This is a genomic window from Micromonospora sp. NPDC023633, from assembly GCF_040640035.1.
In the GTDB taxonomy this organism is placed as follows: domain Bacteria; phylum Actinomycetota; class Actinomycetes; order Mycobacteriales; family Micromonosporaceae; genus Micromonospora.
In genome coordinates this window covers 1-57,640 of the sequence record NZ_JBFABB010000037.1, presented here as the reverse complement: position 1 = coordinate 57,640, position 57,640 = coordinate 1, and the positions used below count along the sequence as shown (strand labels likewise).

Annotated in this window: 50 protein-coding genes and 2 CRISPR repeat arrays; of the genes, 17 read left to right on the top strand and 33 right to left on the bottom strand. The window is 69.8% G+C overall.

Annotation, left to right across the window (positions count from 1 at the left end):
• Positions 1-79: 79 nt before the first annotated feature.
• The 6 genes from prcA to arc all read right to left on the bottom strand — a co-directional run bounded on the left by prcA (position 80) and on the right by arc (position 6,184).
• Complete coding sequence (gene prcA / locus AB0G13_RS14210) at positions 80-904, bottom strand: proteasome subunit alpha (RefSeq protein ID WP_357873639.1); 825 nt, start codon at positions 902-904, stop codon at positions 80-82.
• Positions 905-965: 61 nt separating this feature from the next.
• Positions 966-1,805 carry a proteasome subunit beta gene (prcB, locus tag AB0G13_RS14205; RefSeq protein ID WP_192581475.1) on the bottom strand — a complete coding sequence of 280 codons (840 nt, stop codon included), beginning with the start codon at positions 1,803-1,805 and terminating at the stop codon, positions 966-968.
• Complete coding sequence (locus AB0G13_RS14200) at positions 1,724-2,341, bottom strand: endonuclease domain-containing protein (RefSeq protein ID WP_357873636.1); 618 nt, start codon at positions 2,339-2,341, stop codon at positions 1,724-1,726. Before AB0G13_RS14200 ends, prcB begins: the two co-directional genes overlap by 82 nt.
• 57 nt (positions 2,342-2,398) lie before the next feature.
• Entirely contained in the window at positions 2,399-2,614 is a 216-nt protein-coding gene (locus tag AB0G13_RS14195) for a ubiquitin-like protein Pup (protein ID WP_088993750.1), read from the bottom strand.
• Positions 2,615-2,719: 105 nt separating this feature from the next.
• Complete coding sequence (dop, locus tag AB0G13_RS14190; protein ID WP_357873633.1) at positions 2,720-4,237, bottom strand: depupylase/deamidase Dop; 1,518 nt, start codon at positions 4,235-4,237, stop codon at positions 2,720-2,722.
• Positions 4,238-4,402: 165 nt separating this feature from the next.
• Positions 4,403-6,184 (bottom strand): proteasome ATPase, encoded by a 1,782-nt coding sequence (gene arc / locus AB0G13_RS14185; RefSeq protein WP_357873630.1) that lies wholly within the window; start codon positions 6,182-6,184, stop codon positions 4,403-4,405.
• Between the two features lie 177 nt (positions 6,185-6,361).
• On the opposite strand from arc, the gene AB0G13_RS14180 reads away from it, so the two are divergent.
• The gene (locus AB0G13_RS14180; protein ID WP_091106683.1) at positions 6,362-6,658 is read left to right on the top strand and encodes a ferredoxin; all 297 of its coding nucleotides are present in this window, start codon (positions 6,362-6,364) and stop codon (positions 6,656-6,658) included.
• 130 nt (positions 6,659-6,788) lie between these two features.
• Here the strand turns inward: AB0G13_RS14180 and AB0G13_RS14175 are convergent, their stop codons facing one another.
• From AB0G13_RS14175 to AB0G13_RS14165, 3 genes are all read right to left on the bottom strand, one after another.
• Positions 6,789-7,361 carry a hypothetical protein gene (locus AB0G13_RS14175; protein ID WP_357873627.1) on the bottom strand — a complete coding sequence of 191 codons (573 nt, stop codon included), beginning with the start codon at positions 7,359-7,361 and terminating at the stop codon, positions 6,789-6,791.
• Between the two features lie 81 nt (positions 7,362-7,442).
• A complete protein-coding gene (locus AB0G13_RS14170) occupies positions 7,443-8,408 on the bottom strand; it encodes a tRNA (adenine-N1)-methyltransferase (protein ID WP_357873642.1) in 966 nt (321 codons plus the stop codon).
• Between the two features lie 41 nt (positions 8,409-8,449).
• Positions 8,450-9,604, bottom strand: coding sequence for a site-2 protease family protein (locus tag AB0G13_RS14165; RefSeq protein ID WP_357873624.1), 1,155 nt, complete (start codon positions 9,602-9,604; stop codon positions 8,450-8,452).
• Between the two features lie 81 nt (positions 9,605-9,685).
• Here AB0G13_RS14165 and AB0G13_RS14160 point away from each other — a divergent pair, with 81 nt between their 5' ends.
• The 7 genes from AB0G13_RS14160 (at position 9,686) to AB0G13_RS14130 (ending at position 18,433) form a co-directional block, all read left to right on the top strand.
• The gene (locus AB0G13_RS14160; protein ID WP_357873622.1) at positions 9,686-10,597 is read left to right on the top strand and encodes a RecB family exonuclease; all 912 of its coding nucleotides are present in this window, start codon (positions 9,686-9,688) and stop codon (positions 10,595-10,597) included.
• 251 nt (positions 10,598-10,848) lie between these two features.
• Complete coding sequence (locus tag AB0G13_RS14155) at positions 10,849-12,045, top strand: sensor histidine kinase (RefSeq protein WP_357873619.1); 1,197 nt, start codon at positions 10,849-10,851, stop codon at positions 12,043-12,045.
• 79 nt (positions 12,046-12,124) lie between these two features.
• A complete protein-coding gene (locus AB0G13_RS14150) occupies positions 12,125-12,703 on the top strand; it encodes an IS607 family transposase (protein WP_357873616.1) in 579 nt (192 codons plus the stop codon).
• Positions 12,700-14,079 carry an IS607 family element RNA-guided endonuclease TnpB gene (gene tnpB, locus AB0G13_RS14145; RefSeq protein WP_357873613.1) on the top strand — a complete coding sequence of 460 codons (1,380 nt, stop codon included), beginning with the start codon at positions 12,700-12,702 and terminating at the stop codon, positions 14,077-14,079. The genes AB0G13_RS14150 and tnpB overlap by 4 nt, the downstream gene beginning before the upstream one ends.
• 16 nt (positions 14,080-14,095) lie before the next feature.
• Positions 14,096-14,785: a response regulator transcription factor gene (locus AB0G13_RS14140; RefSeq protein ID WP_357873611.1), complete on the top strand. Its 690-nt coding sequence runs from the start codon at positions 14,096-14,098 to the stop codon at positions 14,783-14,785.
• A gap of 331 nt (positions 14,786-15,116) precedes the next feature.
• Positions 15,117-15,884, top strand: coding sequence for an ABC transporter ATP-binding protein (locus AB0G13_RS14135; RefSeq protein WP_357580203.1), 768 nt, complete (start codon positions 15,117-15,119; stop codon positions 15,882-15,884).
• On the top strand, positions 15,884-18,433 hold the full coding sequence (locus AB0G13_RS14130) for an FtsX-like permease family protein (RefSeq protein WP_357873608.1): 2,550 nt from the start codon (positions 15,884-15,886) through the stop codon (positions 18,431-18,433). The genes AB0G13_RS14135 and AB0G13_RS14130 overlap by 1 nt, the downstream gene beginning before the upstream one ends.
• 49 nt (positions 18,434-18,482) lie before the next feature.
• Here AB0G13_RS14130 and AB0G13_RS14125 read toward each other — a convergent pair whose 3' ends face one another.
• The 11 genes from AB0G13_RS14125 to AB0G13_RS14075 form a co-directional block, all read right to left on the bottom strand.
• A complete protein-coding gene (locus tag AB0G13_RS14125; RefSeq protein ID WP_357873605.1) occupies positions 18,483-19,133 on the bottom strand; it encodes an HAD family phosphatase in 651 nt (216 codons plus the stop codon).
• A gap of 293 nt (positions 19,134-19,426) precedes the next feature.
• Complete coding sequence (locus AB0G13_RS14120; protein WP_357873602.1) at positions 19,427-19,696, bottom strand: hypothetical protein; 270 nt, start codon at positions 19,694-19,696, stop codon at positions 19,427-19,429.
• Positions 19,697-19,712: 16 nt separating this feature from the next.
• Positions 19,713-21,015: direct repeats of the CRISPR family, unit length 28 nt; unit sequence GGAAGACCCCCGCGCGTGCGGGGACGAG.
• Positions 21,016-21,033: 18 nt separating this feature from the next.
• Entirely contained in the window at positions 21,034-21,321 is a 288-nt protein-coding gene (gene cas2e, locus AB0G13_RS14115; RefSeq protein ID WP_357873600.1) for a type I-E CRISPR-associated endoribonuclease Cas2e, read from the bottom strand.
• Positions 21,309-22,301 (bottom strand): type I-E CRISPR-associated endonuclease Cas1e, encoded by a 993-nt coding sequence (cas1e, locus tag AB0G13_RS14110; protein WP_357873597.1) that lies wholly within the window; start codon positions 22,299-22,301, stop codon positions 21,309-21,311. Before cas1e ends, cas2e begins: the two co-directional genes overlap by 13 nt.
• Position 22,302: 1 nt before the next feature.
• Entirely contained in the window at positions 22,303-23,043 is a 741-nt protein-coding gene (cas6e, locus tag AB0G13_RS14105; protein ID WP_357873595.1) for a type I-E CRISPR-associated protein Cas6/Cse3/CasE, read from the bottom strand.
• 5 nt (positions 23,044-23,048) lie between these two features.
• Complete coding sequence (gene cas5e / locus AB0G13_RS14100; RefSeq protein WP_357873592.1) at positions 23,049-23,879, bottom strand: type I-E CRISPR-associated protein Cas5/CasD; 831 nt, start codon at positions 23,877-23,879, stop codon at positions 23,049-23,051.
• Between the two features lie 2 nt (positions 23,880-23,881).
• Entirely contained in the window at positions 23,882-25,036 is a 1,155-nt protein-coding gene (gene cas7e, locus AB0G13_RS14095) for a type I-E CRISPR-associated protein Cas7/Cse4/CasC (protein ID WP_357873589.1), read from the bottom strand.
• Between the two features lie 77 nt (positions 25,037-25,113).
• Positions 25,114-25,683, bottom strand: coding sequence for a type I-E CRISPR-associated protein Cse2/CasB (casB, locus tag AB0G13_RS14090; RefSeq protein WP_357873586.1), 570 nt, complete (start codon positions 25,681-25,683; stop codon positions 25,114-25,116).
• 32 nt (positions 25,684-25,715) lie between these two features.
• Entirely contained in the window at positions 25,716-27,332 is a 1,617-nt protein-coding gene (gene casA, locus AB0G13_RS14085; RefSeq protein WP_357873583.1) for a type I-E CRISPR-associated protein Cse1/CasA, read from the bottom strand.
• Between the two features lie 120 nt (positions 27,333-27,452).
• Positions 27,453-30,236: a CRISPR-associated helicase Cas3' gene (cas3, locus tag AB0G13_RS14080; protein WP_357873581.1), complete on the bottom strand. Its 2,784-nt coding sequence runs from the start codon at positions 30,234-30,236 to the stop codon at positions 27,453-27,455.
• 249 nt (positions 30,237-30,485) lie between these two features.
• Positions 30,486-31,856: a CRISPR direct-repeat array (repeat unit 28 nt; unit sequence CTCGTCCCCGCACGCGCGGGGGTGCTCC).
• A 166-nt stretch (positions 31,857-32,022) separates the two neighbouring features.
• Positions 32,023-32,406: a hypothetical protein gene (locus tag AB0G13_RS14075; protein ID WP_357873578.1), complete on the bottom strand. Its 384-nt coding sequence runs from the start codon at positions 32,404-32,406 to the stop codon at positions 32,023-32,025.
• A 342-nt stretch (positions 32,407-32,748) separates the two neighbouring features.
• On the opposite strand from AB0G13_RS14075, the gene AB0G13_RS14070 reads away from it, so the two are divergent.
• The 4 genes from AB0G13_RS14070 (at position 32,749) to AB0G13_RS14055 (ending at position 35,763) form a co-directional block, all read left to right on the top strand.
• Entirely contained in the window at positions 32,749-33,624 is an 876-nt protein-coding gene (locus tag AB0G13_RS14070) for a hypothetical protein (RefSeq protein WP_357873575.1), read from the top strand.
• Positions 33,625-33,759: 135 nt separating this feature from the next.
• Positions 33,760-34,170 (top strand): hypothetical protein, encoded by a 411-nt coding sequence (locus tag AB0G13_RS14065; RefSeq protein WP_357873572.1) that lies wholly within the window; start codon positions 33,760-33,762, stop codon positions 34,168-34,170.
• Between the two features lie 113 nt (positions 34,171-34,283).
• Entirely contained in the window at positions 34,284-34,709 is a 426-nt protein-coding gene (locus AB0G13_RS14060) for a hypothetical protein (protein ID WP_357873570.1), read from the top strand.
• A gap of 379 nt (positions 34,710-35,088) precedes the next feature.
• Entirely contained in the window at positions 35,089-35,763 is a 675-nt protein-coding gene (locus AB0G13_RS14055; RefSeq protein WP_357873567.1) for a recombinase family protein, read from the top strand.
• Between the two features lie 496 nt (positions 35,764-36,259).
• Here AB0G13_RS14055 and AB0G13_RS14050 read toward each other — a convergent pair whose 3' ends face one another.
• From AB0G13_RS14050 to AB0G13_RS14030, 5 genes are all read right to left on the bottom strand, one after another.
• The gene (locus tag AB0G13_RS14050) at positions 36,260-37,351 is read right to left on the bottom strand and encodes an NADH:flavin oxidoreductase/NADH oxidase (protein ID WP_357873564.1); all 1,092 of its coding nucleotides are present in this window, start codon (positions 37,349-37,351) and stop codon (positions 36,260-36,262) included.
• 116 nt (positions 37,352-37,467) lie between these two features.
• Positions 37,468-37,797: a putative quinol monooxygenase gene (locus tag AB0G13_RS14045; RefSeq protein WP_357873561.1), complete on the bottom strand. Its 330-nt coding sequence runs from the start codon at positions 37,795-37,797 to the stop codon at positions 37,468-37,470.
• A complete protein-coding gene (locus AB0G13_RS14040) occupies positions 37,794-38,537 on the bottom strand; it encodes an SDR family oxidoreductase (RefSeq protein ID WP_357873558.1) in 744 nt (247 codons plus the stop codon). The genes AB0G13_RS14045 and AB0G13_RS14040 overlap by 4 nt, the downstream gene beginning before the upstream one ends.
• Positions 38,538-38,699: 162 nt before the next feature.
• Entirely contained in the window at positions 38,700-39,101 is a 402-nt protein-coding gene (locus tag AB0G13_RS14035) for a RidA family protein (RefSeq protein WP_357873555.1), read from the bottom strand.
• Between the two features lie 78 nt (positions 39,102-39,179).
• Positions 39,180-39,845: an NAD(P)H-binding protein gene (locus AB0G13_RS14030; protein WP_357873552.1), complete on the bottom strand. Its 666-nt coding sequence runs from the start codon at positions 39,843-39,845 to the stop codon at positions 39,180-39,182.
• A gap of 156 nt (positions 39,846-40,001) precedes the next feature.
• On the opposite strand from AB0G13_RS14030, the gene AB0G13_RS14025 reads away from it, so the two are divergent.
• The 4 genes from AB0G13_RS14025 (at position 40,002) to AB0G13_RS14010 (ending at position 41,742) form a co-directional block, all read left to right on the top strand.
• Complete coding sequence (locus AB0G13_RS14025) at positions 40,002-40,916, top strand: helix-turn-helix transcriptional regulator (protein ID WP_357873549.1); 915 nt, start codon at positions 40,002-40,004, stop codon at positions 40,914-40,916.
• An 85-nt stretch (positions 40,917-41,001) separates the two neighbouring features.
• Positions 41,002-41,172 (top strand): hypothetical protein, encoded by a 171-nt coding sequence (locus tag AB0G13_RS14020; protein WP_357873546.1) that lies wholly within the window; start codon positions 41,002-41,004, stop codon positions 41,170-41,172.
• A 7-nt stretch (positions 41,173-41,179) separates the two neighbouring features.
• Entirely contained in the window at positions 41,180-41,323 is a 144-nt protein-coding gene (locus AB0G13_RS14015) for a hypothetical protein (protein ID WP_357873543.1), read from the top strand.
• Positions 41,320-41,742, top strand: coding sequence for a hypothetical protein (locus tag AB0G13_RS14010; protein WP_357873540.1), 423 nt, complete (start codon positions 41,320-41,322; stop codon positions 41,740-41,742). Before AB0G13_RS14015 ends, AB0G13_RS14010 begins: the two co-directional genes overlap by 4 nt.
• Before the next feature lie 2,526 nt (positions 41,743-44,268).
• Here AB0G13_RS14010 and AB0G13_RS14005 read toward each other — a convergent pair.
• The 3 genes from AB0G13_RS14005 to AB0G13_RS13995 all read right to left on the bottom strand — a co-directional run bounded on the left by AB0G13_RS14005 (position 44,269) and on the right by AB0G13_RS13995 (position 46,741).
• A complete protein-coding gene (locus AB0G13_RS14005) occupies positions 44,269-45,018 on the bottom strand; it encodes an ABC transporter ATP-binding protein (protein WP_357873537.1) in 750 nt (249 codons plus the stop codon).
• A gap of 1,037 nt (positions 45,019-46,055) precedes the next feature.
• Positions 46,056-46,547 (bottom strand): DUF4913 domain-containing protein, encoded by a 492-nt coding sequence (locus AB0G13_RS14000; protein ID WP_357873534.1) that lies wholly within the window; start codon positions 46,545-46,547, stop codon positions 46,056-46,058.
• Positions 46,544-46,741: a hypothetical protein gene (locus tag AB0G13_RS13995; protein ID WP_357873532.1), complete on the bottom strand. Its 198-nt coding sequence runs from the start codon at positions 46,739-46,741 to the stop codon at positions 46,544-46,546. Before AB0G13_RS13995 ends, AB0G13_RS14000 begins: the two co-directional genes overlap by 4 nt.
• 299 nt (positions 46,742-47,040) lie before the next feature.
• Between AB0G13_RS13995 and AB0G13_RS13990 the strand changes: the two genes are divergently transcribed.
• On the top strand, positions 47,041-47,277 hold the full coding sequence (locus tag AB0G13_RS13990) for a cold shock domain-containing protein (RefSeq protein WP_357873529.1): 237 nt from the start codon (positions 47,041-47,043) through the stop codon (positions 47,275-47,277).
• 463 nt (positions 47,278-47,740) lie between these two features.
• Here AB0G13_RS13990 and AB0G13_RS13985 read toward each other — a convergent pair whose 3' ends face one another.
• From AB0G13_RS13985 to AB0G13_RS13965, 5 genes are all read right to left on the bottom strand, one after another.
• Positions 47,741-49,003: a hypothetical protein gene (locus AB0G13_RS13985; RefSeq protein WP_357873526.1), complete on the bottom strand. Its 1,263-nt coding sequence runs from the start codon at positions 49,001-49,003 to the stop codon at positions 47,741-47,743.
• Positions 48,919-51,954 (bottom strand): helicase-related protein, encoded by a 3,036-nt coding sequence (locus AB0G13_RS13980; protein ID WP_357873523.1) that lies wholly within the window; start codon positions 51,952-51,954, stop codon positions 48,919-48,921. The genes AB0G13_RS13985 and AB0G13_RS13980 overlap by 85 nt, the downstream gene beginning before the upstream one ends.
• The gene (locus tag AB0G13_RS13975; RefSeq protein WP_357873520.1) at positions 51,881-56,182 is read right to left on the bottom strand and encodes a hypothetical protein; all 4,302 of its coding nucleotides are present in this window, start codon (positions 56,180-56,182) and stop codon (positions 51,881-51,883) included. Before AB0G13_RS13975 ends, AB0G13_RS13980 begins: the two co-directional genes overlap by 74 nt.
• A 551-nt stretch (positions 56,183-56,733) precedes the next feature.
• Positions 56,734-57,132 carry a hypothetical protein gene (locus AB0G13_RS13970; RefSeq protein WP_357873517.1) on the bottom strand — a complete coding sequence of 133 codons (399 nt, stop codon included), beginning with the start codon at positions 57,130-57,132 and terminating at the stop codon, positions 56,734-56,736.
• Entirely contained in the window at positions 57,132-57,308 is a 177-nt protein-coding gene (locus AB0G13_RS13965) for a hypothetical protein (protein ID WP_165942569.1), read from the bottom strand. The genes AB0G13_RS13970 and AB0G13_RS13965 overlap by 1 nt, the downstream gene beginning before the upstream one ends.
• Positions 57,309-57,640 lie beyond the last annotated feature (332 nt).

Genomic DNA, 57,640 nt, shown 5'->3' with positions numbered 1-57,640 from the left:
CCCGCGCCCCCCCCCCCCCCGGGGCGGGGGGGCCGCGGCGCCGCGCCGCCCCCCCCCCCCCCGCCCGGGACGTGCTGCGCTACGCCTCGGGGGTCTCCTGACCCTCCAGGTCCGCCGAGCCGGCCGACGTGGTGGGCTTCTTCGCCTCCTCGGTCGGCGAGGTCGGCGCCTCGGGGCGGGCCGACACCGGCTCCTCGGCGGCCTTGTCGCCGTCGAGCAGCGCGGTCAACGCGGCCCCGGTGATGCGGCGGAACGTGCGCCCCACCCGGCGCCGGTCCAGGACCGCCACCTCCAACTGGTTGGCGGCGATGGTCCGGGAGGCGCCGCCCTCTCCCCCGACGCTGCTCAGCGCCTGCATCGCGACCTTCACCGCCTCACCCAGCGACATGTCCGGGCGGTGGTGCGACTTCAGCACGCCGGTGATCGCCTCGGCCTGCCCACCCATCGCCATCCGGCCCGGCTCGTCGTTGACGGAGCCGTCGTAGGTGAGCCGGTAGAGCTCGTCGTCCTCGGCGGTGGTGCCGACCTCGGCCACGCAGATCTCCACCTCGAACGGCTTCGACTGCTCGGTGAAGATGGCACCCAGGGTCTGCGCGAACGCGTTCGCCAGGGCCCGGCCGGTGACGTCGCGCCGGTCGTAGCTCAGGCCGTTGAGGTCGGCCATCCGCACGCCGGCGCGGCGCAGGTTCTCGAACTCGTTGTAGCGGCCGACGGCGGCGAAGCCGATCCGGTCGTAGATCTCACTGACCTTGTGCAGGGCGCTGGAGAGGTTCTCGGCGACGAAGAGCACCCCACCCTCGTAGCTCAGGACCACCGCGCTGCGGCCCCGGGCGATGCCCTTGCGGGCCAGCTCGGAGCGGTCGCGCATGATCTGCTCGGGCGAGGCGTAGAACTGCATGGCCACGGCGGCGGTTCTCCTTAGGGCGCTGTGCTGACGGCTGCTGACTGGTGCGGGCGGGAGCGGATCAACCGCCCGGGTTCTCCATCCGGCCGGAGACCACGCTCTCGGCGATCGCCGACATCTCCTCGTCGGTGAGCCGGTGGGTGCCCTCCGCCGTCGCCGTCATGACCACCGGGTAGATCCGCCGGATCAGGTCCGGGCCGCCCGTCGCGGTGTCGTCGTCGGCCGCGTCGTAGAGCGCCTCGACCGCGAGCCGGACCGCCTCGTCGATGGAGAGCCCCGGCTGGAAGCGCTTCTTCAGCGCCGACCGGGCGAAGAGCGAGCCGGAGCCGATCGCGTCGTAGCCGGTCTCCTCGTAGGGGCCGCCGGTGACGTCGAAGCTGAAGATGCGCCCGGCCCGCGCCGGGTCCTTCGCGGCCAGGTCGTAGCCGGCGAAGAGCGGGATCACCGCGAGCCCCTGCATCGCGGCGCCCAGGTTGCCGCGGATCATCGAGGCGAGCCGGTTGGCCTTGCCGTCGAGCGAGAGCATCGCGCCCTCGATCTTCTCGTAGTGCTCCAGCTCCACCTGGAACAGTCGCATCAGCTCGATGCCGATCCCCGCCGTGCCGGCGATGCCGACCAGGGAGTACGCGTCGGCCGGGTGCACCTTCTCGATGTCGCGCTGGGCGATCAGGTTGCCCATGGTGGCCCGCCGGTCGCCGGCCATCACGACGCCGCCGGCGGCCGAGATGGCCACGATGGTCGTCGCGTGTGGCGCCATGTCGGCGGCCATACCCGGCGGCAGTGGCCGGCGGCCGGGCAGCATCTCGGGGGCCACCTTGCTCAGGAACGAGGTGAAGGAGGACGTCCCCGCGTTGGTGAACACATCTGGTAGACGCCCGGATGGATCAAAACCCGCTGCCACGTGGTTCCTCTCAGATATGTGATCGCCCCGGCCAGCCGCGACTGATCGTCACGGAACTGGCCGAGACCACCGTTGCAGTTGAAGCACAATATCCCGCGCACCCACCCGGTGCGATGGTCGTGGTCCAGATGTTGCGGGTCCGCGCCACCACAGATGGCGCAGACCCCGCCCTGCTCGGCCAGGAGTTCCTGGAACTCCTTCTCCCCGACGCCGTAGCGCCGCCGCAGGTGGTACTCGCGCGTGCCGCCGTACAGGCGCTGAGCGGTCTCCCTGCCACGTGCGTTGTGGCAGGGCTTGCAGTAGCTGTGCCGGCCGCTGCTCTTGGTGGTGCGCGGAAACTCGTCGACCGGCTTGACCTGGTCGCAGTCCGGGCACCACTTGAGCCCTTCGCCGACCGGGGTGGCCGACCGCTTCTGCGGCCCGATGCCACGCCTGCGGCGGCTCGCCGTCGAGCGAGCCGCCGCACACGACTTGCAGTAGTAGGCGAGCCCGTCCGCCCGTCGCCGGTTGCGGTGGAACTCGGCGGCGGGCAGCAATCGGTCACACTGGGGGCATACCTTGCCCGACGCTTGAGGCGAATCGGGCATACAGTATCACTCCCCCCCTTTCTGGACATAGCCGCGCACGAATTCCTCGGCGTTCTCCTCGAGGACGGAGTCGATCTCGTCGAGCAGGTCGTCGACGTCCTCGGTGATCTCGGCGTGCCGCTCCGCCACCTCCGGGTTCGCCTCGGTGGTGACGTCCTCGATCTCCTCGCCCTGACGCGACTTGCCCGACTGCGACTGCCCGCCGCTGTCACGAGTGGCCATTGCTGCCTCCTCCACGATCGCCCTGCGATCAACTTACCTCGCGGAGGCGACGAAAAGCCCGCCGCGCGCCGGCTTCGGCGCACGGCGGGAATCCGTCGACGACGGTCAGCCGCCGGTGAGGGTCTCCAACAGGTCCTTCGCGCTGGGGCAGCGGTCGAAGAGCGCGCCCACGTGCTTGCGGGTGCCGCGCTCCGGCTCCATCATCGGCACCCGCACCAGCGACTCCCGGCCGACGTCGAAGATGACCGAGTCCCAGCTGGCCGCCACCACCTCGGAGGCGTACTGGGCCAGGCAGCGGCCGCGGAAGTAGGCCCGGGTGTCCTCCGGCGGCTCGGTCATCGCGGTACGGGTCTGCTCGTCGTCGAGCAGCGTCTTCATCGCGCCCCGGGAGACCAGCCGGTGGTAGAGGCCCTTCTCCGGGCGCACGTCGGAGTACTGGAGGTCGACCAGCTGGAGCTTGTGCGAGCCCCAGCCGAGCTGCTCCCGCTCCCGGTAGCCCTCCAGCAGCCGCAGCTTGGCCACCCAGTCCAGCTCGTCGGCGCAGAGCATGACGTCACGGCCCAGCCGGTCCAGCACGCGCTCCCAGCGGGCGAGCACGTCAAGGGTCTGCTCGTCGGCGTCGGTGCCGTAGCGGTCGTCCACGAAGGACCGGACCCGCTCGTAGTAGGCCCACTGCACGTCCAGGGCGGTCAGCCGCCGCCCGTCGCGCAGCCGCATGCGGTGCGACAGGGACGGGTCGTGGCTGACGGCGCGCAGCTCGCTGACCGGGTCGGCGATGCCGAGGTCGGCGCCGAGCGCCTTCTCCTCGATCATCGTGAGGATCAGCGCCGTCGTGCCGACCTTGAGGTACGTGGAGATCTCCGACAGGTTCGCGTCGCCGATGATGACGTGCAGCCGGCGGTACTTGTCGGCGTCGGCGTGCGGCTCGTCGCGGGTGTTGATGATCGGACGCTTGAGGGTGGTCTCCAGGCCGACCTCGACCTCGAAGAAGTCCGCACGCTGGGAGATCTGGAAGCCGCTCTGCCCGCCGTCCTGGCCGATGCCGACCCGGCCGGCGCCGCAGACGATCTGCCGGGTCACGAAGAACGGCGTCAGGTACGCGACGATGTCGGCGAACGGCGTCTGGCGGCGCATCAGGTAGTTCTCGTGCGAGCCGTAGCTGGCGCCCTTGTTGTCGGTGTTGTTCTTGTAGAGGTGGATCGGCTGGGTGCCGGGGATGGTGGCGGCGCGGCGGGCCGCCTCGGCCATCACCCGCTCCCCCGCCTTGTCCCAGCGCACCACGTCCAGCGGGTTGGTCACCTCGGGGGTGGAGTATTCCGGGTGGGCGTGGTCGACGTAGAGCCTCGCCCCGTTGGTGAGTATCACGTTGGCCAGCCCGAGGTCCTCGTCGGCGAGTGCCTCGGCCGGGTCGTACGCGGCGCCGGAGTAGGTGAAGCCGCGCGCGTCCCGCAGCGGCGACTCCTCCTCGTAGTCCCAGCGGGCGCGGCCGCCCCGGTTGAGTTCCGGACGCGCCCCGTAGGCGTTGACCACCTGGGAGGAGGTGACCATGGGGTTGGCCCCGGCCTGGCCGGGAACGGAGATGCCGTACTCGACCTCGGTGCCCATGATCCGTCTTACGCTCATCGACCTACCCGCTTCGCTCGCCCGACCCGGTCCCCCGTCACGTCGAGCGTAGTCGGCCGCGCGACGGAAGGGGGCGCGGCAGACCGGGCGACGGGGGCGCAGGGCTGGGCACGGACGGGACGGGGCCCGCGACGCGACGCGTCGCGGGCCCCGTGCGGGTGTCCGTCAGAGGTACTGGCCGGTGTTGCTGGCGGTCTCGATGGACCGGCCGGCCTCCGCGCCCTTGCCGCCGGAGACGAGCGTGCGGATGTAGACGATCCGCTCACCCTTCTTGCCGGAGATGCGGGCCCAGTCGTCGGGGTTGGTGGTGTTGGGCAGGTCCTCGTTCTCCCGGAACTCGTCGACGCAGGCGTCGAGGAGGTGCTGCAGGCGCAGGCCCTTGCGTCCGGAGGTGAGGAACTCCTTGATGGCCATCTTCTTGCCCCGGTCGACGATGTTCTGGATCATCGCGCCGGAGTTGAAGTCCTTGAAGTAGAGGACTTCCTTGTCGCCGTTGGCGTAGGTGACCTCGAGGAAGCGGTTCTCCTCGGTCTCCGAGTACATCCGCAGCACGACCGCGTCGATCATCGCCGCGACGGTGGCCTGGGGGTCGCCGCCGTGCTCGGCCAGGTCGTCCGGGTGCAGGGGCAGCCCGGAGAGGATGTACTTGGAGAAGATGTCCTTCGCCGCCTCGGCGTCCGGCCGCTCGATCTTGATCTTCACGTCGAGTCGGCCGGGGCGCAGGATCGCCGGGTCGATCATGTCTTCCCGGTTGGAGGCGCCGATGACGATGACGTTCTCCAGCCCCTCGACACCATCGATCTCGCTGAGCAGCTGCGGGACGATGGTGTTCTCCACGTCGGAGGAGACGCCGGAGCCGCGGGTCCGGAAGATCGAGTCCATCTCGTCGAAGAACACGATGACCGGGGTGCCCTCGCCGGCTTTCTCGCGGGCCCGCTGGAAGATCAGCCGGATGTGCCGCTCGGTCTCGCCGACGTACTTGTTGAGCAGCTCCGGGCCCTTGATGTTGAGGAAGAAGCTGGTGTGCTTCTCCTTGCCCTCCCGCTCGGCGATCTTCTTCGCCAGCGAGTTGGCCACCGCCTTGGCGATCAGCGTCTTGCCGCAGCCGGGCGGACCGTAGAGCAGGATGCCCTTCGGCGGGCGGAGCTGGTGCTCGCGGAACAGGTCGGCGTGCAGGAAGGGCAGTTCCACCGCGTCGCGGATCTGCTCGATCTGCGAGTGGAGGCCACCGATGTCGGTGTAGTCGACGTCGGGCACCTCCTCCAGGACCAGTTCCTCGACCTCGCTCTTCGGGATCCGCTCGTACGCGTACGCCGAGCGGGGCTCGATCATGAGCGAGTCGCCGGCCCGGATCGGCGAACCGATCAGGGTCTCGGCGAGGTGCACGATGCGCTCCTCGTCGGAGTGCGAGACCACCAGGGCCCGGTCGCCCGGGCTGCCGTCGGGACCCGCGAGGATCTCCTTTAGCATCGCCACCTCACCGACCCGCTCGAAACCGAACGCGTCGACGATGTTGAGCGCGTCGTTGAGCAGGACCTCCTGGCCGCGCCGCAGCTCGGCGACGTCCAGCGAGGGTGAGACGGCGACGCGGAGCTTGCGTCCGCCGGTGAAGACGTCCACCGTGCCGTCGTCGTGTCGCGCGAGGAAGACGCCGTAACCACTCGGCGGTTGCGCGAGGCGGTCGATCTCCTCCTTGAGCGTCACGATCTGCGCGCGAGCCTCCTTGAGGGTGCTCACGAGCCGGTCGTTGTTCTCGGTCAGCCGCGCCAACTGTGCCTGGGTGGCCGCCAGCCGCTCTTCGAGCTGCCGGACGTGTCGGGGGCTTTCGGTCAACTTGCGCCGCACCAGAGCGAGTTCCTCTTGAAGGAACGCGACCTGCGTGGAGAGATCGTGGGCCTCCTTCTCCCACCGTGCGGCGCGCGAGTCCGCGTCGTCGCTGCGTGCCACGTCCCACCTCCCCGGGGGGCTTGAACGTTCTGCCCTAACACTAGCCGCTATGAGGCCGATTCGGTCCCACGCAACGCGCTCGTCACCGAACCTTGATCGCGAAGGGTGGCCCGGGGGGCCGGTCCGGGCGTTCGGGTACCGTCGGGGCGTGGGACGGGAGAACATGGGGGGTACACCGTGGCGGAGGTCGTGACGGACCAGTTGCAGGTCTGGGTTGACCAGGATCTCTGCACGGGCGACGGGCTCTGCGTGCAGTACGCGCCCGAGGTCTTCGAGTTCGACGTTGACGGGCTCGCGTACGTCAAGGGCCCCGACGGTGAGCTGCGGCTGGCGCCGGGCAGCCGGGTCGACGTGCCGGAGCACCTGCGCCTCGAGGTGATCGACTCGGCGAAGGAGTGCCCGGGCGAGTGCATCCACGTGGTGCGCGGCAGCGACGGCGTCGAGGTGGCCGGCCCGGAGGCCGAGGAGGACTGACGGCCCGGTCCTCCCGCGTCGTCGGGCGCGGGAGGACGACCCGGCCGTGCGAGCCCGGGCGTTGCGAGCCCGGGCGTACGGCTCAGGGCCCGGCCGGGCCGGCGCACCGCTCAGAGCAGGGCGCACCCGCTCAGAGCATCGGGCGGCCGACCACCGAGGCGACCAGGCGGGCGAACTCCTCCAGGCGGGCGATCTGGCCGGCGCCGCCGTCGTCGAGGGTCTTGCCGAAGCGCAGCGCGTCGTGTCGGGGCGCGCCCACCGCCTCGTCGCTGGGCGGCGCCTCGTCCAGCGAGGTGAGCAGCAGGTAGACGTCGATGCTGTCGACCCGGATCCCGCCGTCGTCGTCGCGGGTCAGCCGGCGCCGGCAGCCGACCTCGGTCACCGTGGAGACCGGCACCACCCGCAGCGACGAGGTCATCGACCCCGGTGGCCCCTCCCCCGGCGGCACGTCCTCGCCGTGCCAGAGGACGAGGCGGCTGCCGTCGCAGACCACGACCTCCTGCCACACCCCGTTGACCTCGTTGACGAAGCGTTCCAGGGTGAAGCCGAGCACCGACGCGCCGCGCAGCACCCCGCCGAGCGCCTCGAGCGCGACGTCGGGGTCCCGCAGGTACGCCCGGGCCGCCGACTCGAGGTCCTGGTAGGGCGACCAGTCCGGGAACACCGCCGGCAGGTCACCCCCGCCGAAGCCGGGCCGGCTCATGCCACCTCCCCGTGCCCGGCCCGCCGGCACGCGCCGGCGGGCGGGATCCGTCCGTTCACTACTCGTCGCCCCGCCGCGCCGTCACGGCCGTTCCGTGTCCTCGGCCGCCGTCTGCTGCGCCGAGGCGGCGGCCGCCTGCCTGGCGGCCTCGGCCTCGCGCAGCGCCTGGCGGCGTTCGGCGTACGCCTCGGCGCCCTTGCTGGGCTTACGGCGCCGCGGCGGTGCGGTGACGCCGGGGGCGAGCTTACGCGCGGAGACCAGGAACGCCGTGTGCGCGATCATGCGGTGGTCCGGTCGCACGGCCAGGCCCTCGGCGTGCCAGTCGCGCACCAGCGACTCCCAGGCCCGCGGCTCGGTCCAGCCGCCGCGCTCGCGCAGCGCCTCGACCAGTTCGGACAGCTGGGGGGTGGTGGCGACGTAGCCGATGAACACGCCGCCGGGCACCAGGGCCCGCTCGACCATGTCGAGGGTCTCCCACGGGGTGAGCATGTCGAGGATGATCCGGTCGAAGCCGGTCTCGGTGCAGCCGGCGACGTCGCCGACGTGCAGGTGCCAGGCCGGATGCGGCCCGTTGAAGAACGCCTCGACGTTGCGTCGGGCGATCTGGGCGAAGTCGTCGCGCACCTCGAACGAGTGCAGCTCGCCCTCGGTGCCGACCGCGCGCAGCAGCGAGCAGGACAGCGCGCCGGAGCCGGCGCCAGCCTCCAGGACCTTGGCGCCGGGGAAGATGTCGCCCATGGCGACGATCTGGGCGGAGTCCTTCGGATAGATCACCTGGGCGCCGCGTGGCATGGAGAGCACGTAGTCCGACAGCAGCGGGCGCAGGGCCAGGAACGCGGTGCCGCCGCCGGTGGTGGTGACCACGCTGCCGTCCGGCAGGCCGATCAGCGCGTCGTGCTCCAGGATGCCGCGGTGGGTGTGGAACGCCTTGCCCGGCTCCAGGGTGACCGTGTGCATCCGCCCCTTGGGGTCGGTCAGCTGCACCCGGTCGCCGGGCCGGAACGGGCCGCGGTGCACGGGAGGCAGCGCCGGGGTGTCGGCGGGCACCGGGGTGCCCGGGTCGGCCGGGGCGGCGGGGGGAGTTGCGGTCACGTGTTCATCTTCCGTTGAGGTTCGAGGAGCTGAGCCAGATCCGCGATGTGCAGAATGCCCACGACATCTTCGCCTGAGGTCACCACGTACTGCGCGCCCGGGTGGGTCTGCACGGTCTCCATCACGCGTTCCCCGTCGAGCCCGACCGGCATCGCGGGCAGGTTGGCCAGGGAGCGGGCGACCGCGTCGACGGCCAGCCACGGGCGGCGTTCCACGGGCACGGCCTCCGCCGCCGCCGGGTCGACCAGGGCGACCGGCCGGCCGGCGGTGTCGGTGACCAGGAGAGCCGCGCCCGGGGTGCTCCCGTCGGCGCGGCGGCGGTGCGCCTCGGCCAGCGGCGTGCCGGTGGGCACGGCGAGCACGGGCCGGGCCAGCCGGGACAGGTCGATCAGCGGGAAGCGGCGGCTGATCCGGGCCATCCGGATCGACTGCCCGGCGCCGCGCCACAGGGTGAACGCGACGAGCAGCATCAGCGGCAGCGCCAGCGGCGCCAGGTCGCGGGTGAGGGTGAGCAGGGCGACCAGCGCGGCGGTGCCGACGGCGACGGCGCGTCCCACCCAGCCGGCGACCTCGGTGCCGCGGTGCCGGTCGCCGGTCAGCGCCCAGACCGCCGCCCGCAGCGCCCGGCCGCCGTCGAGCGGCAGCCCGGGCAGGATGTTGAACAGCGCGACGATGACGTTGCTCACGGCCAGCTGGAAGGCGAGCTGGTTGGCCAGGGTGCGGTCGGGCAGGGCGAGGGTGGCGGCGACGGCGAGCACGCCGAGCACGGCGGAGACGGCGGGGCCGGCGAGCGACACCAGCAGGTCGACGCGGGGCGTCGGGGCGTCCCGGTCCATCTCGGTGTAGCCGCCGAGCAGCTCCAGGGTGATCCCGCGCACACCGATGCCGTAGCGGCGGGCGGTGAGGGCGTGGCCGAGCTCGTGCAGGAGCACCGAGCCGAGCAGGGAGACCACGAAGCCGAAGCCGATCAGGTAGCCGGCGAGCTGGGACAGGTCGAGCTGGCGGCGGGCGAATTCCGCGTACAGCACCGTGACCAGCAGGGTGAGCAGCACCATCGAGCCGTTGAGGTGCAGCGGCACCCCGAACACCCGGCCCACGGTCAGGCCGGTCCGCGCGTCGGGCCGGCGGCGCGGTCGCCTCGTCTGCTCCATCGGATCGATGCTACGCGGCGGGGATCATGCGCCGGTGCGGCGACGGCGGTGGTGTCACACCGGTGCCCTAACCTTCCGGGCATGACGGCGGAACCGGTGACCACGCAGCATTCCTCGACCCCGGCCGAGGTCCCGGCGACGGTGCGGGCCTCGCTGTCGCCGTCGCGGGCGGCGGATTTCAAGACCTGTCCGCTGCTCTACCGGTTCCGCAGCATCGACCGGCTGCCCGAGCGGCCGACCGTCGAGCAGGCCCGGGGCACGCTGGTGCACGCGGTGCTGGAGCGGCTGTTCGACCTGCCGGCCGCCGGGCGCACCCCGACGGCGGCGGGCGACCTGGTGGCCCCGCAGTGGGACCGACTGGTCACCGAGCAGCCGGAGCTGGCGACGCTGTTCGCCGACGGCGACTCCCCGGCCGCGGCCGAGTTCCTCCGCTCCGCCGCCGGGCTGCTGGAGGGTTACTTCGCGGTGGAGGACCCGCGCCGGCTGGAGCCGGCCGAGCGGGAGAGCCTGATCTCGGCGGTGGTCGACGAGGAGCTGCTGATCCGGGGCTACGTCGACCGGCTCGACGTGGCGCCCGACGGGGCGCTGCGGGTGGTCGACTACAAGACCGGCGGCGCGCCGCGGGAGGCGTTCGAGGCCCGGGCGTTGTTCCAGCTCAAGTTCTACGCGCTGGTGCTCTGGCGCACCCGGGGCGTGGTGCCCCGGGTGCTGCGGCTGCTCTACCTCAAGGACTCGGAGGTCTGCGACTACGCCCCGGACGCCGACGAGCTGCTGCGCTTCGAGCGCACGGTGGTGGCGTTGTGGCGGGCGATCGAGCAGGCGACCGCCCAGCAGGATTTCCGCCCCCGGCCGAGCCGGCTCTGCGACTGGTGCAGCCACCAGGCGCTCTGCCCGACCTTCGGGGGCACCCCGCCGCCGTTCCCGACGCAGGCGGCGCCGGATCCGCTGCGTGACGCCCGGTCCCGCCCGACGCCCCCCGGCGCCGACGAGTGACCCGGTGGCTCCACCCGGCCGGCCGCCGCACGGTCGGCTACCGGCCAGGGCTTCGGCCCCGGCTCCAGCTCGCCCGGCCCCGGCTAGCGCCGGCCCCGGCTCCGGCCCGCCCCGGCTCCGGCTTCCGTCCTCCCAGCCCCGGCTAGGGCATCAGCCCCCCGGTGAGGATGAGCGGGTCTCCTCCTGAGGGAGGAGGGCTGGCTCACCACCGGCGACGATCAATCGGGCGCGACGGCGGATAGCGTCGCGGTATGACTTCGGGTCCCCGGGCGTGGCTGCGCCGCCACCCCCTCGCCGCGGACGCGCTCCTCGCCGGTGGGCTCGTCGTGGCGGAGGTGGTGCTCACCGCGCTGACTCCCCGCGAGTACTGGCCGGGGCGCCTGCTGGCGGCGTTGGGCTGGAGCGTGGTCTGCGCCGTGCCCGTGGCGTGGCGGCGGGTGGCGCCGTGGGCCGCAGTCGGGATGGCGGTGGCGACGCTCGCGGTACCCCTCCTGCTCGGTCCCGCGCCGACCACGCAGGGCATGACCTTCATGGTGCTCACCTACACGGCGGCCGCCGCCGGGCCGTGGCGGACGGCGGCCGTGGCGGCGCTGGTGCTGTGGGTGCCGGTCGGCGTCACCAGCGTCCTCGCGCCGCGGCCCGACGAGATGCTGGCGAACGTCGGCTCCGCCTACCTCGTGCTGAACAACCTGCTGGTCGGGGCGGTGTCGTACTCGGTGGGACGCGCCGTGCACGCCCGTCGGGCCTCCACCGAGGCGCTGCGGGAGCGGGCCCGGGCGGCCGAGGAGAACCAGCGCTCGCTGGCCGAGCGGGCGGTCGCCGACGAGCGCCGGCGCATCGCCCGCGAGCTGCACGACGTGGTCGCGCACCACGTCAGCGTGATGGGGGTGCTGGCCACGGGGGCCCGGCGCGTACTGCCGAAGGACCCGGGGGCGGCCGACGGGGCGATCGCCACCATCGAGGAGACCAGCCGGGCGACGCTGCGGGAGATGCGCCGCCTGCTCGACGTGCTGCGTACCGACGCCGAGCCGGCCGCCGACCTGGCCCCGCAGCCGGGACTCGCCGGCATCGAGGCGCTGGTGGAGCAGGTGCGCGACGCCGGCCTGCCGGTGACCCTGCGGGTCGAGGGCACGCCGGGGGCGCTGGAGGAGGGGGTGGCGCTGACCCTCTACCGGATCACCCAGGAGGCGCTGACCAACACGCTCAAGCACGCCGGCGGGGCCACCGCCCAGGTGCTGCTGAGCTTCGACGGGGGCACGGTCGACGTGGAGATCGTCGACACCGGGCGCGGCCCCCGGCCCGACGGCGACCGGATCGGGCACGGCCTGGTCGGGATGCGGGAGCGGGTCGCCCTCTACGGTGGTGTCCTGCGCACAGGGGCTCGCCCGGGCGGGGGGTTCCGGGTGTCGGCGAGGATCCCGGTGGACCCCCGGGGCGCGGCGGCGTGAGCGGAAATCGGGACGGGGGGTAGTAAGCTGCTGACTTACTAATCGGCTTTAGTGCTCATTGGTCTTCTGGAGTGACGGTGTGAATTTGAAGGAGTGGGCAGCGGCTACCGGGATCTCGTACGCGACCGCGCGTCGGCGCTACGAATCCGGCACGCTGCCCGTTCCCACGTATCGGCTCGGCCGCCTGATCATGGTTGGGGAACCGGTCACCGGTGTTGCCGCCGCTGTGGAGCAGGTTGTGGTGTACGCCCGCGTTTCGTCGGCAGACCAGGAGCCGGACCTGGACCGGCAGGTTGCCCGGGTCACCACCTGGGCAACCGGTCAGCGCCTCGCCGTGGACCGGGTGGTGACCGAGGTCGGATCCGCGCTCAATGGCCGCCGCGAGAAGTTCCTCGCGTTGCTGCGCGACCCGGCCGTGTCGACCATCGTGGTAGAGCACCGCGACCGGTTCGCCAGGTTTGGCGCCGAGTATGTCGAGGCCGCGCTGTCCGCGCAGGGCCGTCGACTGCTGGTGGTCGATCCGGCCGAGGTTGACGACGACCTCGTGCGCGACGTGACCGAGATTCTAACGTCGCTGTGCGCCCGCCTGTACGGGCGGCGTGCTGCCGCGAACCGGGCCCGCCGGGGCGTCGAGGCGGTCACCGAGGCTTCCGAGTGAAGACGATCCAGGCGAACCGGTTCGCCCTCGACCTCACGCCGGGACAGGAGCGCGACGTGTACGCGCACGCCGGCGCGGCCCGCGTCGCGCACAACTGGGCGTTGGCCCGGGTCAAAGCGGTTATGGACCAGCGGGCGGCAGAACGAACTTACGGCGTGCCGGACAAACTGCTGACGCCGTCGCTGTCGTGGTCGCTCGCCGCGCTGCGCAGAGCGTGGAACACAGCGAAGGCCGAGGTGGCGCCGTGGTGGACGGAGGTGTCCAAGGAGGCGTTCAATACCGGCCTGGATGCCCTGGCCCGCGGATTGAAGAACTGGGCCGACTCCCGCAGCGGGAAACGGGCCGGACGGTCGGTCCGGTTTCCGCGTTTCAAGTCCCGCCGCCGCACCACACCGTCCGTGCGGTTTACGACAGGTGCGATCCGTGTCGAGCCGGACCGGATGCACGTGGTGCTGCCGCGGCTGGGCCGGTTGAAGCTGCACGAGTCGGCCCGCAAGCTCGCCCGCCGCCTCGACAACGGCACGGCGCGAGTCATGTCGGCGACCGTGCGTCGTAACGGTGGCCGCTGGTACGTCGCGTTTACGGTCGAGGTTGAGCGCGCCGAGCGGGTACCGGCCCGGCCGGACTCCGTGGTCGGTGTGGACGTCGGCATCAAGCACCTGGCGGTGCTGTCCACCGGCGAGCTGGTCGACAACCCGCGCCACCTAGGCACCGCACAGACCCGGCTGCGGGCTCTGGGGCGGACACTGTCTCGTAAGGCCGGCCCGGACCGGCGAACCGGGCGACGCCCGTCGAAGCGCTGGGAACGCGCGGCGGCACGGCTCGGCCGCGCACATGCCCGGGTGGCGAACCTGCGCCGCGACGGCCTGCACAAGCTCACCACCCGAGTCGCCCGCGAGTACGGCACCCTCGTGGTGGAAGACCTCAACGTGGCTGGCATGCTCCGCAACCGGCGGCTGGCCCGGCACATCGCCGACGCCGGGTTCGCCGAACTGCGGCGGCATCTGGCCTACAAGACCGAATGGAACGGCGGCCGTCTGCTCGTGGCCGACCGCTGGCATCCGTCCTCGAAGACCTGCTCAGGCTGTGGCGCGGCGAAAGCCAAGCTGGCCCTGTCCGAGCGCGAATACCACTGTGAGGCGTGCGGCCTGGTCATGGATCGGGACCGCAACGCCGCACTGAACCTGGCCGCTCTCGCGGCCGAGTTCGACACCGCCGGGAGTGGCCCGGTGGCAGGACGTGGAGCCGACCAGAAGACCCGCATACGCGGGCAGGTGGCCGTGAAGCGTCAACCCGGCACGGCATCCGCCGATCAGACCGGGACCGTCCCACCGCAAGGTAGGACTACCGGCCGTGTGCTCACTAAAGAGCACTGAAAGGTAACGGAATCAGGTGACCGACGCGACGACGGTGCCGGCACGGCCGGTGCGCATCCTGCTCGCCGACGACCAGCCGCTGCTGCGTACCGGCTTCCGGATGGTGCTGGGCACGGAGGACGACCTGGACATCGTGGCCGAGGCCGCCGACGGCCTGGAGGCCGTGGAGCTGTCCCGCCGGCTGCTGCCCGACGTGGTGCTGATGGACATCCGGATGCCGCGGATGGACGGGGTCGCCGCGACCCGCGCGATCGTCGACGCCCGGCTGCCGGTGCGGGTGCTGATCCTGACCACCTTCGACCTGGACGAGTACGTGGTGGGGGCGCTGCGGGCCGGGGCGAGCGGCTTCCTGGCCAAGGACGTGCCGGCCGACGACCTGGTGGCCGCGATCCGCACGGTGGCCGCCGGGGACGCGGTGGTGGCGCCGCGGATCCTGCGGCGCCTGCTGGACCGGTTCGCCGACGCGCTGCCCGACCCCGCGGCCGCGCCGCCCCGGGCGCTGAGCGCGCTGACCGAGCGGGAGCGGGAGGTGCTCGTGCACGTGGCCCGGGGGCTGTCCAACGCCGAGATCGCCCGGGCGTTGTCGGTCAGCGAGACCACCATCAAGACCCACGTCGGGCACGTGCTGACCAAGCTGGGGCTGCGCGACCGGGTGCAGGCCGTGGTGCTGGCGTACGAGTCGGGTCTGGTCCGCCCGCGGGCGTAGCGCCTCGTCGCCGACGGCGTACCGCCGGATGCGCCGCGGCACGACGGCGCGGTTGTCGCCGTCACCTACCGTGACCGCAGACGGCGCGGCGTGGTTGACCCTGACGCGGCGTCACTGTGCAGGATCGGTCCCGGCCGGTGGGGAAGCCCTCGGCCGACCGCCGACTCAGGGGCAACCCTGAGTCGGCCCTGGGGGGCACCCGCAGCGCGAAATCCGCCATGGCTCCGCCCGGAGTCGGACGGACCGGGGCCGGCGGGCACAGATGATGGGACTGCCGCGCCGGACCAGCGGGGGCGGCGCGGACCGAAGACAGACGGAAGAGGTAGATGACGTGACCGCGACGGTAGGCCAGCAGGCGCAGGCCGCGGCCCGGGCGAACGACGTGTGGAAGGTGTACGGCAGCGGCGAGGCGCAGGTCGTCGCGCTGCGGGGGGTCAGCGCGGAGTTCGAGCGGGGCCGGTTCACGGCAATCATGGGGCCCTCGGGCTCGGGCAAGTCGACGTTGATGCACTGCCTCGCGGGCCTGGACTCGGTGACCCGTGGCACGGTGTCGATCGGCGACACGAAGGTCACCGGTCTGGGTGACGCGGGCCTGACGAAGCTGCGCCGGGACAAGGTCGGCTTCATCTTCCAGCAGTTCAACCTGCTGCCGACGCTGACGGCCAAGGAGAACATCCTGCTGCCGCTGTCGATCGCCGGGCGCAAGCCGGATCCGGCCTGGTACGACACGGTGATCGCCACGGTCGGGCTGCGGGACCGGCTGGACCACCGGCCGGCGCAGCTCTCCGGCGGCCAGCAGCAGCGGGTGGCCTGCGCCCGCGCGCTGGTCGCCCGGCCCGAGGTGATCTTCGCCGACGAGCCGACCGGCAACCTGGACTCGCGGGCGGGCGCGGAGGTGCTGAACTTCCTGCGCAACTCGGTACGCGAGCACGGGCAGACCATCGTGATGGTCACCCACGACCCGACCGCCGCCGCGTACGCCGACCGGGTGGTCTTCCTCGCCGACGGGCAGATCGTCTCGGAGCTGATCGAGCCGACCGCCGACACGGTGCTGGACACCATGAAGAAGCTGGACACCCCCGCCGAGGTGGCGCGCTGATGTTCCGCGCGACCCTCAAGAGTCTGCTGGCCCGCAAGGTCCGGCTGATCCTCTCCGGCCTGGCCGTGGTGCTGGGCGTCATGTTCGTCTCCGGCGCGTTCGTGCTCACCGACACCCTCGGCCGCTCGTTCGACGCGGTCTTCGCCGACGCGTACGAGGGCGTGGACGTCAACGTCGCCGGCAAGCCGAAGATCGACGTCGGCGAGACGGAGGGCATGCAGGTGGCCCCGCCGGTGCCGGCGGCCACCCTGGACAAGGTCCGGGCGGTGCCCGGCGTGGCCGAGGCCACCGGCGTGGTCGGCGTCGACGGGGCGCGGCTGATCGGCAGCAACGGCAAGGTGGTCGCCTCGTTCGGTCCGCCCCAGCTGGGCGAGAACTGGACCGGCGAGAACGACCTGGTGCAGCTGCGCGAGGGGCGGGCCCCGCAGTCCGACGACGAGATCGTCGTCAACAAGGCGCTCGCGGCGGCCGGCAAGGTGAAGGTCGGCGACCGGGTCGGCGTGCTGACCCTCCAGCCCAAGCAGGAGTTCACCATCGTCGGCGTGTTCGGCTACAGCGGCGGCCGGGACTCCATCGGGGGCGCCAACGAGATCATGTTCACCACGCCGGTCGCGCAGCGGTTGATGCTCGGCGCGCCGGACACCTTCAGCAACATCTCGATCACCGCCGCCGACGGGGTGTCGGACGCGGCGCTGCGCGACGCCGTGGCGGCGGCGGTGGGCGCCGACTTCGAGGTCAAGACCGGTGCGCAGCTCTCCGAGGACGCGGCGGCCGGCATGAAGGAGGCGCTGTCCTTCTTCAACCGGATTTTGCTCGGCTTCGCGGCGGTGGCGCTGCTGGTGGGCACCTTCCTGATCCTCAACACCTTCTCGATCATCGTGGCACAGCGCACCCGGGAACTGGCGCTGATGCGCGCGGTCGGGGCCAGCGGCCGGCAGATCATCGGGTCGGTGGTGCTGGAGGCCGTCGCGGTGGGGCTGGTCGCCTCGGTGCTCGGCCTCGGCGCGGGCATCGGCATCGGCGCGCTGCTGGCGTACCTGTTCAGCACGTTCGCCGGCGGGCTGAGCCTGGCGGGGGTCGGCGTGCCGCTGTCCGCCGTGATCGGCGCGTTCGGCGTCGGCCTCGTGATCACCGTGGTGGCGGCGCTGCTGCCGGCGCTGCGGGCGTCGCGGATCCCGCCGATCGCGGCGATGCAGGACGTGGCCACCCCCGACCGTCCGCTGACCAAGGTCACCGTGGCCGGCGCGATCGTCACCGCGGTGGGCGGCACGCTGCTGGCCCTGGGGCTCACCGGCAACGCCGGGGGCAACACCCTGGCCACCATCCTCGGCGGGGTGCTGTTCGCCTTCATCGGCGTGGCCCTGCTGACGCCGCTGATCAGCCGGCCGGTGGTGAGCCTGCTCGGCGCGGTCTTCGCCTGGTCGGTGCCGGGCAGGCTGGGCCGGCTCAACTCCGGGCGCAACCCGCGCCGCACCGCCATCACCGCCGCCGCGCTGATGGTCGGCATCGCCCTGGTCACCGGGGTGACGGTGATCCTGGACTCGGCGAAGAGCAGCATCGGCGGGCTCGCCCAGGACAGCCTGAAGGCGGAACTGGTGATCGCCGGGGCGCAGAGCGGCCCACGGCCGCCGAGCTTCGACCCGGCGGTGCTGGAGAAGGTCGCCGCGATCCCCGGCGTGCGCCTGGCCGACGGCGAGTACGGCGACATGGCGATGGTCGGCGGCGAGCGCACCTGGGTGGCGGCGAGCAGCGACGTCGCCGCGGTGCGGCAGATCTTCGGGGCCGAGCCCACCGCCGGCGACATCGACCGGCTGGCGCCGGACGGGATGCTGGTCAGCTCGGACACCGCGACGGCCCGCGGCCTCTCCGTGGGGTCGAAGGTGCCGGTGCAGACGTCCCGGGGCGAGGCGCGGACCTACACCGTGACCGGCATCTACGCCAGTTCCCAGCTGACCAACCCGGTGGTGCTGCCGGCGGAGGCGGCGCGCGGCTTCGCCATCCCGCAGCCGATCCAGGGCTTCGTGCAGCTGGCGCCGGGCACCCGGGTGGCCGACGTGCAGCCGCAGATCGAGGCGCTGCTGGCCGACTCCCCCGAGGTGTCGGTGGCCGACCGGGAGGCGTTCGTCGAGCAGCAGACCGGTCAGCTGGACGGGCTGCTCACGATGATCCAGATCCTGCTGGCGCTGGCCATCGTGATCGCCGTGCTCGGCATCGTCAACACCCTGGCGCTGTCGGTGCTGGAGCGCACCCGGGAGCTGGGGCTGCTGCGGGCCATCGGCCTGCGCCGGGCGCAGACGATGCGGATGATCACCGTGGAGGCGGTGGTGATCTCGGTGTTCGGCGCGCTGCTCGGCGTCGTCGTCGGCGCCGGCCTCGGCGCGGCCGTGGTCGAGGCGCTGCGGGACGAGGGGATCACCGACCTGGTGCTGCCCTGGACCCAGATGGGGATCTTCCTCGGCCTCGCCGCGATCGTCGGGGTGGTCGCGGCGGCGCTGCCGGCGGTCCGGGCCGCGCGGATCAACGTGCTCGGCGCCATCGCCCACGACTGATCCCGACGCACGACGAGGGGCCCCGCCGGTCGGCGGGGCCCCTCGCCCGTCAGGCGTCGGGCGGCGCGCCGAGCAGGGCGGCCAGCAGCTCCAGGTCCGCGCCGGTCAGGCTCTCCACCTGATGTACGCCGTCCAGCGGCCCGATCGGCACCTCCGCCGGTACGGCCAGCACCGCCGCGCCGGCGGCGAGCGCGCTGGCCACCCCCGTCGGCGAGTCCTCGATCGCCACGCAGCGGGCGATCGGCACGCCGAGCAGCCGGGCGGCGGTCAGGTACGGCTCCGGGTGCGGCTTGGCCGCGTCGACCTCGTCGCCGCAGACGACCGCGTCGAAGCTGTCCCGCCCGAGGGTGTCCAGCGCCACCTCCACCAGGGGCCGGCCGCTGGAGGTCACCAGCGCCGTCGGGATGCCCGACGCGCGGACGGCCCGCAGCAGGTTCAGGGCGCCGGGACGCCAGCGCAACCCGGTGCGGAACAGCTCCAGGATCCGGGCGTTGATCCACGCCGCGCTGGCCTCGGGGTCGCGCCCCGGCTGACCCAGGTCGTCGTGCAGGATGCGCATCGAGGCGGCCATGCTGGTGCCGACCATCGCCCTGCGGGCGGGGTCGGAGAGGGTGCCGCCGTACTCCGCCGCCAGCTCGCGCAGCGCGACGTCCCACAGCTTCTCACTGTCGACCAGGGTGCCGTCCATGTCGAAGAGCACGGCGGCGGGGTGATGGCTGTTCAGCGGGTCCTCCCTCGGGATGCGTACCCGGGGATCCTCTCAGCCGGCGCGCCGCCGGCGCGCCCAGGTGCCGCGGGGGTGACCTGGCCGACGGGTTGCGCGCGGGCGCGAGACTCGGGGGCAGCCGGCCGCCGTCACGACGGCCCTCCCCCGGAGGTCGCCATGCGCGTCCGATCCCTGGTCTCCCGGTGCACCGTGGTCCTGCTCGCCGCCGCCGTCGCGATCTGGCTGGCGGGGCCGGCCGCCGCGGCGAGCCTGCCGCTGGAGCGGTGCTACGACCTGGAGACTCCCCAGCACGCCGACGAGCGGGAGTGGTTCGCGCCGGGCAACGTGCACACCGCGTGGCCGACGCCGGTGGGCATGGTCGACCGGGACGTGTTCCGGGTGTCCGCCCTGGGCCGGGTCCGCATCGACCACTGGGGCACCCAGAAGTCGATCGCCGGCGAGCTGCCGCTGGCCGGCAGCGGCTGGCCCGCGCCGGACGCCCCCCGGTACGCGCTGATCGCGAAGGTGACCTCGGGTTCCATGCTGGTGCTGCGCACCGACTCCTCGCTGCTCGGAAGACCCCCGCGCGTGCGGGGGCGAGACGAGTCCCTTCGTCCAGTCGGTCACCGGCGGCGGAAGACCTCCGCGCGTGCGGGGACGAGACTCAGTGGCCGGATACAACGCAACGGGGTCGGGGAAGACCCCCCGCGCGTGCGGGGACGAGGCCTCTACGTGCCCGAGGAGTACCTGACCTCGCGGACGACCCCGCGCGTGCGGGGACGAGCCGGTCGCCACAGGGTGCTTCGCCTCGTAGACCGGAAGACCCCCGCGCGTGCGGGGACGAGTTGGCGTAGCAGAACCGGCGCGCCGGGGACACCGGAAGACCCCCGCGCGTGCGGGGACGAGAGGATAGAGCGCGTCAAGAGGATCGCCCTGGACGGAAGACCCCCGCGCGTGCGGGGACGAGGCCGGCCCGAAATCGACGTTGGGCTTTCCGTCCGGAAGACCCCCGCGCGTGCGGGGACGAGCCCAGGTCTTCGCGCATCTGGGCGAGGATCGCCGGAAGACCCCCGCGCGTGCGGGGACGAGGGACTGGGCGAGTTCGCGGAGCACCAGCAAGGAGGAAGACCCCCGCGTGCGTGGACGAGACGACCAGTCCGCCGGCCCCCCTTGCAGCGGCGGAAGACCCCCGCGCGTGCGGAGACGAGCGGTCCGTGGCCCTGGCGGGCGGGGCCTCGGCGGAAGACCCCCGCGCGTGCGGGGACGAGCGAGCGTGTGCGGGTAGCGGTCAGCGGTCACGGGGAAGACCCCCGCGCATGCGGGGACGAGTGGCGGCCTGCACCACGGCAGTAGCCAGCGACGGGAAGACCCCCGCGCATGCGGGGACGAGGAGCGGTACGTCATCTGGTACGACGTCTCCGAGGGAAGACCCCCGCGCGTGTGGGGACGAGCGCTCCGAGTAGTCGGTGGCGTCCTGGATCGCCGGAAGACCCCCGCGCGTGCGGGGACGAGGCGTAAGCGATGTCGTACTGACTCACGACCTGCGGAAGACCCCCGCGCGTGCGGGGACGAGCACACCCACATGCCCGTGTCGCCGAGCGCCCGCGGAAGACCCCCGCGCGTGCGGGGACGAGGGGTCGCGGCACGATCACCGACGCTGGCCGGAGGGAAGACCCCCGCGTGCGGGGACGAGTCGGTGACGCTGCGGACGACGCCGCGGCCGTGGGGAAGACCCCCGCGCGTGCGGGGACGAGACCTCCAAGGCCCGCGTCATGATGCGGTGCACCGGAAGACCCCCGCGCGTGCGGGGACGAGCCCGGGTCAGCCGACGCGTCCGGGCCGTCCGGCGGAAGACCCCCGCGCGTGCGGGGACGAGGCTTGCTGACCTGGGGCTTTATCGGCGGGGTCGGGCTGCCAGGATTAGTCCGTCGAGGTCGACGGGTAGCCAGCGGTCGCGGCCTGCGGTGCGTATTGCCCATCCTTGTTCGTTGCGGGCCGGCTCGACCATGATTGCTTGTCCGTCTCCTACCCGGGTGGAGAGTACGGTCCACAGGCGGTTGCGTATTCGGGTGCTGGGGTTGCCGACGAAGACGCCGGCGGCGACTTCGATCATCCAGCGGGTGAGGTGTCCGCGTAGTCCTTCCGGGGCGGCGATGAGGACGATGACGGTCAAAAGTCCCACCTGGGCTCGGGGATGTCTGGGCCGGTGACTCCGATGAATGAGTCGGTGTCCAGGGTGTCGGCGTATTCGTTGGCCCAGTTGATGCCGCCGGGCACAGTGCCGAGCGTGTCGTCCCAGAGTTCGTGGGCGTCTGAGTCGTGGTCGTCGTCTTTGCCGTCGAGCAGGAGTGCCTTGATGTCCTGGACGATGCGGGTCATCAGTTTGCCGTCGGCGATGCGGTCGCGTAAGGCGGTGCGTACGTCGCGTTCGGTGGTGAGTCCTTGCGCGGTGAGGTCGAAGGCGAGTGGGATGGTGTAGTCGGCTTTGTAGAGGTCGGCGATGTCGAGGACGAACGAGGTGGCGCCGCCGGTGTGGACGAAGCCGAGGCCGGGGCTGGCGCCGAGGCCGACGATGGCGGCGTGGCAGATGCCGTAGAGGCAACTGTGTCCGGCGGAGAGGAGTCGGTTGACGTCGTCGCCGGCTTCGAAGGGTTGGCCGGGTTTGTAGAGCCGGCCGTCCCAGGGCACGCCGGTGCGGGTGGAGTGGAGGCGGTAGATCTTCTTGACGCGTGCGCCTTCCCGACCACGAAGTTGCTGCATGTTGAGGGTGCTGACGTCCTCGTCGGGGAATCTCATGCCATACATGCGGCGCGCGACGGCGAGGCGTTGCTTGGTGCGGGTGACGAGGTATGCCTGGCGCAGGAGGAGTTGGGATCCTCGGCTGGGGCCGATGCCGCTGGCGTAGAGGCGGACGCCTTGCTCGCCGACCCAGCACAGGGCGGTGCCGGAGTCGGCGAGCAGGCGTACGGCGGCGGTGGTGATGCGCGTGCCGGGGCCGAGAAGCAGGGTGGCGACCATCGCGGCGGGGACGCGGATGGTCCGTTCCTTGTTGACCAGGACGACGGCGTTGTCGGCGCGGTCGACGTGGCAGCGTTCGGCATACAGGCTGGATATCCGGTCGCTGACTCGGTGCAGGTCCTGCGTGTCGGCGAGCCACCACATGTCAGCTCGCTGTTCGGGGGTGTGGTGGGGCGAGGGTGAGCAGGCCGAAGCCGTACGCCTTGGCGGAGCCGATTCCGTCGAGGAGTGCCTGTCGGGCGGTCTGGGGCTCGTCGATGCGGAGCACGCCGTCGAAGGTGGCGCTCTCCAGGGTCACGGGGGGTCTGTCTGAGTGGGCGCCATTGGTCTTGTGGAAGCGGAGCCGGTGCCGGTCGGTCACCTGCACTGCGGGTATCTCGGCGTCGGCGATGGTGTCGGTCAGGACGGTGCAGCCGGACTGGCGTAGTCGCGCGATGAGCCAGTCGAGCTGGTCGGGCAGCTTGCGGTGCGCGACGCGGACGCCTCGGGGGCGGGGGCCGGTGAGGTGCTGGGTCTGGGCATCGGATGGTGCGGTGGGTTTTTTGGTGGCGCTGGTGGGGTTGGCTTTCAGGCGGAAGGCGAAGATCCTGCCGCGTTGTACCTGGTCGAGGAGCGGTTCGTAGGGCTTGACCAGGGTTTGGGGTTCGTCGGCTGAGGGCCAGCCGGCCTGCTCGATGAGGTGTTCCCAGGATGGGCGGGATCCGGTGAGGACGAGGAGTGTGAGGCGGTGTTGGTCGGGTGGGTCCAGGCGCCACAGCACTCGTTCGGTGACGGGTTGGCGGCTGAGGCCGCCGAGGACGGCGGCGTGGAGCACCTGGGGGTTGCGCAGCATGCGTTGCGTTTGGGTGCGCAGCGGGTTGAGGTGCAGGCGTGACAGGTACGGCATGAGGGCTACCACCCGAGCAGTGCGAAAGGGTCATGGTCTGGCGGGGCGGTGTCGGGCCCGCCGGTGGGGATGCGCACCCACACCTGGCGTACGCGGCGGGTGTTGAAGCCCCGCTTGTGGGGGTCGAACGAGCGGGGCACGTCGGCGCGTGCGTCGTCGCCGGTGTCGTCGTCGACGGTAACGGGCAGGTCCACCACCGCGGGCCGGGTATGTGGGCGGCCGGCCGCGGTGTGGGTGTCGCTCGCCTGCCAGCGCACGGCAGTGAGGACATCGAGTGGACGGCCGTCCCACAGGGCGTCCTCGGCGGTGCGGATCGCGTTCGTTGCTGGCTCGGACTTCACGTTCGATCCGGCCGGAGTCAGCAGCAGGGGTAGTGCTGGTGGGCAGGATCGGCGTCCCAGCGCGAGCGGGAAGGCGGGTGCGCGTAGCGCGTCGACCAGGGCGAGGAGCAGGCTGGTGGGTCCGCTGACGGCGGCGACGAAGACCGCGTCCTGCAGGTAGTAGCGCTGGGTGACGTGGGTGAGCTTCGCCGGCGATGTCGGCTTCTGTGCGCCTTTGGCGTTGACGGCTGCCGACAGCAGCGGCCGGCCTCGATGGTCGCTGACGGTGTGGTAATCACGCAGCAGCGACCCAGGTTGGTCGGTACGCACGCCGAGGCTGAGCCCGAGCAGGTCGTCGATCTGGTCCTGCCGGCGGTAGCCGCGGGCGGCGGCGAGCAGGCCGAGGATGCCGCTCTTGGTGGGTTCGTTCTGGGTGTCGCGCCAGTTGAACTGCCCTCGGGTGCCCCACGACTGCAACGGGCCCGCCAGCCGGAGCACCAGACTGTGCGGATTCATTGTCACGCCGGCTCCTGGAGGCGGTCCCGGACGGTCTGCAGGACGCAGGCGATGGCCTCGTCCAGGTTGTGGGGGGTGCCGAAGGCGGCGGTGAGGGTGTCGGTGTCCTGGCCGCTGTCGGGTTCGTAGACCGAGGCGACCGTGAGGGGAGTGACGCCCCACGAGGAGGCGGCGCGGGTCAACTCCTTGGCCAGCCGTCGGGCTGATTCCTCGGCGATGCCGGTGCCGCGGCTGCGTACCGGCTTTTCGAACGCGGACACCAGGTTGACGGGCTGGTCGTCGCGTACGACGAAGCTGACCAGGCTGGGCAGGGTGCGGTGCGCGAAGGTGTTCTGGTGTCCGGTGGGCATCGAGCGGACGAACGCGGTGAGGAACGCGCGGGTGGCATCCAGGGCGGCGTTGGTGTCGCCGCCGAGGTTGTCGGTGAGCTGGTGCACGCCGAGGGTCGCGAAGCGGTAGAGCGTCGCGGAGGTGAACTCGACGGTGCCGATCATCGCGGCGCCGGCGTCTTCCTCGGCCGTCTTCTGGTCGTCCACGGCGGTGTAGTAGTCGAACTCAATCTCCACGGGGTGGGTGGAGATGGCGTGGGCGACCTGGGTGGCGGCGTCGACGTTGAGCGAGGCGATGTCGGCGACCATCCGCCCGAACAGGGCGACGTCGATCGGATGCCCGCTGGTCAGCTGCTCACGCACGGGCAGATCCGCTACTGCCTTGGTGAGGGCGTCGTCGGCCAGCGCGGCCAGTTCCTCAGCCCGCTCGGCGACCAGGTCGATGATCGCGTCGAGTTGGTTGATACCGAAGAACAGCAGGTAGGCGGTCTCGGTCTCCTTCTTCCCGGCCTTGATGTTCAGATCTTGTGCCAGCAGGGCGGTACCCAGCCGGGCGGCTGCCGCGTCGTCCAGGGTGGTGCGGGCGGCGATCCGCCGGGCCAGCAGGCTGCTGATGCGCTTCGTGCGGGTGCCGAGCTTCTCGGCGGGTAGGTGCAGCTCGTCGGTGAACGCGACGCGGGTCGCGCGTTTCCACGCCTGCGATGACACCCGGGCCCGCCGGACGCCGCCGTAGACGGCCTGCTTGGGGCTGCCCGCGTCGTCGCGGTTGAGGTTGGACGGCGGCACGCTGTGCAGGACGTGGATGTCGATGTAGGTGCGGTCGGTCACGGCGTCTCCTGATAGGTGAACGGGCCTGCGATGAAGGGGGGAGGAGGGTCAGGCTGCGGGAGCCGAGTTGGTCGTGGTCACCTGGCTGGGGTCGCGTCGTCTGCCCGCTCGTCGCGGCGGGTGAAGTACTGGCTGCCCCAGATCCGCCGGGTCGCCGCAGCCTTGTCCGGGTCCTGCCAGTCGACCAGGTCCTGGACGAGCCGGGTGTAGTCCACCGGCTGTGGCTTGGGCAGGGCGCGTAGCTGGGTCACCAGGCCCCGCAGGTGCAGGGTGAGCTCGGCGAAGGTCGTCGCGGTGGCGGCAGCACCGAACCGGCGGTCCACCGCCTCCTCACTGAACTTGCCGTCGGCTCGTAGCACTCCCATGGCAATGCCGAGCCCGACACCGGGACGGTGCATGAGGGTGCGCTGGGATTGCTGGTGGGAAGCGAACAGGCACAGCGCGGCGTGTTCGGCCCGCAGCCGGGGGGTGACCTCCCCACTTGGGCGCAGCGCCGTGTAGTAGGGCCACATGGCCGGGACCTCACCGGCGCCGCGTCCGATCCCGGCGCGCAGCGCGGCAAGGTCCCTGCCGTCCGGGACCGTCTTGGTGAACTTCTCCCAGAAGTAGGGGCGCCGGTTCTGGCGCGGGCTCTCCGGCATGGACATGGGGGTACTCCGATATTCGACGTGGATGGTGGTCAGAGGCCGAGCACGCTACGAACGGCCCGGCGGTAGGCGGCTTCGGCGGTGGCAGCCCGGTGGGTCCACTTGCCGTCCTTGCTCTTCCGGTTGCTGTCCTTGCTTTCCCGGCCGAGGAACGCCGACGGCGGTACCGCGCAGAGAACAGGCTCCGCGGTGCGCAGGGCGATCCGTTCCGCCGCCGTCTGCCACGCCTGCTCAGCCTGCTCCCACCGTTCAGGCTGCCGCTGCAGACCCGCGAGCAGCCGCTGCACGACCGGAGTCAGCTCGTGCATCAGGGCATCACCGATTCGCAGGCCCTTGTCCCAGGGCAGGCTCTCACCGCCACTGGCCAGCCGGATCTCGTCGGCCAACCGGTTCCCTGCCAGGCGCAACCCCTCGGCCTGCACCAGCACGTTCTCCAGGAACACGTGAACGTCCTCGGAGGGCTCCAGGGCAGCCAGGGGCAGCGGCACCAGGTCGGCTAGGACGTCCTCCACGACGGCGGATTGGTTGCCGTAGACGACACCTACCGTCATCACCTGGACGGGAGTGCCACTGGGTAGCCCGTCAGGCAGTGGACTGCCCGCCGGCGGGCGCAGGCTGTGCAACTGGTTGATCAGCCTGCTGCTGGTGAACTTCGGATCCGCCTTCGCGACCGTGGCGAGCATGGGCTCCAGACCACGCCACGCCTGCCGGCCGGCCACATGCCGCACCGGCGTCTGCGGCTGCTGCTTCGCCTTCGGCTTGTCCACCCGCCGCCACGCCGTGTGCGGCTCGATGTCCAACGGAACCGGCTGCAACCGATCACCGGCGGCCAACACCACCCGCCGCACCACAAGCCGATCACCGTCAAACTCAGGAACAAGCCGCACCCGCCGCGACTGCCACGTGAGCAGATCCAACAGACCCTTCGCCGACCGTGACTCCCAACCGGCCGTCGCCGGCGCCCGACGCCACTGCGGTGCGTCATCCGACGCCGGCTGCCCCCCGAACGGGGTGTTCAACAGCAGCGTCTCGGCAAGGTTCCGCCCGATCGGCACCATCACACCCAACGACCCCAGCGGACCCGTCGGATTCCCGGTCGTCTTCCCTCCGGCGACCTGCGGGTCGCCCACCGCCCCGGACTTGATCGCTGCCGTGTCCCAGCACTGCGTGGCCAGCAACGACCGAGCAGCCTGCGCCGCGGACAACGCCACCGGATCGGCCTCGGTCCTGGTCGAGAACAGCGGAACGTTATTGCCCGTCGCAGCTGCCGCGACCAACAACGCAACCGGCCTGGTCTCGTCCTTCGCCGTCCGCAAGTCCGCGACCTGCGCGAACGGCTGCGCCCCGAACAGATCAAACCGGTGACGGTGCTCATCGAGATACCGCTTGACCTCGGGCACCGGAACCTCTCCGGCGCCCCAGCGTGCCAACCACTGCCGCCGGTCAGCCGGCCGCCCGCACGCATCGAGATACACCGGCAGCAACACCTGCCGCAGCACCGCCACCATCTCCAACGGATTTGCCGTAGCCAGACCAGCGATCTCATGCGCCCGGGTCAACGCGTCACGCAACGACACCACGGCAGGGCGACCGCCGTCGGTCACCTCGATCCACGGCTCATCAACCAGGCTGAACGAAGGGGAGTTCATGTCACATCCAGGGGAAGTCGCGGGTTGGCCCGTCAGCGGTGGGTGTGCTTGGTGATCATGCGAGGGCGCCGTCGGCGGCCAAGCTTTTCGTCTCCGGTTACGCGCGGTTGGTGGCCAACGTCATCGCTGCCTCGTATGCAGGAGCCCAAGGTCCGCGTCGTAGGTGAGACGGTGCCCTCCAAGCGAGGTGGAGAAGCTGCCATCGAGCACTAGGGCGCGCGAGCGACGTAGCCAGGCATTCCCATCCCAGCCGGGAAGCGGTTTCAGATCTGCCTTCGCAGCCGCGGTGAGCGCCGGCGGCAGGCGCAGCGTCGACCCGACCACGGACCGGGCGATCTCGGGATCGCTGACCCCGTCGCCGTTCGGGCCGAGACTGCTGCCCTGCAACGTCAGATATCCGCTGTGCTCTGCGCGGACGAGAACGACCTCCACGGTTTCCGGGCCATCGCGCACTACAGCTGCGACCGCGTCATCGTCGGGCAGGTCACCCGTCGCCCGGCCGTGCAGGCCGACCAGGTTCGTTGCGCCGAGGTTCTCCTCATCGCACAGCAGGAACGACGCCGCAGCCCCCTGCCGTTGACGCTCGGTCGCGACCCACTGCAGGTGGGCCTGAGACGACGACTCCCTCCACTGCTCTGGGGTGATGTCCTCGTCGCCGTAGGCCCGACGCACCAGATCCGGAACGTCGGCCGGGATGCTCCACCCCCGCCCTGCCGCCGCCTCCTGCACCAGCACCGCGGTCCGCAGGAGCAGGTGCCGGCCGTAGACGAACTCACTGCCGGAGGGAAAGACCGGCACCCCATTCGCACCCGTGGTCATACCCGTGACGACGACCTGAGGCCGCCGAAGCCGGACGGGCCGGTCTGTGGCCGGCCGGTCATGCCGGTGGATCCGCCCGATCCGCTGCAGCAGCAGGTCGACCGGCGCCAGGTCGGTGACCAACAGGTCGGCGTCGACATCGAAGGACTGCTCGGCGATCTGCGTCGCGACCACCACAAGCCGAGCCGGGCGACCCACAGCACCGGGGGCGCCAGGAGCGGCCAGAAGGTTCAGAATTTTCGCGGTGCGGTCCGCGCGTTCACCGACGGTCAGCCGGCCATGCAGCAGGACGACTTCGTCGTCGCGCATGACCTTCTGCAGCGCTTGGTACGTCTGCTGCGCTCGCCCTATTGTGTTGCGGATGACGAGGGCACATCCCCCCTCGGACAGTTCCTCCGCTAGCAGGTCGACGACAGCGTCCGGACCATCCTTCGGTGATTCCTGCACCACCCGCACCGTGACCGCCGCCGACGACCGCCACGTCGGCGGCGTCTGGCACACCGGTGCTGGATCATCGACACTCACTGCGTGGATCACGGGATAGCCGGTGATCGCCGCCACCATCGAGGTGTCCACCTCACGAGTGCCGCGAGCGCCCTGCTCATAGGCCCGAGCCAACGCAGCCCGCTGCCCGGGCGCCAGCGTCGCCGACAGCAGGATCACTGGCACGCCCGCATCCGCCAACCATCGCAGAGCCTCCTCCAGGAACTGCGACATGTAGACGTCGTACGCGTGCACCTCATCAATGACGACCACACGGTTCGCCAAACCGGCATGACGGAGCATGACGTGTTTCGTACGCGTGGCCGCGTGCAGCAGATTGTCGACGGTGCCGACCGCAACCGGCATCAACATGCCCCGCTTCGGACCCAGAAACCACTCAGGCGGGGCCTGATCCGGCTTCACCCACCGACCCGAGCCGGTGGCGTACTCGTCAGCACAGCCGTACTCGTCGATGCCTACAAACCGGACCTGGCTCTGCAACTGCGCCCAGCGCGGATTGAACATCCGCTTGCCGTGCAACAACCCCACAGGCAAACCCGGCTCGACCGCCTCCGCCCACGCCAACACCCGCTCGAACATCGGATCACTCGTCGCCTGGGTAGGCAGCCCCACGAACACACCGTTATGCCCGAACCGCCGACCAAGCACCTCCGCGGCCGCCAACGCCGCCTCGGTCTTGCCCTCACCCATCGGCGCCTCAATCACCACCAGACCCGGCGCGCTCATTTGCTCCGCCAGCGTCACCGCAGCGGCCTGCACCGGCCGCGCCGGACCCCGACCAAACCTCGCCGCCACCAAGTCCGGCACCGGAACATAGGAATCACCCACCCAACCGCCCCGCAGGTCAAGCAGCGACCACGCATCCCTGGCGCGCTCGCGAGCAGCGGACATCGAGACATCCGCGATCTCGTCGAACCCGACGAAATGCTCCCCGCTCGCGATCCAATCGGCCATGATCACCGCACCCGACAGCGCCAGCTGGACCCCCCGACGTGGCACCCGAACCGAGCTCAGACGCCGAAGATCGACGTCGAGGGCCGAAGCGACAGCCTGTACCACCTGGTCCTGTGCCGTCTCCCACTGCCCACCGCGGCCCTGCGCGTTACGCAGCCTCCTCGCCACCGCGAAAATCTCGTCCGACGGGATGAGCCCGTGATGCCCAGCGATGACAGGCCACACCCAACCGACCGTCTCCGGGCTCCACCCACTGGCCAACAGGACCCGAGAAGCGATCACCGCCCCCGCACACGAGTGATGCCAGCGCCTCGCCTCCGCATTGAGCGCAGGCCACACCAAGCCGATCCTCCGGACCTTCTGGGAGAGGCCATCGTCCTTGCACTGAAAGGCGGGTACCGCCTTCCCGCAGTCGTGCAGCCCGCACAACAAGGCGAACACAACCCGCCCCTGCCCCTGACAGGAGTCGTCGAGGTTCCTCTTCACCGCCGGCGCCAGGTAGAAGTCCCAGATCAGCTCACCGACCGCAGCCGAGTCCAACAGATGCTGCAACAACAGGTTCGCCCTGCCGCCAGCATTGGACTTCCCCCACAGCACCGCGAGGGCACCAGTCGAATCCGGAACCATGGCGTGCACCCTAGAAGCCCTCACTGACAGCTACCCTCAATGAGGCGAGCACAGTCGGAACCCCGACTCACACTTGACTAAATGTCCCCCCGTGGTCGCTACCGTCCACAGCAGACCCGATCGCCCGTACGATGGCTTCGCCAAGTAAGGCAATGACTTCAGGCACAGGCATCAACCGTCGGGGAGTTATGCGGCGAGGGACTAATCGAAACAGGCCTCTGCGCCGGACATAAGCGCAGGTCAGCAAGTCTCGTCCCCGCACGCGCGGGGGTGCTCCCCGGTCGGTACGTCACGTCAGAATCTCCCCGGGCTCGTCCCCGCACGCGCGGGGGTGCTCCCCCCGGCACGGCTTTGTCGAGCCCCGCCGATACCTCGTCCCCGCACGCGCGGGGGTGCTCCGAGCCACCTGTGGCACCTGCACCTGTCCATCATCCTCGTCCCCGCACGCGCGGGGGTGCTCCTCCGTCCGGGTTGTTGTCGGCCAGGCCATTGAGCTCGTCCCCGCACGCGCGGGGGTGCTCCGCGGTCACACGTCAGCACCTCCGGCACGCCGGCCTCGTCCCCGCACGCGCGGGGGTGCTCCCGCACTGAAGGACATCGGCTCGACGCTGGTCCGCTCGTCCCCGCACGCGCGGGGGTGCTCCGTCGCCCTCCACCCGGCGGACCATGTCCCGCGCCTCGTCCCCGCACGCGCGGGGGTGCTCCCCATGCCTTCTGCTCGGCGCCCAGCAGCGTCTTCTCGTCCCCGCACGCGCGGGGGTGCTCCCCGACACAGTGGACCGATCCGCGTCCACTCGCGCTCGTCCCCGCATGCGCGGGGGTGCTCCCAACATGCTGGCCGGTCACAGGGTCGCCACCGCCTCGTCCCCGCACGCGCGGGGGTGCTCCGCCACTGAACCCGAGCCCGATCGGCAGCGTTCTCTCGTCCCCGCACGCGCGGGGGTGCTCCGATACGGCTCACGTCGGCACCCATCGCGGTCCACTCGTCCCCGCACGCGCGGGGGTGCTCCCGACGTGGACACCTCGGCCGGCCCCGACGCGGTCTCGTCCCCGCACGCGCGGGGGTGCTCCGCGAGACACCCCGCAGGGAGGACCCCCGATGAACTCGTCCCCGCACGCGCGGGGGTGCTCCGTCCCGTAACGACCTTGCCCAGCTGGTGTGGGCCTCGTCCCCGCACGCGCGGGGGTGCTCCCGGGCTTCGGTGCACGGCCATCACGGCGTAGACCTCGTCCCCGCACGCGCGGGGGTGCTCCCCGGTCGGCGACCTCTCCCTTGAGCGCCATGACTCGTCCCCGCACGCGCGGGGGTGCTCCGTGGTGCGGGGTCGTGAGCACGATGGACGACGCCTCGTCCCCGCACGCGCGGGGGTGCTCCGGTGGACCTGCGGCGCATCGATCAGGGCCGGGCCTCGTCCCCGCACGCGCGGGGGTGCTCCGCGTTCGGGGGCCCGGTCGACGGGGATGACGTGCTCGTCCCTGCACACGCGGGGGTGCTCCGAACGTCAGCTCCAGCGCGTAGTCGGGGTCCGCCTCGTCCCTGCACGCGCGGGGGTGCTCCCAGCTCGTCGACGTGCACCATGCGCGGCTCGCGCTCGTTCCCCGCACGCGCGGGGTCTTCCGGGCACGCAGATATTCATCGACCACCCCCACGCCCTTGTCCCCGCACGTCCGGGGACACCGGTACGCCATCCGGGTCCCGGGCGGCCAGCACCCCCTATGCAAGGGGCCGACACTCAACTTGCGGTAACACCACCCACCTGTCCATCAAACGATCGCTTTCCCAAATTCAGTCGGCGTCGAGTTCCTTCAGGCGCTTCTTCGCACGCTCCACCCAACCTGAAACCCATTTCCGGGCGTCGGCTTCAGCCGTGGCCGGGTCATCGCCTGTCACGTAGACCTCACTGTCTGCCTGGAGGGTGTCGTGGTAGATCCCGGAGGCGGTCAGGTATGCCGGGCTGGTGTCATGACCGGCGATGTCGTTCAGCCCCAGTGCGTAGACGCGTTCGGGTTTGCAGAACGTGTCCAGTCCACTCTCCGCGGATTCCAGCGTCTCGTACCATGCATCCGCGGTCTTATCGGCTTTACGGCTGAGTTCGGCGCGCGCCATGCCGGTACGGGCGACGTGCAGCGGCTGCGCAACGCTTACCCAGGTAAAAGCGGTCATGCTCATCTCCCCATGACAGGTATGTGGCTTTCTCCCTCGGCTGGAGGCCACTGCTGTGCGTCGGTGTCACCGGCGCCATGGCAGCGCAACGACGATACTGTCCGCGCCGATCGAGCCCCCATGCCCACCACGTCGGAATTATGCGCGGCCCTTCGGAGGGTGATCCGAGAGTCGCTCGCGGCTATCCGCGACGTTGTCCGACTCTCCACATACGCTTCGGTCGCATCCTGTGATGCTCCCTCCGCTCTGAGCTACGGCGGAAGGAACGCCGCGGCGACGCTCTCGCCGACGGCGCAGCGTACGGACCCGGGAGGTCCGGGTCATCCCCTCAGTCTCCGAGGAGTAGACGTGAGGCAATTCCTGCTCAGAGTCCTCGCCGGCGCGGCCCTCGTGTTGGGGCTCGTCGGCGTCGCCGCGGCCCCGGCCCAGGCCGACACCCCGGACGTGACCGTGTCGTCCCCCTGCTACGAGCCCGCCATCGGCCGGGACTGGGTGTACTGGACGGTCACCAATCACACGACCGCCGACATCGTCGCCGCCATCACCAACGACACGGCGTCGCCGTATCCCCCGGTGTTCACGGTCCCGGCAGGTGGCAGCGTAGTCCGGGAGACGATCGGGGGCTTCGATGTGCAGGTGACGGTCGGAGGTTCCGTTGTCGCCTCCGGCTCCGTCTCCCGTGATGCGCTCACGGCATGCGGCACCACGCAGGCCAGTTTCAGTCTGATCGTGGACTGCCGGCCGAGTCCGTACCAGGTCAGCCTGCGGATCAAGAACGCGACCGACGGGGCACGCCAGTACAAGCTGGTGAAGCAGCGCGGTGAGGAGCTGACCGGCACCGCCCTCCCGGGCAACACCTACATCACCGAGGACTGGGTGAAGCCGACCGACCGGTGGGTGCTGGAGATCGCAGGGTACAAGTACGTCCGCGTGGTCAACGAGCCGGCGCTGTGCAATGCTCCGTCGCCCTCGATCAGTCCTTCCCCGCCAGGCCCATCGCCCGTTCCCACCTCGGTGGCGCCCTCGCCCGCCCCGACGCGGACGGTGGCGCCACCTGTGGAAACGACCGGCCCCCCGCCGACCCTAGCCCCGGTTTCTAGCGTGTCCGCTTTGGACTCCGGGAATGGTGTGCTCGTCGTGGGGATGGCCGGCCTGGTGGTCGGCTCAGCGCTCGGCATCGCGGCCACGCTCCGGTTCCGCCGCAGGCCCCTCCCCAAGGAGTAGCGGCTGACCTAAGTGTTCGGGGGGGTGCCCTTCGGGGCCACCCCCCGAACAGTCTGCCCGCATGGCCCGCATGCGCGCCGAACCGGCGCGGAATCACGTGCGGCCCACCTCTTCTGGGGCCGCTACAGTGCCGGCATGTCAGAGACCTACGGGGCCTACGACGACCTCGATCGCACGATGGCCGCCGACGCCGACGACTTGCGCCGCGCCACCACCGTGTCCGAGCCGATCACGAGCGGGACTCTCATCGGGGCCGGCTACCACATGGCCGCGATCGCGTCGTCAATCGCGAAGGCCAGCGAGTTCGAGAGCTTGGTCGACAACCACAACAATCTCGAAGAGCCGCTCATCTTCACGAACGACACCCTGGTCTTCCTGGCTCAGTACATGAGCAACCTGGCCGACTCCGTGCGGCGCAACCCAACGCGGTTCAGTACCTACGACACCGACGCGCTGGTGCCGTGGCTGCGTGAGTGCGGCGCGAAACTCCGCACCGCAGCGGAAGCGACCAAGAAGCCGCCGAAGCGGCGCCGCGAAGCGGAGTAGCCCTCTCCCCCGGGGCGGCCTCGGTAGCCCTCGATGTAGCCGGCAACGTCGTTCTCGGCGGTCCCCCATACGCTGGCATCGGGTGAGACGACACATCGAAAAGGGGAGAAGGCGTGGACGGAGAGGTCTGGGGCGAGGCGGAGGTGCCCTTCCCCGACTGGAAGGGCACGGCCCAACTGGACGAGCGCTTGACGGTTCCGTGGGAAGGGCTGGCGCGGACGGTTGGCCTCGACAGTGAGCAGTGGCAGGTGGTGGGGTTCAGCATCGGCGGCGGTGAGCACGGGTACGACCTGCGGCTGGTGGCCGCGCCCCGTGATGTGTGGGAGAAGGTCAAGGCCGACGATCGCGCCGAGATCGAAGTGACCGAGTTCCTCGTGCACGATGTTGACCCGCTCGCGATCCTCCAGCAGATGACGCACGTGTTCGAGTTGAAGATGCGGCTCCGCGCCTTCGACGGGCGTACGGTGCGGGTCCGCGCCCTGTCCGATCTTCCGTCGGAGCTGTTCGTGGACGAGAACTTCGGGCCGCAGGAGGGCTGACGGCGGGCGAGCTGCTGGCCGCGTGGGGAGCGAGGCGGCGCGGGCGCCGGTCCCGAGACAGCGTGTGGCCGGCACCCACCCCCTGGGTGCCGGCCGTGCTGCGCGTCGTCGACGGTGCGGTGCGGCAGAGGTGGCACATGGCCGTCGACGCGCGACCCCCTTGTCTGGTGCATCGATCGGGCGTCGCCGGTGGTGACGGGTTCGCGGCGGCGAATGTGAATGGGGTGCGTTCCCGGCGTGGCGCTGTCCGAGAACCGATCGTTTTCCGGACAAGATCAAGATGTATCGTCAGGGCGGGAGAATCGTGTCCAAAAAACCCGTCCGAGAAGTCGGCGTGTCCAACAACGTGACGACGGGTTTGTTGGGCACTCTGGACGGCATGACCATCACCCCCACGCCCACCGAGGACGACCTGCTCGCTCCGACTCCGCTCGCAGGCGTGCTCGTCGGCTACGGCCGAGTCTCCACCCGCGAGCAGAACCTCGCCCGCCAGCAAACCGCACTAACTGCCGCCGGCTGCGCCAAGTGCTTCTTCGACAAGGCCTCCGGAAAGAACACCGACCGGCCCGAGCTGGCCAAGGTGTTCGAGTACATCCGACCCGGCGACGTGCTCACCGTCGTCTCGCTCGACCGGCTCGGCCGCTCGCTGGAAGACCTGATCGGCATCGTCGGCCGGCTCAAGCGCCACGGCGTCGGCTTCCAGTCCCTGCACGAGAAGCTCGACACCACCACCGCAGGCGGGATGTTCGTCTTCCACGTCTTCGCCGCGCTGGCCGAGTTCCTACGAACCATCATCGTGGCCAACACCAACGAGGGCCTGGCCGCCGCTCGCGCCCGCGGGCAACGCCTCGGCCGGCCGCCGGCCATGACCCCGGAGAAGGCCGCGTACGCCCTGCAGTTGCTCGCCGAGCCGAACCGCACGATGACCTCGATCGCCAAGCTCCTCGGCGTTTCGCGCAGCACCCTGTACAGCGCGCTGCCTGGCCTCATTCCGGCCCAACGCGACGACCAGTCCGCCCTGCAAGACGGGCTTACCCAACTCCCGCCGGACTGATGTACATGCGGGGCCAAGTGCTGGCTGCCGTTGCCCCTGTGGCTATGACGGACGAGATGGGCTCCACCGGGACGGCCATAACTGGCCCCACCCACGGGCCGATCTCGCCAAGAGCCAAGTAACGGTGCGTGAGGGCCAAGATTGCTGGTGCTGCTGCGCGGCAGTGCGCGGATCTGCCGAGAAGCGGATGCAAGCCCGAGTTGCGTCGATCACCTGCGCATCTGGAGCGTGGCCTTAGGTTCGCGTTTAACGTTGCTTTCGCCGGGTGCCATCGCGGGGACGTTGGGCCGGTTACCAGGGCAGCCGGCGACCACGACGCCGGCGGCGAAGCCCGCTGCGCCTGCGTCTACTCGTGTTGACCGCGCCTCTGCTCCGCAACGCCGATTCGCCCTGGTCACGGTAGACAAGCGACCACGCACTCGATGCAACAGAGCTGAGGTGGCCACCGCGTTCGCGGTGGCCACCTCGGTTGTTGGCCGGCTCGTGTCGTGTGTTGTCAGATGGCGTAGTGGTACTGCTCGAGGTAGCGGGGTGCGGCTCCGAGGGCTGCGGCGGCGTTGTTGGCCCATGAGGCGTCGCGCAGCAGCGGGCGACCCAGGAAGACGGCGTCGGCGTGACCCTCGTCGATCAGTTGCGCTGCCCGGGCGGGATCGCTGATGCGTCCGACCGCGGCGACCATGACGCCTGCCTGCGTTCGTACCTGGTGTGCGTTCCGGGTCTGGTAGTCCCGGTCAGTGGGGATGCTGGTGGGGACGAGGCCTCCGCTGGAAGCGTCGATCAGGTCGACGCCGTGCTTGCTGGCGAGGCGTGCGAGTTCGATGCTGTCCTCGACCGTCCAGGCGGTGCGGCCGTCGGCGGGGTTCTCGGTGATCCAGTCGGTGGTGGAGATCCGCAGGAGCAGCGGCAGGTGGGCGGGCCAGACGGCGCGCACTGCGTCGATGATTTCGAGGACGATGCGGGAGCGGCCGGTCAGATCGCCTCCGTGGGCGTCGGTGCGGTGGTTGGACAACGGAGAGAGGAAGGAGTGGAGCAGGTAGCCGTGTGCCGCGTGGATCTCGGCGACCTTGAAGCCGGCGGCGAGTGACCGTGCTGCGGCGGCGGCGAACGCGTCGACGATGTCGGCGATCTCGGCGACGGTCAGTTCGTGCGGCACCGGCAGGCCCGGGTACGCGACCTGGCTGGGGCCGACAGGCTGCCAGCCGTGCTGGTCGGGGCCGACGGGGTTGTCGCCGAGCCAGGGCTTGTTGACCGATGCTTTGCGCCCGGCGTGCGCCAGCTGGATCGCCGGTACGGCGCCGGCAGCGCTGATGGCGGTGGCGATGCGCTCAAAGGCGTGCTGCTGTTCGGTGGTCCACAAGCCGAGGTCCCACGGCGAGATGCGGCCTTCGGGACGTACGCCGGTGGCCTCGACCATGACCATGCCCACGCCGCCGGCCGCCCGGGAAGCGTAGTGGGAGAGATGGAAGTCGGTCGGCGCGCCGACAAGGTTTCCATCCGGCGCTGCACTGTAGGTGCACATGGGTGACATCCACACGCGGTTGGGGATCTGCAGTTCACGCAGCTGGATAGGGTCGAACGGGGAGGTCATGCTCTCTGCCTGGTCTCTTTCTGAATCGTCTGGAGTCGCTGCGGACTCCGGGGATGACCGACGGCTCGGCAGGGCAGCCGGAAGGGCCACCGCGTCGGCGCGTTTGGGTGGGTGTCTTACGGCGTGAGCGTTCGGGCGGTGACGATCCGGACCTTGCCTGCGAGCAGCGGCGAGGTGACCTGGCTGTAGGCGGCGAGGTGCTCGGAGGCGAGGTGCGCATCGAAGTGCGCTTGGCTCTGCCAGTGCTCGACGAACACCAGGTGGTTCGGATCGTCGAGGTCGTGCAGGATCTCGTAGGAGATGTTGCCTGGCTCGGCTCGGGTCGGCGCGATCAGGAGCTTGGCCTGCGCGAGCAACTGCTCTAAGGCGCCGTCTCGGGCGTGGGCCTCGGCGATCACGCGGATGCCCGGCGCGCTGTTCGGCTGCTGTGTCATCGCGGTCGTCACCAGTTCTGGCGGGTCGGGGAGATGATCAGGTCGTTGACCGTGACGTTCTCCGGCTGGTCGAGTGCGTAGACCACGGCGGCGGCGACGTCGGCCGGGTCGATGGCGATCTTGTTCAGTTCCTGCGCAGCCTTGCGCCCCTGCGGGTCGGTGACCTTGTCGGCCCAGCCGGTGTTGATGACGCCGGGGCTGATGGTGTTGACGCGGATGCCGTGATGGACGCCAAGGTCCTTGCGCATGGACTCGGTCATCGCCCTGACGAAGAACTTCGTCGAGCTGTACACCCCGGCCGCAGCGTCGACCTGGTGCCCGGCGACCGAGTCCATGTTGAGGATCTGCCCGTGCCCTTGTTCGAGCATGGTGGGCAGGACCGCTGCCACGCCGTACAGGTAGCCCTTGATGTTGGTGTCGATCATCTTCTCCCAGTCCTCGACCGCGAGGTCGGACCAGTAGGAGAAGAGCATCAGACCGGCGTTGTTGATCAGGATGTCCACCGATCCGTAGGTCTGCGTGGTGAATGCGGCCAGTGCCCGCATCTGGTCAAGGTCGGTGACGTCGACGACCCGGCTAACAGCCTGTCCGCCTTCCTCACTTATCTGGGCGACCAGCGCGTCAAGGTCGCTACGGTCGCGAGCGGCGAGGACGACGTTCACCCCCTGCCGGGCCAGAGCCTTGGCGGTTGCGGCTCCGATTCCGGCGGAAGCGCCGGTGACGATCGCGGTCTTACCGCCTAGATAGCTCATGAGGTTCCTTTCTTGGATCACGGAGCTCGAAGCACGGATCCGGGATGTCTCGGGTGGGTGCGCGCACCGCGCACGGCGCCGAAGTGCTCGGGTCCGTCGGGAGCGCCGATCCGCCCGGTCACGCCACTCGGTGACCGAACGGACCGGCGATCAGGTGTGGCGTCACGCCGGCAGCCGGGTGTCGACGATGACGTTGATCTCGACGAGCTGGCCGGGGAAGAACAACGCGGCGGCACCGACGGTCGTGGACGTAGGCCGGTGGTCACCGAAGTAGGCCAGGTGAGACGCGGCGATCGCGGCGGCGTTCTCGTGCAGGTCGACGACGAACACCGTGTCGAGCGCCACCTGGTTACGGGTCACGCCGTGGTACCGCAGGACCGCGTCAAGGTTGGACCAGACCTGCTGCAGCTGGGCGCCGAGATCATCGGGGTACAGGAAGGTGCCCTCGGCGTCGTGGGAGAGTTGACCGGAGACGTAGATCGTGTCGCCGACCTTGATGCTCTGGGCGAACCCGAACTCCTTCTCTCCGGAGACGTCATGGCTGTAGGTGTCGATCTGGCTCATGTGTCGCGCCTTTCTGGTTGATCATGCCGGTACGTTGCGCACCGCGGCTTTCGGAGGATTTCCGGCTGGTCGGTACGGTCAGCGGGGACCTGTAGAGGCAGCGACCTGTGCTGCGGCCTGCGCGACAGGCGTGATGCCGTTCGTGAGCTCGACGATGACGCGGTTCAGGGCCGGCTCTCGGAGCGCGGCGTCAATGAAGGCCGCGACGTTGTCGCGGTCGACGTCCCCGTACTCAACGGCAAGACCGGCGGTGACCAGACCATTGCCGGTCCCGTCACGCAGCAAACCGGGCCGGACGATGATCCACTCGAGATCGGTGCGGGTCAGATAGACGTCGGCGGTCTTCTTTACCCGCATGTAGTGCTCGAACCCCTCGCCTAGGCCGGTGGCCCGCTCGGACTCGGGAAACGCCGAAACCAGGACGAACCGGCGCACCCCGGCAAGCGCGGCCGCATCCGCAGCCTTCTCCAGACCGACGCCGTCGGTGAGCGTGGTCTGCTCGGTTCCGGTCCCGTGCGCGCCGGCGGAGAAGACGACAGCGTCATGGCCCTGCATCTTGGCCGCCAGCCCTTCGACGCTGTCGGCGATGAGATCACCGGCCACCGGAGTGGCACCCGCCGCAGCGATACGCTCGGCCTGGTCGGGGCGGCGGTGCATGCCGGTGGCCTCGTCGCCGCGCCGGGCGAGAAGCGCCAAGAGCCGTCGCCCGACACCACCCGCGGCACCGATCTGAAAAACCCTCATGCTCAGTCCCTGTCCTTGCAAGTCGCTGATCGTTCTCGCCCAAGGCAACACCGGCAGACCGGCCTTGTGCCCGCCGAAGGACGCACCGTTCAGCCTGGGTCCGGCAGTACCACCTTCGCAGAAGTCGCCGCTGGTCAGCAGGGAGATACTGGCGTCATGGCAGGGATCAACGCAGAGCTGCGAGACTTCCTCCGCGCGGCGCGGGGACGGCTGCGGCCATCCGACGTGGGCCTCACACCAGGACGCGGTACAGCGGCACGACGCGTGACCGGATTGCGCCGGGAAGAGGTCGCACAGCTCGCCGGCATGAGCGTCGACTACTACGCGCGGCTCGAACAGGGCCGCACACGACAGGTCGGCTCAGCCGTCATCCGTGCCCTGGCCGACGCTCTGCAGCTGAGCGCCACCGAACGCGACTACCTCTTCACACTCGTCAACACGCAGGCCGACTCGTCACGAACCACCGCGGCCGGCCCGGGACCTCGCCGACCCCAACGTGCGCGCCCCGGCGCCCGGCGCCTCCTCGAAGTCCTCGACAACGCCCCCGCCTTCATCCTCGGCCGCGGAACCGCGATCCTGGCCATGAACGACCTCGCCCGAGCACTCATGTTCGACGCCGACCAACGCCCTGTCCGCGAACGCAACCTCGCCCTGTGGACCTTCCTCGACCCCGAGGCCCGGGAGCGCTACGTCGACTGGGACACCGTCGCACCCGACACCGCCGCGATGCTGCGCGTCCACGCAGCCGAGGACCCCACCGATCCCGAAATCTCCGCCATCGTCGGCGAACTTTCGGTCAAGAGCGACGAGTTCCGACGCGTCTGGGCCGCGCATCACGTCTTCGAGTGCACACACGGACGCAAACGCTTCAACCACCCGGTCGTCGGCCGCCTCGACCTCGACTACGAAGCACTCGACATCCCCGACTCCCCCGGCCAAGCCCTCCACATCTACACCGCACCACGCGGCTCTCGATCAGAGGAAGGCCTCCAACACCTCACTAGATGGGCCGCACCCACCCTCACCCCCGACGACCTGCCACTCGCCTGGGAAAAACGCCCCGAACACTGAGGCCTTTTCATTCTGCGCAGCGGTTGGTCTCGACGTGGTGCAGGACGAGGACGGGACCTGCACGAATGCGGCTTGGGCACGCAGCTTGACCAGGATTTCCAGGTCTTGGGCGTGGCGATCGCTCGTTCCCGCCAAGGCCCGCGGCCTGGACCCGGCGGTCCGGCCGGACTGGAACGTCGTGGCAGGGCTGCGGGACCTGACCAACGCGCTGGTCGAGCAGGCCGGGCAGGCGCAGGCCGACGCCGGCGAGGACTGAGCCGCCGATGACCGACACCGGCTCGCGTGATGCCGAGATCCGGGACCTGGTGGCCAGCACAGCGATGCTCGTCCGGGTGTCCGGGCGTGAGCCATGGCGCGAGCTGCCGGTCGTCGGGTGCGACGATCGCGGCGGAAGCTCCTGCGGTTGACCGGAGGCCGGTGGCCGCGCCGGTCCGGCTGGCCGGTCGTGCCCCGGCTGGCCACGCCGTGGCAGGACACCGTCTCGAACGAGCGGATCGGCTGGCGGATGCGCGCGGCGAACCTACGCGCCCACGACCCCGATGACGCTTCCGTACGGGACGAGTTCGTGTTCGAGGTCGACTACCAGATATGTCATCGGTGCCGAATCGGCTGGGTCGAACAGCCGCACACCCTGCCGGCCTACCGCCGCCGCGGCCTGGCCGCCGCCGGTCTCGCGGCGCTGCGCAGGGAAAACCCCGGCTACGCCTGGCACACGCTCGGCGGGCACATCGACGGCTCGCCGGCGTTCTGGGACACCATCGGCGCCGACGTCCCGGGCGGCTACCGGCCCCGCCGGGTGTGCGAGCACGTCACCGCCGGTGGCTGAACGCCCAGGACGTCAGAACGGCGCGCCCGGCTCCATACGTCCGAGCAGGGCAGCCTTGGCCAGCGCTGGAGTTGTTTTTTCGCTGGAAACTACGGCGAGGCCAACGGCGGTCAGGGCGGCGATCGCGAGCCAATCGAGGGGAGCCTGCCGGCACCTGATCAAGAACCGGATGGACAATCACCGGAGCCCGCTGGGGACTGCCCCTACGCCGAGGCCGGGGCACCTCGAGCAGGAGAAACAACGATTCCACGCCCAGCGCTACCTCGACGGGCATTATTCCAGCCTATACATCCCTTCAAGAGCCGCAGAAACCGGAATTCAGAGGTGTCACTTACTCACGTACTCGAAGAGCCTCGCGCCCTGCCGCAAAGGCCGATGCCACAACGCCCAGAACCCCGACAACTGTAAGGACGACCAAAACGTCCCTCAGATCGGTCCACGGTAGCGGTGCCGTCGGCGTCACCAGCAGTATGCACATTCCTGCCCCGGCAGCGAAGGCTATGCCAGCCGTCGCTCCGTATGGCCCCAGAAACAACCATGCTTCCAAGCCCATCGCTTGTCGAGGGGTCATGCCAAGATTTAGAAGCTGCCGGTGGTGCCTGGCCCTCATCATCTGACCGTCAATGAGGGAAAACACGCAGGCCATGGCGAGGCCAATGCCGGCCGTAACCAATCCAAAGATGACCCACGGGACAAGCGGTGATTCGTGACTGGTCGTTGCGAGCAGGCTATGAACTCGAGGTGCGGGCAAAAGTGACATTGCGGCAGTGCGAACACGCGGCTCGAAAGAGCGCAGCCCGTCGTGACTGAAGACGAGGACCTTTCCGGTGTTGCCGAGACTGCCTGGCGGTGATAGGCGAACGTCAGTTACGGGCCCATGCGCAGCCGTCGCCAAACGGTGCGCGACACTCGTTGACAACGACGATGGCAACAAGAGTTCTGACTGAGGGTCGCATTCGGAGCTCGTGAAGAACGGCGCAATCTGTGGGCAAGTGGCCGCTATCGTAATGAGACCTCCGTGCCCGTGAGCTTCGGAATGGGGCCCCGTGTGCGGCTCGCCTTCAACAAACGGAGCTATGAAACTATTCGGCAATCCTCCCGCCAGGCGACTAACGTCTTCCGAAGAGGCGCCAAGCCATTCGACCACAACAACAGGTTCGTCATCCCGGACGGGAGGATCTTCGGCACCTCGGTTAACTGCGATGTAACCGACGCCAAGCAGCCACAGTACGACTAACGTCGATCCTGCGGCAAACGGTCGCGCTATCCTGGCTGGATTCCACGTCATCGCCCGTCCGGCAATTAAGCGAATCATCGAAGCACTTCGCCCGAGCAATGCACCGATAGCCTTCACGGCGTTTGGCAGGAGGAATGGAACCCCCACGACAGCGAACACTATTCCTAGGAGATAGAGGTCCGCTGTGTAATAACTCGTGATGAACCGTCCCGCACTGAAGGCTGCAACACTAACGCAGATTGGCACGAGCCGGACCCATCCGGGGAAATTGCGGCCCGCCCCCGGGCGAGGCCTCTGATTCGTCGCCCTAGGCAACGCGGAGACCCCGAGCGACAAAGGAGCGCCTACAAGGATAGCCCCCGGGACTATCATCGCGAGCAACCACCCCAAGCTGAGATCACCCGGAACCACTTGGTAATCGATGCCCGGAATGACGCCAACTCTGGGGCTAATGACCGTCCACAACGTTGCGGCCAACGCAACGCCTGGGGCAGAGAGCACCATCGTCTCCAGGAGCGCGATCAGGACGAGAGTTCGCCTGGGTGCTCCAATCCGGTGCAGCACATCGAACCGATAGGCTCTTGTGGCGCTTCGCGCCCCAACTCCGACCACGAATATAACAATGGCCGGAGCGATAACGACGGCCAGCAGTCCAAGGACTACGTACCGTGTCGGTCGATCTGGTGGCTCGCCAACCTGAAACCCAAAGGCTGGCCGAGCCCCGAATTTCATAACCCGTAGGACAGGACCATGACCAACCAGCCTGGCGTCTTTTACTCGGCATGCCGACTGGTCAGGATCAATTGACCGAGATGATGGCATACGAGCGTAGGCCAACAGTTCACCGCCACTTCGGACGCCAGACGATCCGAGCATGGTTCGACGAGCGTAACGCCGAGACAACTCAGGATTGGCTGTAATCAACTGTTCTAGTTCCGGAGACACGACGAACCACCCGGAAGGCGGCATCGCTTCAATCCCCGGCGGAAGAACCGGGGCCACTCCAGGGTTGGCGGGCTCCATCCACCAAACCATAATGCGATGGTCGTTCCAGGAGTCAGGCCTAGGAGCCATTAGGAGATCGGTGGGAGCGTTTACCGACGATAGATGCGCCCACCGGGACGCGTCGCGCGCATCCTCCTTGAGCACCAGCACCAGGATGCTCGTCCCTGCCAGGAGGGCCAACATAAACGCGAATGCCGAGAAGAAGACGGAGATCTGGCGCCAGCGGTTTTCACGGTTGCGATCAAGTGCTAGTCCGGCGGCAATCCGCAGCAGGTACATGTACATCACCCCTGCGAGGGATCGACTGATGTAAGCCGCCTCTTCGATAGTAGTAATGTGCGATCGGCTACCCGGGCCACGATGGGGTCGTGGGTTGCAACTAGTACGGCGACACCCTGCTCCCGGGCTGCATTGCTCAGCAACTTCGTAATGGCGACGGTATTCGCCTCGTCCACCATTCCTGTTGGCTCATCGGCTAGGAGGAGGATCGGATTATGTACAAGCGCCCGGGCAAGTCCGACGCGCTGCGTCTGGCCCCCGGACAAGGTGTCGGGGTGCGCCGCCGCGAGCTCTGCGAGCCCAAGCTGGTCAAGCCTTTGACGTGCGAGTTGTTCCGCCTCGACAGCATTGACCTTTTGGAGCCTCAGCGGAAGAGCGACGTTCTCGAGCACCGATAGCTCAGGCAATAGCTCGCCGAACTGGAACGCGATGCCAATCCTTGAGAGGCGAAGGGCCGCTCTCTGCTCAGTGCCCAAGGCGCCTATCTCTGTGCCGTCAATGAGGACGGATCCTTGGGTTGGTACCGAGATTCCGGAGATGCAGTTCAAGAGCGACGTTTTACCGGATCCTGAGGGTCCGATCACCGCTACGAATTCGCCACATTCGACGTCGAAATCGACGCCAGCAAGAAGTCGGCGGCCCGGGACGTCGAGGAAGAGGTCCTGAACACGTAGCGGTGGCGCCTGTGCCGGGTCCGGCTCGGCCCGCTTTGCCCAGTCAGATTGCTCAGCGATCCCAAGCACCCCCTCGTCCAATCGTAACGCTCCTGAGCCTAATGCCAGCTATTGTCGCTGCACTTGTCCGGCCAGTTGTTGATGTCCTCGCAGGTTCGGTGGACCACGACACCCGCTGCGACATCCGTCCAGTAGCAAACACCGTTGTTGCCATCTGTATCATCGACCCGATGCGACGCACTTGACGCCGAAGTCGCGGCAGAATATACCGGCGTGCTGTCGGACTCTGCGTCGCACGCGGTCAGGTTGGTGTTGTTGTCGTCAACGTATCCGTAGTCTGAGCCCTCATACGCGGTTCCAGCCCAAGACGGGGTCGCCATGACTACGAACAGGAGACCGGCCGCTGGTCCTGCAACTCGCTTCCATCCGCTCATCATCGCGATACTCCAATCAAGTGGGGGAATCGGACGCGAGGCTGATCACGGCCCGATGAGGGCTAGTCCAGGAGCGCTGCCATCCCATTGTCTGCCATCGTCCGGGCGGCCGTCCGATAATGCCAATACCGACCCGAGGGAATATATCACCGCCAATCCATGAATAGTGGTCAAAAGGGGTGGAGCGGGTGCCCGATGCTGCGGCTGGTAGGCGCTGCGCATCGAGTAGAGGGTGCCGGCAACAAGCGGCCGGCCAAATGTAAACGGGGATGATCTAGCTGATCCCTATTCGGACGGCACGGGCCTGCACCGCACTGTCGAAGGCACGACGGTCGAAGTCGGTGTCCGTCGATACCCGAGAGGCGACCAGCTCGTCGATGAGGGTGAAGACATCGGCGGCTGCCGTGCGGGCGTGCACGGCCGACTCCGCCAATCCCCGAAGGCTGCGGGTGGACAGCTTTGGATCAAACGTTGAGCTCGTATGCTCATGATTTGTACCGATCCTCAACTCTGCTACCAGCTGTAGGGGGTGATCGGGTGCCGCATCCTCCCGACGAGTTCCGTCCTGGAACCGAGCAAGGCCTTCGGCGACGCGGGTAGGAAGGTATGTCCGTGCGCCACCGTAGTCAACGCAGAGGAACCGACGCCAGCAGGCGCGCCGGCCGCCTGGCTGATGCCGGGGAATCAGAGGCTGTTGGCGTCTGGAAGCTGGGCGAGTACCTCCGGCGGCACCGGTTCGACGGGTAGTGGTCGCGGCTCAGTGTGTTTGTCGGGGGTGCACCTGTTGAATGGCCCGTACTCGGCAGCTAGGGCGGCGAGGTGCGGGTCTAGGTGGTCACGCCACCAGATGCTCATGCCGGTCTGGGAGTCGCTGACACGCAGCGTTTCCCATGCGCGCCACAGCGCGTACAGGCGGGAGATCGCCTCCGGGTGCGCCCACCAGCGCGGACACCAGTTCAAGCCGGAGGTCGGCCCGGCGGCGAGGCGCCGCTCGACGACATGGGCAAGGTAGGTCGCCACGAACTCCTCGACGTTGCGGTAGACCGGCTCGGTCCCGGGAGGGGCGGCGGGCGGTGACGCTGCGGCAGCTTCGCCCTGGTCGCCGGCGAGCTGGCCGAGGAGGGCGCCGAGGTCGGCGATCGGGTCGCTGGCCGGTCCGGGCTGGGGCAGGGTCATGAAGTCGGCTCCGGTGGGGCGTCGGGGGTGAGGGTCCAGTCGGTGCGGCCGTGGGGGTCCCAGCGGGCGATCGAGGCGCGGATCGCCGCCGCGTAGGGGCCGTTCTGCCAGGGGGCGGTGCGGGCGAGCGCGGGCGGGGCGCCGGAGGCGTAGACGACCATTCGGCCGCGGGGCAGGGCGTGCAGGTCGGACACGTCGAGGATCCGCTGGCGGCGGGTGGCGTGCGAGACGGACCGCTGGCCCCACCCGGACCCGCTGCTGCTGGTCGATCTACGTGTTCCATGGAAGCCGAGGCAGCCTGAACAACACCTGCATCTACAGCACCATCATCACATTCGCCTTCCGGCACAACGTCAACGGCGGCGGCAATGGCACACTCACCGCCCAATGGAACTGGCGCATCACCTGGGTTTGACCCAACGGTCTGCAACCCGGTAGGCCGGGCACGGCAAGCCCCGTGCCCGGCCCTCGCCGAATCGGTACCGTGGAGCGCATGAGCGACCAGGGCCTGCAGGACACCGGCGTGGTCAAAACCTGGCACCGCGAAGAGGGATGGGGAACTATCGCTCTAGATCACGTCGACCTGACCGCCTGGGCCCACTACAGCACGATCGCCGCTGGACCGACCGAATATCGGAGCCTGACACCGGGTCAGCGGGTGCGATGCCACTACGAGATTCCAGGCCAGGACGGTTACCCCGCCCGAGCAGTCGAGGTCACATCCCTGTAGCTGTAGCTGCGGTAGCGAAGGGGTCAGGTCTTGCCTGACCCCCGCCGCGCCCTGGCCTCTCAGTAGTAATCAGCGAAAATCAACGACAACGCTGGTCAGAGCCGGTACCGCAGGGCGGCGGCGTCGCTCGTGCCGCCAACCGGTTGATCAGCGTTGTCGTTGATTCCGGGCTGAAAACTACGACTGGGCCTGTGGCGGGGACGAAGACCGGCAGCGACGCAGCCGGGCAGGCACCTGCGGTGAAAGCTGCGGAGGCCGGCCTTGACTCGCCCAGCCGGTAGGCCCGTGGCGCGGTGACCACGACGTGGCCCCTCACCTCTCGGTGAAGGGCCGCAGCCGTGTGATCGACCGGTACGGACATGGCCGGGGCGCAGGCCGGTGGCAAGCCGACCCGGACCGCAGCGCCGGTCACGGCGCGAGGACCGGAAGCGGCGCGGCAGCACCTGCTCTGGGCTGGAGTGCGCTAGCGGGCGTTGTCGTGTTCCGGTCGGGTGGGGTGGGCGCCGCGAACGGTAGCTGGTGCAGCGGTGGCTGCTGCTGATGGCGGTGACGCCGGGCTCGGGCTGACGGGGCGGAACGCCTGGGCGGCGATGGCCGCGTTGTCGGCGGCAGCCGATCGGGGTGCAGGCGTGGGTTGCGGGTCGGCGGGGGCAGTGGGCTGTTGGCGCGCGATGTGCTCCTGGATGGCGGTGCGGTATTGGTCCCAGGGTTCGAGGTGGCCGTAGAGCGGTTCGGCTTGGTCGATGATGGCGAACGTGGTGGTGGGGTCGCCGGCTTGGAGGGCCTGCATCGCGTGTTGGGACAGTGCGGTGGAGGCGGCGCGGTCGCGGGCGGCGAGTTCGTCGTCGGTGAGGGGCTTACCCTCGCGGACCTGTGGGTGCTGGCGGATGTAGTCGGCGATCCAGTTCCACTCTTCGCGGGTCGCGCCTCCGGGGGCATGGACCTCTGCCACGTAGCGGGCGGGCGAGTTGAGGACTCCGTTGGTGTTGGCGGCGGTGTACCGGGGCGCGTAGTCGGTGATGACTTTGACGAGCTGCGCGTGGCGGGCGGGAGTCATCCAGTCTGGTCGTGTGTCCTCAGCGGCGCGACCGGCCGGGACAGGTGGCTGTGGGGTGGCTTCGGTGACGTCGCTGCTCGGGTCCACCGTGCTGGAGTCCGGTGGCGCGCTGTCTGGCGCGGGATGGTCACGGTCGAAGTCGTTCAGGTTCTGTATCGCCTGGTCGACCTTGGCTTGCAGAGGTTGGCGTTCGGTGACGCGCCGGGCGATCATCTGCTGCCGTACTTCGGCGGTGGGGTACTTCTCGGGGTCGAGGTCACCGTCGTTGAGCTCGGGGATGGTGTCGCGTTCGGCGATGGTGGCGACCACGTCGTCGAGGAGATTGGCGCGTTGGCGGGCGTGGTCGATGCGGTCGGTGAAGTCCGCGGCTTCCTGCTGTTGCGTGAGCAGGGTGATCTCGGTTTCCAGTTCGGGTAGCCGCTGCCGGTCGAGCGATTGGTGGTCTGGGGCTTTCTCCAGCGCGGTGGCGAGTCGCAGCAGCATCGTGCCGCCGATCTTGTCGCCGGTGAGGTCATCGACGGTGTAGGTGGCTTCGCTGTGGCGTAGGTCGGGGAAGCCGACCTGGACCTGGAGCTGCCCGTCGGTCATTTCCGGTCGGGCAGCGATCGGTAGTCCGCCGAAGCGGCCGAGCGTTCGCCAGGCGCCGGTGCCGGGTGTCTGGTGCTGCATGAGGGTGGCGGTGACCGCGCGGCGCAGGACGGGGCTGGCGTCCTTGCGCTGACGTACGTGGTGTCTCCGAGCTTGATGGTGAAGTCGTCACCACGTACGGGCGTGATCAGCGGCATGACCTTCTCGCGCCGCTCGATCGCGGTGCGGGTGGCGGTGGCTTCGGCTCGTTTCTGGGCGAGCAGCTCGGTTTGCCGGAGCCGGTCGGCGGCCTGGTTGCGGCGGTCGGCTTCCAGGCCGGCGAGGTGCAGGCGTGCCTTCATGAGTTGCCCCATGTACGGGTTGCCGCCGATCTCGGCCTGCATGGTGGCGTAGTCCCAGTCGGTGTCGCCGATCTCCTGGACGCTGTCGCCGGTGTCGTCGCCGACTTCGGGGCGTTGGATGTCGCGCAGCCCCTCAGCCTTGGAGGCGAGCAGTCCGGCTTGCCAGGAGTCCATGCTGCCCCGCAGGGCGAAGATGCCGATCTCCACTTCGGTGTTCTGGTTGCCGTAGCGGACGATCCGGCCGTTGCGCTGCTCGATGCCCGCCGGTGTCCAGTCGAGGTCGATGTGCGCCAGGGCCAGCGCCCGGTTCTGGATGTTGGCGCCGGTGCCCATGGTGTCGGTGCTGGCCAGGATGATGGCGACTTCACCTTCCCGGCACTTGCGGAACAGTTCGGCCAACTGCTCGGGGTTGTGGTTGTGGTCCTGAACGAAGGCGATCTTGTCGGCGGGGACATCACGCGCCACGCACAGGTCACGCAGCTCGCCGTACGCGTTGAAGTTGCCCTTGTTGCTGCCGCCGGGGGTGCCCTGGTTCAGGAAGCCGATCAGTAGTGCGCCGGGGATCGGGTGGGGGGTGGGGTCGCTGGTGGAGACCGCGTAGACGCGGTCCTTGTTGGCGTGGTACAGGTCGGAGAACCAGTCGGCGACCGCGGCGAGTTTCCCGCCGGGCGGGGCGGCCGGGTCCAGGAGGCGCGCGTCGCAGGCGATGGCGCGGCCCGCGTTGGCCACGGCCAGCATGTTGTCCTCGTCGCGGGACACCGCGCCGGCGTGGATGGCCGCGCCCCGGGCGACGAGCTTCTTCAGCCGGGCCTGCTGGTCGGCGTTGGGGTCGATGAGGCGGAGCTGGGGGCCGCCGGCTGACACGGTGGGGCGTTTGATGCCGACGTCGTCGGCGGTCTTGGTGTCGGTGGTCAGCCCCCACATGGTCTTCATCGCGCTCTTGCTGATGAAGCGTGAGAACCGCTCGACGACCTTCAGCCCGGACCCGTCCGGTGCCATCTCGACGCGTTGAACCTTCTGGCCGAAGGTGTCTGCCCACAGGTCCGGACCGGCGACCCCGTACGCCCGCAGCACCCAGGGCGAGATGAGCGCGAGCATCGTGTACTGCTCGGCGATCGAGTTGGTGAGGGGGGTGCCGGTGCCGCCGGTGACGGTCGGGCGGCCGCCTTCCTGGTCCGCGCGTTGGTGCATCCAGGTGAGCTTCTGGTGCAGGTCAACCGCGCGGATCTTCGCGGTGTCGCCGCCGGCTTCCTTCGACCGGAACCCCACCCCCTTGAACCGGTGGAGTTCGTCGATGGCGGCGTAGTCGAAGCCGAGGTCCTGCCAGTACAGCTCGCCGGGGGTACGCATCGGGGCGGCGTTGCGCTGAAGCCGGGCTTCCAGGGTGGCCAGCCGCTGTTCGAGCTTCATCACGGCGAGACCGTTCTCGGGGACGCCGCGTTCGCGCAGGATCTGCTCGCGCAGGTTGTCGACCTCCTGGAACTCGTACCACTCCTGGAACTCGGGGCTCATCTTCACCGACGTGAACGCGCCCTCGGTGAAGATCGTGAGGTCTGGGGTGTTGGAGCGCAGCCATTCCAGCGTGCGACGCCGCTCGTCTCCCGAGAGCAGGTCGCTGGTGATCAGGCGGATGTCGGCGTTGGGGTACAGGAACTGGGCTTCGTCGAGCCACTGCCTGGCGAGGTGGCGCTGCACCACCGCGAAGGGCTTGTGGATCTGCCCGGACGCCTTGAGCGCCTGGGTGCCCATGATCATGGTGGTGGTCTTGCCGAGACCGACCTCGTGGGCGAGGATCACGCCCCGCTCGAACTGCATCCGGGCAGCACCGGCCAGCTGATGGGCGTGCGGCGTGCGTTGGTCGGTGAAGCCGGCGAGGGTGGGGGCCAGGCCGTCGTAGTTGCGTACGACGTGCCCGTTCATCACGCGGTTGTAGGCGTCGGTGAGGGCCTTGACCCGGGCGCTGTCGGCGGTGAGGTACTCCTCGAACGCCGAGCGCATCGCGTCGGCTTTCTGCCGGGCCGCGCGGCTGGCGTCTTCGTCCACCTCGTGGACGACCTTGTCGCCCACGGCCACGGCGTTCTCCACGACCAGGGAACCGCGGCCGAGGATCGCGCGGGCGATGTGCACGGCCGAGCGGCGTTCGGTGCCCTTGAGCGCGTTGATGGCGTCGGGCACCTTGCCCGCGTACAGCGACCAGCCGTACCGCTCGTTGTGGTCGACCCGCAGCGTGGGATCGCCCAGGTACTGACGTAGGAAGCCCTGCACGAGCGGGGCGGGAATCCAGTGCGCGCCGAGCTGGGGGGTGAACTGGCCGATGCGCTTCTCGCGGGGCTGCACCGTTTCCAGCGCGGCCACGTTCACCGCGTAGGCGGGATCGCTGGCGGCGGCGGTGCGGGCCTCATCCAGCTTGAGGCGGACCGCGCCGGACAGGTAGATGCCGGCGTGCTCCAGGCGGCCGGTGACGGGATTGTCGAAGACCTCGGTGCCCAGACGACGGCGAGCTTCGTCGGGGGTGGTGCCGAGCAGTTCGGCGATCCGGGCCAGGTCGACCTGGCCGGTGGCGCCCATGATGGCGGTCAGGGCCGTCTTCGGGTCGTCGGTGTGTTCCAGCCGGCCGCTACGGGCGCCCGGCCGCCGGGTGAGGACTTCGGACAGGACCGGCACGTCGTGTTTGCGGTCCCAGGACTCCAACGCGAGCACCGTGGCGGCGTCGGGGTCCTCCCGGAACCAGCCCCACGCTGTCAGGGTGCGTTCGTCCTCGCGGACCTCCCGGCTCTCGGCTCTGGCGCGCTCGCGTACCTCGGCTGGGGACCGCTTCGACGGGGTCGTTGCCGTTGATGTGTTGCCAGATCCGGCCGTCTTCGTCGAGGTAGAGGCGACCGGTGTAGTCGTTGGCGTGCTTGTCCCGGGCCGTCTGCAGGTTCAGCGGCTGGCGGTCGGGGCCGTCAGGGTGGGGCTGGTAGCCGCGCCCGTCGGCCGTGGCCTGCTCGGCTGCCTGCCGCAACGCGGTCCGCAGGTCGTCGACGGCTCGCGCGGGGTTGCCCTTGACGGTCACCGCAGGCCCGTACGGGCCGGACGCGGCGGTCAGCTCGCCCAGGACGTGCTCCGGGTGGGCGATGAAGTAGGCGTTGATGGTGTGGGTGCTGCCGTTGAGCTCACGGCTGGGCGCGTCGAGCCACGCCAGGTCGGCAGGATCCTGCCCCTCGGCGCGGCGTCGCAGGACCAGGACGTCGACGACGACGCTGGTGCCCGTGTCGGTGAAGACTCCGGCAGGCAGCCGGTAGGCGGCGACCAGGTCGCCGTAGCGGGCCATCTGGCGGCGCGCGGCGGTGTCCTCGGCGTCGAGCGTCCAGCGGGAGGTGACGGCCATGACCAGGCCACCCGGCCGGACCAGGGCCAGTTCCTTGATGAGGAACCCGTTGTGCAGGCTGTGGCCCGTCGCGCCGTACCGGCGTTCGGTGAAGGGCACCTGCGCGAACGGCACGTTCCCGATCGCCACGTCGAAGGCCCCGGCCGGGGCGTCGGTGTCGGCGAAGGACTCGACGAGCACGTTCGCGTCGGGGTAGATGAACTGGGCGATCCGGGCCGTGACCGGGTCCAGCTCGACGCCGGTCAACCGCACCGTGCCGGCCGGGGCCGTGCCGAAGAAGGTGCCCGACCCGCAGCCGGCCTCCAGGACCTCACCGCCGTCGAAGCCGAAGGCGCGCAGGCCATCCCACATGGCCTGGGCGAGGGCCTGCGGGGTGTAGTGGGCCGACAGGACCGCGCGGCTAGCGGCGGCCCACGCGAACGGGTCCAGCAGTTCCCGCAGCTCGTTGCGGACGGGTGAGTAGTCCTCCCACCGTTTCAGGTCCTGGGCGTACCGGCCCTCGCGCTGTCCGCCCTGACCATAGACAGGGTTCTTCTCGTCCGGCTGTTCGAGGAACACCACGGGCACCGATCCCCACCCCGACCAACGGGCCAAGGCCCGCTTGTCGTCGCGGGTGGCACTCGTGCGTGTCCGCTCCAACCGGTTCAGGACCTTGATGGCCTCCAGGTTCGCCACAGCGCGGGCCAGCGGACCACGAGGGACGTCATCCGGATCCGGCCGGAACGGCCCTACATCCTGTTCAGGTCCCGGCTGATCTCGTCCAGCTCGCTGCGGACCGCGCTCGGCGGCATCGACGGGTCCTGGTCGTCCTCCGGCGGCGGCAGCAACTGCGCCATCACCTGCTGCTGCGCGGTAGCCCGGATCTGGTTCAGCTGACCCACCCGCGCCTGGTAGTCCGTCTCCGGCTCCAGCGCTTCCTCCAACGCCTCCTGCGCGTCGATCACCGCCTGCTGGATCTGGCTGCCCATCCGGGCGAAGAACGCCTCCGGGTCCTGCAACCCCGCCAGCTCCCGGGGCCGAAACCTGCTCCAGTGCTCCCGTGCCATCTCGCTGTACTGGCTGACTGTCATCTCCGCCTTCCTCGATGCCGTTGTCGACGCTCCCGGCCAGCGCCGCGAGTTGGGCCGCCACCTGGCTCTGATCCACCGCCCGCAGATCCGTGGCGATCCCATCGGCGGACAGCCGGTCACGTAGCCCGATGACGTTGTGCAGGGCGGCGCCCATCGCAGGGATACGACGTTTGGCGGCCTCCCGGTCCTTGCGGGGAAGCTCGGTGTTGGCCGACCGCGTCCGCAGGTCCGCGGTCACCCGTTCCCCGACCCGTGCCAGCTCGCTGAGCAGACCCTGTTCGACCGAGTAGTGGTACGTCTGCATTGTCTCACCGGTCAGCGGGTTCCGGTCCGCCTGCCGGGTCGGCACCAGCCACATGATCTCCATGAGGCGCCGCCATTGCGGGTTGCTGTCTGCGCGGGGCTCCAGCCATTGCAGCAGTTCACCCCGGACGGCGACCGGCAGCGCGACATCACGCGGGACACCCCAGGTCCGCTGAGGGTAGGTGGCGGGGTCCGTGTCGTAGTGGCGGACCAAAGCAGCGACGGCCGCGGCCCGAGACGGAAACTCGCCAAGCCGAGTGGTGTAGTTGACCTTGGCCTGGAAGCGGGATTCGTTCCCAGGCACCGGATCGACCTGGCCGTACGCGTGCGGCATGCCGTCGATCCTCACCGCCCGTCCGCTGCGGCTGCCCTGAAGCTGGACGCGGGCGAGTTCATCGGGATACCGCTCTGCTTCCCGGCGGTCCATCTCCGTGTCGACGACCGCCAGCCGTGCCTTGCGGGCCTGGTTGACGTCGCTGCGCTGGAACAGAGCCTCCGGCTCCCGGAAGCCGGAGAGTTCCGCGCTCTCCGCAGCCAGGTCCTCAAGGGTCATGCCAGCGACGTCCGGCCGCTGCTCGTAGTGCCGGATCCGGCGCAGTGCCAGTTCCGTACGCAGATCCTCAACGCGCTGTTCGAGCACGTCGTGTAGCTCGTGGCTGGACTGCATGCGGACCCACAGGCCGCGTGTCTGTCCGTACACCGTGCTGAGGGCTTCGTCGTCCAGGCTCTGGGCAGTCGGACCCGCCAACAGCACGGTCGCCTCTCGGCGCTGCTGCTCACCCTGAACGGCGTCGCGTCGGGCACGTACGGTCCGCGCGCCGTCTCCAGCCGTGAACGCGTTACGGACGAACGACTCGATGTGCCACCGCTGCTCCGCGGCTAGCTCGTCGTCAGTCATGCCGGCGGCCTCTGGTGCGTTCTCTACGCGCCGGAGGACCCGGTCCTGCCGCACCTTCTGCAAGGCATCGGCCCGGGCCGCCGCCGCGTCGTCGCGCCGGATGCCGTACCCGACCCGAGCCTCCGCTTCACGGATGGCCGCAGCCAGGTCTTCGTCACTCAACGAGTGCGGGTCGAGCGCCGGACGGTCCTGCGGCTGCCGCTCGATGGTGGCTGGGCCAGGACTGGACGCTTCGCTCTCGGGCTGGCCTGCGCCAGGGGGGCGGACCAAGACAGCTCTGCCTTGCCGGGCGAACTCGCTCAGCAGTCGGGCGAGGCTGTCGTCCATGGTGCGTGCGGTCCACTTCCTGCCGCTGACACGCGCCTTTCTCTTGCCAGACCACAGGAACCGGGCGGCGTCCTTGGTGGCGCGGTCATCGAGAGGATCGTCCCTGACGGTGCCATGCACCACGATGACGTGACCCGACTTCGCGGTCGGGTCACACACGATCTCGATCGACACCCGGTCACGCTGATCCTGTGGCAGGTTGGCGGCTTGGTGCTGGCGGGCCGCGAGTTCGGCGAAGCTACGGGTGCCGTAGATGGCAGCACCAGTGATGCGAACGCCATCAACCTCGCCGGCCGTGATGCCGCCGCCGGTCGACTTCCCGATCGCCACCACCGTGTTGTCGGGCCCGTAGACCGTCGTGACGACGTCGTCTCCACGCGTGTAGTGGTAGCCGTCGACGCCCTCCACCGGGATCGCACCGGCCAGCGGCTCCGGGACCTCTTCCGGCTCATCCGGTGACGGGTCGGGCAGGACCAGGGCGTCGTCATCCGGCGGTGAGCTGCCGGCGTCGGGCTCGTCCTGCGGGTCCGGATCGCTCTCAGCGTCGATCCGAGTGGGAGTCGGTTCCGTGTCGTGCACAGCCTCCCGGCTGGGGGCCTCGACGCCCACGGCCGGAAAGTCAAGATGTAGCTGCTCAGGTGCCTGCTGGACGGGCTGCTCGGCGTCGACGGCCGCCTCGTGCTGGGCAACGGGGGGATCTGGTGCGGGGTCCGCCGCTGGCACAGGCAGGAGTTCGTCGACGCTCTCCACCGGAGGACCAGTCGTGGCGGCGGCGCCGCTGAGCATCACCGGTGCCGGCGCGTCGACGGCGGTGTCCGGGGTCGTGGTCGCAGGCGCCGGTGGCGTGGGCATGACCGGCACACCCAGCCGTTCAGCGGCGTACGAGGCCCACCGGTCGACGAGGTCGGCGGCCTGCCCGTCGAGCATGGCGCGGATGGAGTCGGCGGCCACCGCCCGCCCCTTCGGAGTGACGAACCCTCGGGCGGCCCGGGCGACCCGGCTGGTGACCGCAGCCTCCACCAGGGGGTGGGACTCCACGACGGCGCTGGCGCCGGGGTAGGCGTACCCGAGCGGCCCTGGCCTGCTCGGGTGGCGGGCCACGGCAGGGGCGAGCAGTTGGTAGGCCCGTTCGGCCTGCCGGTCGTGCTCGTTTTCGAGGACGACGGTGACGCCGGCCGCCGTGTCGGCGTGCGCGGTGAGCGCGGCGACCTGCGATCCGGTCAGCGTGGGCCCGGCGGGCGCCACCACCAGCGGCGCGTCCTCACCCAGCTCGTCGGCGCGTTCGGCAAGGGCGATGGCCTCCAACGCGCTGCGGGCCACGACGGCCCGGCCGGTCCGTTCGGGCTGCTCTGCCAGGCCGATGAGGCAGTCCGCCGGCCGGTAGACCGCCGTGGTGGGGCTGTGCAGCACCGGCGCCGCGTCGGTCGCCGCGCCGGGCGGGGCGTAGCCGACCCACCCGACGACCGGTGCCCCGGCAGCACGGTGGTCGCGCACCCCGACCATCACCCGGGGAACCGGTCGACCAACTGGCCACCGCGGCTGGTCGCGGCCAGGCCACTGGCCACGATCTCGGCGTCAAAGAACCCGCGCCGCCGCAGTTCGTTGACGACCGCTGCCGGCCGGTCCGGGGCGTATCCCACCGTCCAGCGCCCGTCAGTCGGCACGCCCTGTGCCGTCAGCCACCGCGATGGCCCTGGCGCGTCGTCGACCTGCTGGCGGTAGACCTCGGCGGCGACGGCCTGAGCAGCGAGCAACCGCTGCCGGACAGCCTGGTCCACGGGCGGCGCCGGGGCGGGGCCGTCTACCTGCGCCGCCAGGGACTCCGCCCGACTCGCCAGGTCATCGACCCGGTCGACCGAGGCGACGATCCGCTCGACCGTCGTGTCACGAGGCGCAGCCATCACCGGTCCTGGCCCGCGCCACCACCATCTGGCAGCAGCCCCGCCGCACGCAGCGCCTCGAACACCCGCTGGTGATCGCCCAGCACCCGCACGATCGCGTCAATCTGGTCCTGCAACCCGGTCAACGCCGCGTCGACGTCACGCTCTGGCGTGGCCTGGCTGTGCGGCTCGCTCACGATTCCCCCGCATGATCGTTTGAGCACATCAAGGTAGCCGGCCGGCGCATACGCCGCACCCCCGTTGCCGCGCCACCGGTGAACGCACCGGGCCAGCGTTCGCGCGTCGGTGCGGGTTAATTCCCGCCGGTAGACCGGCGGTAGAAAGACGCCTCCGGCGGGGGGCCTCTCTCGGAGATGCCCGGGGGCGACCGTCGGCGCCAGGTGGGTGAGTGGTCACCCAGGGGTGGGATCCCCTCGCGCCGGCCGCCCAGAGGGCTACCAGACCGGCTCCGGGACGACCAGGCCAAGCCGCTTCGCGGTCGGCTACGCCGAGCCTGGCCGTCCCGGAG

Excerpts from the sequence above, each read along its gene's own strand:
- AB0G13_RS14035 (WP_357873555.1), bottom strand. The coding sequence starts at position 39,101 with ATGAGCCAGATCGACACCTACAGCCATGACGTCTCCGGAGAGAAGGAG.
- AB0G13_RS14050 (WP_357873564.1), bottom strand. The coding sequence starts at position 37,351 with ATGACCTCCCCGTTCGACCCTATCCAGCTGCGTGAACTGCAGATCCCC.
- casB (WP_357873586.1), bottom strand. The coding sequence starts at position 25,683 with ATGTCCATGCCGGAGAGCCCGCGCCAGAACCGGCGCCCCTACTTCTGG.
- AB0G13_RS14000 (WP_357873534.1), bottom strand. The coding sequence starts at position 46,547 with ATGACCCTGCCCCAGCCCGGACCGGCCAGCGACCCGATCGCCGACCTC.
- cas3 (WP_357873581.1), bottom strand. The coding sequence starts at position 30,236 with ATGGTTCCGGATTCGACTGGTGCCCTCGCGGTGCTGTGGGGGAAGTCC.
- AB0G13_RS14015 (WP_357873543.1), top strand. The coding sequence starts at position 41,180 with ATGACCGACACCGGCTCGCGTGATGCCGAGATCCGGGACCTGGTGGCC.
- AB0G13_RS14130 (WP_357873608.1), top strand. The coding sequence starts at position 15,884 with ATGTTCCGCGCGACCCTCAAGAGTCTGCTGGCCCGCAAGGTCCGGCTG.
- cas6e (WP_357873595.1), bottom strand. The coding sequence starts at position 23,043 with ATGCCGTACCTGTCACGCCTGCACCTCAACCCGCTGCGCACCCAAACG.
- AB0G13_RS13985 (WP_357873526.1), bottom strand. The coding sequence starts at position 49,003 with ATGCAGCACCAGACACCCGGCACCGGCGCCTGGCGAACGCTCGGCCGC.
- AB0G13_RS14160 (WP_357873622.1), top strand. The coding sequence starts at position 9,686 with ATGACGGCGGAACCGGTGACCACGCAGCATTCCTCGACCCCGGCCGAG.
- AB0G13_RS14040 (WP_357873558.1), bottom strand. The coding sequence starts at position 38,537 with ATGAGCTATCTAGGCGGTAAGACCGCGATCGTCACCGGCGCTTCCGCC.
- AB0G13_RS14155 (WP_357873619.1), top strand. The coding sequence starts at position 10,849 with ATGACTTCGGGTCCCCGGGCGTGGCTGCGCCGCCACCCCCTCGCCGCG.
- AB0G13_RS13990 (WP_357873529.1), top strand. The coding sequence starts at position 47,041 with ATGAGCGACCAGGGCCTGCAGGACACCGGCGTGGTCAAAACCTGGCAC.
- AB0G13_RS14165 (WP_357873624.1), bottom strand. The coding sequence starts at position 9,604 with ATGGAGCAGACGAGGCGACCGCGCCGCCGGCCCGACGCGCGGACCGGC.
- AB0G13_RS14065 (WP_357873572.1), top strand. The coding sequence starts at position 33,760 with ATGTCAGAGACCTACGGGGCCTACGACGACCTCGATCGCACGATGGCC.
- AB0G13_RS14175 (WP_357873627.1), bottom strand. The coding sequence starts at position 7,361 with ATGAGCCGGCCCGGCTTCGGCGGGGGTGACCTGCCGGCGGTGTTCCCG.
- cas5e (WP_357873592.1), bottom strand. The coding sequence starts at position 23,879 with ATGAATCCGCACAGTCTGGTGCTCCGGCTGGCGGGCCCGTTGCAGTCG.
- dop (WP_357873633.1), bottom strand. The coding sequence starts at position 4,237 with ATGAGCGTAAGACGGATCATGGGCACCGAGGTCGAGTACGGCATCTCC.
- AB0G13_RS13970 (WP_357873517.1), bottom strand. The coding sequence starts at position 57,132 with ATGGCTGCGCCTCGTGACACGACGGTCGAGCGGATCGTCGCCTCGGTC.
- cas1e (WP_357873597.1), bottom strand. The coding sequence starts at position 22,301 with ATGTGGTGGCTCGCCGACACGCAGGACCTGCACCGAGTCAGCGACCGG.
- AB0G13_RS14075 (WP_357873578.1), bottom strand. The coding sequence starts at position 32,406 with ATGAGCATGACCGCTTTTACCTGGGTAAGCGTTGCGCAGCCGCTGCAC.
- AB0G13_RS14195 (WP_088993750.1), bottom strand. The coding sequence starts at position 2,614 with ATGGCCACTCGTGACAGCGGCGGGCAGTCGCAGTCGGGCAAGTCGCGT.
- AB0G13_RS14025 (WP_357873549.1), top strand. The coding sequence starts at position 40,002 with ATGGCAGGGATCAACGCAGAGCTGCGAGACTTCCTCCGCGCGGCGCGG.
- AB0G13_RS14055 (WP_357873567.1), top strand. The coding sequence starts at position 35,089 with ATGACCATCACCCCCACGCCCACCGAGGACGACCTGCTCGCTCCGACT.
- casA (WP_357873583.1), bottom strand. The coding sequence starts at position 27,332 with ATGAACTCCCCTTCGTTCAGCCTGGTTGATGAGCCGTGGATCGAGGTG.
- AB0G13_RS14030 (WP_357873552.1), bottom strand. The coding sequence starts at position 39,845 with ATGAGGGTTTTTCAGATCGGTGCCGCGGGTGGTGTCGGGCGACGGCTC.